This is a genomic window from Collinsella phocaeensis (assembly GCF_900119895.1).
In the GTDB taxonomy this organism is placed as follows: domain Bacteria; phylum Actinomycetota; class Coriobacteriia; order Coriobacteriales; family Coriobacteriaceae; genus Collinsella; species Collinsella phocaeensis.
Map to the genome: position 1 here is coordinate 1 of NZ_FQLR01000003.1, position 57671 is coordinate 57671.

The 57671-nt window shown below is 66.4% G+C and carries 46 protein-coding genes; 3 read left to right on the forward strand and 43 right to left on the reverse strand.

The window, feature by feature from the left end:
- Positions 1–119: 119 nt before the first annotated feature.
- Genes BQ7355_RS00735 through BQ7355_RS00750 form a run of 4 tightly spaced genes read right to left on the reverse strand, consistent with a single transcriptional unit; the run spans position 120 to position 5272 of the window.
- Entirely contained in the window at positions 120–1733 is a 1614-nt protein-coding gene (locus BQ7355_RS00735; protein ID WP_072414470.1) for a peptide chain release factor 3, read from the reverse strand.
- Positions 1734–1763: 30 nt separating this feature from the next.
- Positions 1764–2234, reverse strand: coding sequence for an SsrA-binding protein SmpB (gene smpB / locus BQ7355_RS00740; RefSeq protein WP_072414471.1), 471 nt, complete (start codon positions 2232–2234; stop codon positions 1764–1766).
- A gap of 7 nt (positions 2235–2241) precedes the next feature.
- A complete protein-coding gene (locus BQ7355_RS00745) occupies positions 2242–3105 on the reverse strand; it encodes a tetratricopeptide repeat protein (protein ID WP_072414472.1) in 864 nt (287 codons plus the stop codon).
- A gap of 28 nt (positions 3106–3133) precedes the next feature.
- Positions 3134–5272 (reverse strand): ribonuclease R family protein, encoded by a 2139-nt coding sequence (locus BQ7355_RS00750; RefSeq protein ID WP_240307275.1) that lies wholly within the window; start codon positions 5270–5272, stop codon positions 3134–3136.
- A gap of 182 nt (positions 5273–5454) precedes the next feature.
- On the opposite strand from BQ7355_RS00750, the gene BQ7355_RS00755 reads away from it, so the two are divergent.
- Complete coding sequence (locus BQ7355_RS00755; protein ID WP_072414474.1) at positions 5455–7962, forward strand: U32 family peptidase; 2508 nt, start codon at positions 5455–5457, stop codon at positions 7960–7962.
- 82 nt (positions 7963–8044) lie between these two features.
- Here the strand turns inward: BQ7355_RS00755 and BQ7355_RS00760 are convergent, their stop codons facing one another.
- The 20 genes from BQ7355_RS00760 to rpsL all read right to left on the reverse strand — a co-directional run bounded on the left by BQ7355_RS00760 (position 8045) and on the right by rpsL (position 21696).
- Entirely contained in the window at positions 8045–8791 is a 747-nt protein-coding gene (locus tag BQ7355_RS00760; protein WP_072414475.1) for a DeoR/GlpR family DNA-binding transcription regulator, read from the reverse strand.
- A gap of 3 nt (positions 8792–8794) precedes the next feature.
- Positions 8795–9883, reverse strand: coding sequence for a Gfo/Idh/MocA family protein (locus tag BQ7355_RS00765; RefSeq protein WP_240307276.1), 1089 nt, complete (start codon positions 9881–9883; stop codon positions 8795–8797).
- 185 nt (positions 9884–10068) lie between these two features.
- On the reverse strand, positions 10069–10380 hold the full coding sequence (gene rplX, locus BQ7355_RS00770; protein WP_072414476.1) for a 50S ribosomal protein L24: 312 nt from the start codon (positions 10378–10380) through the stop codon (positions 10069–10071).
- 15 nt (positions 10381–10395) lie between these two features.
- Positions 10396–10764, reverse strand: a complete 369-nt coding sequence (rplN, locus tag BQ7355_RS00775) for a 50S ribosomal protein L14 (protein WP_072414477.1) — start codon at positions 10762–10764, stop codon at positions 10396–10398.
- 94 nt (positions 10765–10858) lie between these two features.
- Positions 10859–11125: a 30S ribosomal protein S17 gene (gene rpsQ / locus BQ7355_RS00780; protein ID WP_072414478.1), complete on the reverse strand. Its 267-nt coding sequence runs from the start codon at positions 11123–11125 to the stop codon at positions 10859–10861.
- Between the two features lie 16 nt (positions 11126–11141).
- Entirely contained in the window at positions 11142–11357 is a 216-nt protein-coding gene (rpmC, locus tag BQ7355_RS00785; protein ID WP_072414479.1) for a 50S ribosomal protein L29, read from the reverse strand.
- Entirely contained in the window at positions 11358–11786 is a 429-nt protein-coding gene (gene rplP, locus BQ7355_RS00790) for a 50S ribosomal protein L16 (RefSeq protein ID WP_072414480.1), read from the reverse strand.
- On the reverse strand, positions 11786–12496 hold the full coding sequence (rpsC, locus tag BQ7355_RS00795) for a 30S ribosomal protein S3 (protein ID WP_072414481.1): 711 nt from the start codon (positions 12494–12496) through the stop codon (positions 11786–11788). The genes rplP and rpsC overlap by 1 nt, the downstream gene beginning before the upstream one ends.
- A gap of 5 nt (positions 12497–12501) precedes the next feature.
- Entirely contained in the window at positions 12502–12873 is a 372-nt protein-coding gene (rplV, locus tag BQ7355_RS00800; protein ID WP_072414482.1) for a 50S ribosomal protein L22, read from the reverse strand.
- Positions 12874–12888: 15 nt separating this feature from the next.
- Positions 12889–13149, reverse strand: coding sequence for a 30S ribosomal protein S19 (rpsS, locus tag BQ7355_RS00805; RefSeq protein ID WP_072414483.1), 261 nt, complete (start codon positions 13147–13149; stop codon positions 12889–12891).
- A 27-nt stretch (positions 13150–13176) separates the two neighbouring features.
- Positions 13177–14007 carry a 50S ribosomal protein L2 gene (gene rplB, locus BQ7355_RS00810; protein ID WP_072414484.1) on the reverse strand — a complete coding sequence of 277 codons (831 nt, stop codon included), beginning with the start codon at positions 14005–14007 and terminating at the stop codon, positions 13177–13179.
- A gap of 155 nt (positions 14008–14162) precedes the next feature.
- Complete coding sequence (rplW, locus tag BQ7355_RS00815; RefSeq protein ID WP_072414485.1) at positions 14163–14450, reverse strand: 50S ribosomal protein L23; 288 nt, start codon at positions 14448–14450, stop codon at positions 14163–14165.
- On the reverse strand, positions 14451–15077 hold the full coding sequence (rplD, locus tag BQ7355_RS00820; protein ID WP_072414486.1) for a 50S ribosomal protein L4: 627 nt from the start codon (positions 15075–15077) through the stop codon (positions 14451–14453).
- Between the two features lie 47 nt (positions 15078–15124).
- A complete protein-coding gene (gene rplC, locus BQ7355_RS00825; RefSeq protein ID WP_072414487.1) occupies positions 15125–15745 on the reverse strand; it encodes a 50S ribosomal protein L3 in 621 nt (206 codons plus the stop codon).
- A 354-nt stretch (positions 15746–16099) separates the two neighbouring features.
- Complete coding sequence (locus BQ7355_RS00830; protein ID WP_072414488.1) at positions 16100–16708, reverse strand: histidine phosphatase family protein; 609 nt, start codon at positions 16706–16708, stop codon at positions 16100–16102.
- Between the two features lie 197 nt (positions 16709–16905).
- Positions 16906–18057 (reverse strand): cation diffusion facilitator family transporter, encoded by a 1152-nt coding sequence (locus BQ7355_RS00835; protein WP_072414489.1) that lies wholly within the window; start codon positions 18055–18057, stop codon positions 16906–16908.
- A gap of 200 nt (positions 18058–18257) precedes the next feature.
- Positions 18258–18566: a 30S ribosomal protein S10 gene (rpsJ, locus tag BQ7355_RS00840; protein WP_072414490.1), complete on the reverse strand. Its 309-nt coding sequence runs from the start codon at positions 18564–18566 to the stop codon at positions 18258–18260.
- Between the two features lie 60 nt (positions 18567–18626).
- Positions 18627–20732 carry an elongation factor G gene (fusA, locus tag BQ7355_RS00845; RefSeq protein ID WP_072414491.1) on the reverse strand — a complete coding sequence of 702 codons (2106 nt, stop codon included), beginning with the start codon at positions 20730–20732 and terminating at the stop codon, positions 18627–18629.
- 21 nt (positions 20733–20753) lie between these two features.
- Positions 20754–21230, reverse strand: coding sequence for a 30S ribosomal protein S7 (rpsG, locus tag BQ7355_RS00850; RefSeq protein WP_072414492.1), 477 nt, complete (start codon positions 21228–21230; stop codon positions 20754–20756).
- A gap of 91 nt (positions 21231–21321) precedes the next feature.
- Entirely contained in the window at positions 21322–21696 is a 375-nt protein-coding gene (gene rpsL / locus BQ7355_RS00855; protein WP_072414493.1) for a 30S ribosomal protein S12, read from the reverse strand.
- A 279-nt stretch (positions 21697–21975) separates the two neighbouring features.
- Between rpsL and BQ7355_RS00860 the strand changes: the two genes are divergently transcribed.
- A complete protein-coding gene (locus BQ7355_RS00860; RefSeq protein WP_159430424.1) occupies positions 21976–22359 on the forward strand; it encodes a NifB/NifX family molybdenum-iron cluster-binding protein in 384 nt (127 codons plus the stop codon).
- A 286-nt stretch (positions 22360–22645) separates the two neighbouring features.
- Here the strand turns inward: BQ7355_RS00860 and BQ7355_RS00865 are convergent, their stop codons facing one another.
- The 5 genes from BQ7355_RS00865 to pheS all read right to left on the reverse strand — a co-directional run bounded on the left by BQ7355_RS00865 (position 22646) and on the right by pheS (position 35654).
- A complete protein-coding gene (locus BQ7355_RS00865; RefSeq protein WP_205407536.1) occupies positions 22646–27115 on the reverse strand; it encodes a DNA-directed RNA polymerase subunit beta' in 4470 nt (1489 codons plus the stop codon).
- 6 nt (positions 27116–27121) lie between these two features.
- Positions 27122–30607: a DNA-directed RNA polymerase subunit beta gene (rpoB, locus tag BQ7355_RS00870; protein WP_072414495.1), complete on the reverse strand. Its 3486-nt coding sequence runs from the start codon at positions 30605–30607 to the stop codon at positions 27122–27124.
- Positions 30608–30912: 305 nt separating this feature from the next.
- Positions 30913–31719, reverse strand: a complete 807-nt coding sequence (locus tag BQ7355_RS00875; RefSeq protein WP_072414496.1) for a hypothetical protein — start codon at positions 31717–31719, stop codon at positions 30913–30915.
- Positions 31720–31865: 146 nt separating this feature from the next.
- Positions 31866–34340 (reverse strand): phenylalanine--tRNA ligase subunit beta, encoded by a 2475-nt coding sequence (gene pheT / locus BQ7355_RS00880; protein ID WP_072414497.1) that lies wholly within the window; start codon positions 34338–34340, stop codon positions 31866–31868.
- A 237-nt stretch (positions 34341–34577) separates the two neighbouring features.
- Positions 34578–35654 carry a phenylalanine--tRNA ligase subunit alpha gene (gene pheS, locus BQ7355_RS00885; protein ID WP_072414498.1) on the reverse strand — a complete coding sequence of 359 codons (1077 nt, stop codon included), beginning with the start codon at positions 35652–35654 and terminating at the stop codon, positions 34578–34580.
- Positions 35655–36226: 572 nt separating this feature from the next.
- Between pheS and BQ7355_RS00890 the strand changes: the two genes are divergently transcribed.
- Entirely contained in the window at positions 36227–37744 is a 1518-nt protein-coding gene (locus BQ7355_RS00890; protein ID WP_072414499.1) for a carboxypeptidase M32, read from the forward strand.
- Between the two features lie 191 nt (positions 37745–37935).
- On the opposite strand, the gene BQ7355_RS00895 is transcribed toward BQ7355_RS00890, so the two are convergent.
- The 14 genes from BQ7355_RS00895 to BQ7355_RS00960 form a co-directional block, all read right to left on the reverse strand.
- On the reverse strand, positions 37936–40143 hold the full coding sequence (locus BQ7355_RS00895; protein ID WP_072414500.1) for a DUF4012 domain-containing protein: 2208 nt from the start codon (positions 40141–40143) through the stop codon (positions 37936–37938).
- Between the two features lie 277 nt (positions 40144–40420).
- A complete protein-coding gene (locus BQ7355_RS00900; protein WP_072414501.1) occupies positions 40421–41815 on the reverse strand; it encodes a S1C family serine protease in 1395 nt (464 codons plus the stop codon).
- 264 nt (positions 41816–42079) lie between these two features.
- Positions 42080–42742, reverse strand: a complete 663-nt coding sequence (locus BQ7355_RS00905) for a winged helix-turn-helix transcriptional regulator (protein ID WP_072414502.1) — start codon at positions 42740–42742, stop codon at positions 42080–42082.
- 147 nt (positions 42743–42889) lie between these two features.
- Positions 42890–44230, reverse strand: a complete 1341-nt coding sequence (locus tag BQ7355_RS00910) for a glutamine synthetase family protein (protein ID WP_072414503.1) — start codon at positions 44228–44230, stop codon at positions 42890–42892.
- Positions 44231–44443: 213 nt separating this feature from the next.
- The gene (locus BQ7355_RS00915) at positions 44444–44653 is read right to left on the reverse strand and encodes a hypothetical protein (protein ID WP_072414504.1); all 210 of its coding nucleotides are present in this window, start codon (positions 44651–44653) and stop codon (positions 44444–44446) included.
- A gap of 127 nt (positions 44654–44780) precedes the next feature.
- Complete coding sequence (gene feoB, locus BQ7355_RS00920; protein WP_072414505.1) at positions 44781–47012, reverse strand: ferrous iron transport protein B; 2232 nt, start codon at positions 47010–47012, stop codon at positions 44781–44783.
- Positions 47013–47195: 183 nt separating this feature from the next.
- Positions 47196–47417, reverse strand: a complete 222-nt coding sequence (locus BQ7355_RS00925; protein WP_009140723.1) for a FeoA family protein — start codon at positions 47415–47417, stop codon at positions 47196–47198.
- A 60-nt stretch (positions 47418–47477) separates the two neighbouring features.
- Positions 47478–47717, reverse strand: a complete 240-nt coding sequence (locus BQ7355_RS00930; RefSeq protein WP_072414506.1) for a FeoA family protein — start codon at positions 47715–47717, stop codon at positions 47478–47480.
- A 470-nt stretch (positions 47718–48187) separates the two neighbouring features.
- The gene (locus BQ7355_RS00935) at positions 48188–48943 is read right to left on the reverse strand and encodes an ABC transporter ATP-binding protein (RefSeq protein ID WP_072414507.1); all 756 of its coding nucleotides are present in this window, start codon (positions 48941–48943) and stop codon (positions 48188–48190) included.
- Positions 48944–49016: 73 nt separating this feature from the next.
- A complete protein-coding gene (locus tag BQ7355_RS00940; protein ID WP_072414508.1) occupies positions 49017–50087 on the reverse strand; it encodes an ABC transporter substrate-binding protein in 1071 nt (356 codons plus the stop codon).
- A gap of 8 nt (positions 50088–50095) precedes the next feature.
- Complete coding sequence (locus BQ7355_RS00945) at positions 50096–50848, reverse strand: ABC transporter permease (protein ID WP_083581439.1); 753 nt, start codon at positions 50846–50848, stop codon at positions 50096–50098.
- A 67-nt stretch (positions 50849–50915) separates the two neighbouring features.
- Entirely contained in the window at positions 50916–51224 is a 309-nt protein-coding gene (locus tag BQ7355_RS00950; protein ID WP_072414510.1) for a thiamine-binding protein, read from the reverse strand.
- Between the two features lie 1105 nt (positions 51225–52329).
- Positions 52330–54102, reverse strand: coding sequence for an aspartate--tRNA ligase (aspS, locus tag BQ7355_RS00955; protein ID WP_072414511.1), 1773 nt, complete (start codon positions 54100–54102; stop codon positions 52330–52332).
- Between the two features lie 572 nt (positions 54103–54674).
- Positions 54675–57422 carry a phosphoenolpyruvate carboxylase gene (locus BQ7355_RS00960; protein ID WP_072414716.1) on the reverse strand — a complete coding sequence of 916 codons (2748 nt, stop codon included), beginning with the start codon at positions 57420–57422 and terminating at the stop codon, positions 54675–54677.
- Positions 57423–57671: the final 249 nt, after the last annotated feature.

Here is a 57671-nt window from a genome sequence, read left to right on the forward strand (position 1 = left end):
CTTCGGTTGCCCCGAAGGGGCCCGCCTACCGACGCGATCGCCCCGCCGCGCCGGTACTTTTGAAGCACCCAGGCAGCAGGACACGCTTTTCCGGCCTATGCCGCCACGGCATCCGCGCTCTAGAACTCGACGTTTCCGAATTCCGAAAGCTGGAGCTCCTTGTTGTGGTCAGTCGCCCAATCGATATTCCACGGACTCGTGAAGAGCAGAAGCTTGCCGCCGCGCATGTCCTCGACGCGGAGCGTATCGCGGGTGAGCGAAAGCCCCGGGATGTCGATGGAGTCCGGGTCGTTCTTGATCCAGCGGATATCCGTGTAGGGCAGCGCCTGCCGACGCACCTCGACGTGGTACTCGCTCTTGAGGCGCTGCTCGAGCACCTCGAACTGCAGCGTGCCCACCACGCCCACGATCACGGACTCCATGCCGGCGCCCAGCTCGCGGAAGATCTGGATGGCGCCCTCCTGGGCAAGCTGCTCCATGCCCTTGACGAACTGCTTGCGCTTCAAGGTGTCGACCTGCGTAACGCGGGCGAACAGCTCGGGGGCGAATGTCGGGATGCCCGCGAACTGGACATGCTTCTTACCGGTGCAGATGGTGTCCCCGATGCTGAAGATGCCCGGGTCGAACAGCCCGACGATGTCGCCCGCATACGCCTCGTCGACGATCGCTCGGTCATCGGCCATCATCGTCGTACCGGTCGCCAGCTTGAGCTTGCGCCCGCCCTGCACGTGAAACGCCTCCATGCCGCGCTCGAACTTGCCCGAGCAGATGCGCACGAACGCGATGCGGTCCCTATGGTTCTTGTCCATGTTCGCCTGGATCTTGAAGACGAAGCCCGAGAACTCGTCCCGCGCGGGCTCGACGGCCTCGCCGGTGAGTGCGTCGACGTGCGCGGAGGGCGCGGGCGCCAAGCGGAGGAAGTCCTTCAAGAAGGGCTCCACGCCGAAGTTGGTGAGGGCGCTTCCGAAGAACACGGGGGACAGCTTGCCGGACAGCACCGCATCGAGATCGAACTCGGAGTCGGCGCCGTCGAGCAGCTCGATGTCGTCCATCAGGTTCTTATGGTTGTCCTCGCCGATGAGGTCGTTCAGCGCCTCGTCGCCCAGCGTGGCCTCGATCTCGTCGACCTTCTTGGTGCCGTTGGCGCGGCCGTCGCCCTCGAACGCCAGCACGTGGCGGCTGGCGCGGTCGAACACGCCGCGGAAGGTGCGGCCGTTGCCGATGGGCCAGTTCATGGGATACGTGCGGATGCCCAGGACGTTCTCGACCTCCTCCATGAGGTCGAACGGGTCGCGCGTCTCGCGGTCCATCTTGTTCACGAAGGTGAAGATGGGGATGCCGCGCAGGGCGCAGACGCGGAACAGCTTCTTGGTCTGGGCCTCGACGCCCTTGGCGCCGTCGATCACCATGACCGCGGCGTCGGCGGCCATGAGGGTACGGTACGTATCCTCGGAGAAGTCCTGGTGGCCGGGGGTATCGAGGATGTTGACGCAGCAGCCTCCGTAGGTGAACTGCAGCACCGAGGAGGTGACGGAGATGCCGCGCTGCTTCTCGATGTCCATCCAGTCGGACACGGCGTGGCGGGAGTTCTGCTTGCCCTTGACCGAGCCGGCGCTCTGGAGCTGGCCAGTATAGAGCAGGAGCTTCTCGGTCAGCGTGGTTTTGCCGGCATCCGGGTGCGAGATGATCGCGAACGTGCGGCGCGCGGAGATCTGGTCGGAGAGGGAGGGCATGGGGTCCTTTCTGTTCGAGGCGAAGGCGGCCTAGCGGTTGCGGGCCTTGAGCGCGCGGTCGATGTCGCGCTGGATATCGCGCTTGGCCATGTCCTCACGCTTGTCGTAGAGCTTCTTGCCCCGGCCCAGGCCGAGCGTAAGCTTTACGCGGCCGTCCTCGTTGAAGTAGAGCTCGAGGGGGACGAGCGCGTAGCCGCGGTCGTGGAGCTTGCGGTCGAGGTAATCGATCTCCTTTCGATGGAGAAGCAGCTTGCGGCGGCGGTCGGGATCGCGGTTGAAGATGGTCCCATGGCTGTACGGATGGATGTGCACGCCCACGAGCCAGCACTCGCGCCCGCGGATGAGCGCGAACGTGTCGCTGATCTGGCACGCCCGCTCGCGAAGGCTGCGCACCTCGGTGCCCGCGAGCTCGATGCCGCACTCATACGTCTCCTCGATGAAGTACTCATGGCGGGCGGAACGGTTCTTGGCGATGGTCTTGCGCTCTTTACGACTGGACATGACCGCCTCACGCGCCTTCGGGAGCGTCGGCGGGACCGGACTCGGAAGCCGACTCGCGGATCAGCTTGGTAAGGGCTCGGCAGGCCTCTTCCCCAACCAGGCTGTTCGCGCGGACCGTGAGCTTGGTCGCCAGCTCATCGTCCCCGGCGTCGGCGGCGTCGGTGGCGCACATGAGCAGGCAGACGGCGATATCCGCAGACGGGCTCGTGGGGATGCCCTGCGCCGCGAGTTCGGCCACGGCTTTGCCGTCGGGCTCTTCGGCAACCTCGGGGTGCTCCTTGGTGAGGCGCGCGATGAGCTTCTCGGTGCGCGGATCGTTCGGAGCGAGGCGGAGCGCCAGGCGCGCGCAGCCCGAGGCTGCGAGCGGGACGTCCGCATCGCAGAAGAACTGGCCGAGGTTGGCGTAGGCGCGGGCGGCGGCGCGTCCGTCCGAGGCGCGCTCGAGCACGGAGTTGCTGAGGGCCGCCCACTCCTGCGTATCGTCGAGCGCCCGGAACAGCTCCGCCAGGTCGAGCCGATAGTTGCAGTTCATGGGATTCCACCGCACCGCCTGGGACAGGGCGTTGCGGGCGCTCACGTAGTCGCGCTGGCTGATGTAGGCAAACGCCATATCGGAGTACAGGCGGTCGAAGGGGACCCCGACCTGCACGAGCCGACGGGGGTCGCGCTCGACGCGCCGGTACGCCAGGCGCTCGAAGGGGTCGGCGAAGCTGAAGTACTGCACGTCCTCGCCGGCCTGACACGCAGCGGAGATGTAATCCTCGGCGAGCTCGACCAGATGCTCGAGCAAAGGAGTCGCAGTCGCCAGGTCGCCGGACGCGAGGAAATTCTCGGCGTAGGCGATGTCTTGTTCGGTTATCGGAATATCCACGGTACCTCCCGGGTCAATGACTAATGGTTCAGTGTAGCGCAGGGGCTGCATGTATGAGCCTGAAATCGAGATGGCCCCGCATCGGGTCGGACCCGGCGATCTCGACCACGACGCGCGTGCCGAGACGGATCTCCCGGCCGGTTGCCGAGCTCACGAGCATAAGCCTTTCCTCGTCCAGATCCCACCACTCGTCACCCAGCGCGGCCATGCGCACAAGGCCCTCGGCGCCCGTCTCATCGAGCCGCACGAACGCGCCCATCGAATCGATCCAGGACACGGCGCCCGACACCCGCTCGCCGACGCGCCCGGCGTAGTAGCGGCAGACCATGGCCTTCTGGGACGCATGGGCGGCGGCATCCGCGATGCGCTCGGAGTCGCTCGCCTGCCGGCATATCGGGGCCAAGATCGCGGGAAGCGACTCGGGGCCCCGCCCGATCAGGGCGGCGGTCGACTCCGGGCCCCGCGACGCATCGGCGGCGGCGCGGCGGCCCAGGCGCTCCTCAGCCAGGCGCTGCTTGACGACACGTTGGACGACCAAGTCCGGATACCGCCTGATCGGGCTCGTGAAGTGGCAGTACGCAGGGGCCGCCAGCGCGTAGTGACCGAGATTGCACGGGCGGTACACGGCCCGCTGCTGAGCGCGCAGGAGCAGCGCGTTGACGAGCGGGGCGGCAGGCGTGCCGTGCGCGGCATCGACCGCGCCCTGCAGGGCGGCGGGCTCGGCGGCCTCCAGGCCGAGGGCACATGACGCGTCGATAGCCCCCGCGTCCAGCAGGACGCGGGCCGCCGCGGCGAGCTCGTCGGGGGACGGCTCGGCATGGACGCGGAAGGCGGCCTCGAGCCCGCGGTCGACAAGCCAGCGGGCGACGCATTCGTTCGCGAGCAGCATCGCCTCCTCGACCAGCGAGGTCGCCGCCGTACGCGCACGGGTGACGATGCGCTCCGGCGCACCGTCTCGATCCAGCAGGACATGCACCTCGGAGGTCTCGAAGTCCACCGCGCCGCGGCGGGCGCGCAGCGCGCGGCGGGCGCGCGCCAGCCCGTCGGCGTCGGCGAGGAAAGCGGCAAGGTCGACACCCTCCCGCGCGGCGCGCTCCGCCGCGACGTCGGCGCGGCCGCGGGCCGCCTCGTGCGCGCCGCCGGAATCTCGCCCGACATCCCCGCCCTCATCCGAGCATGTGGGCAGCAGCTCCTCGACCGCCTCGTAATCGGTGCGAACGCGCGACCTGATCGCGCTCGGATACGGCTTGAACCCCTTGACGCGACCGCGGGCGTCAAGCTCGATATCGACGGTGACCGCCAGGCGGTCCTCGTCGGGGACGAGCGAGCACACGTCGCATGACAGCTCCTCCGGAACCATCGGCAGCACGCGGTCGGCAAGATACACCGACGTCCCCCGCCGGCGCGCCTCGAGATCGACGTGTCCGCCCCACGGCACGTAATGGGAGACGTCGGCGATATGCACCCCCAGGAGCCAGCCACCCGACGCCGTGCGCTCGATCGAGATGGCGTCGTCGAAATCCCGCGCATCGACCGGGTCGATGGTGAGCGCGAAGCGCTCCCGGATGTCGATGCGCAGCGGGTCCGCCAGCGCGTCCTCGACGTCCGCGCGGCGGGCGCGCGCCTCCTCGAGCGCGGCCGCGGGGTATCCGCCCTCCAAGTCGTACCGGGCCATCACGCACCGTATGGGCAGATCGGGGGCATCCGGCCCGCCCAGGCGCTCCTCGATCCGGACCACGCCAGACTCGTGGCGCGTCGGGTACCCGACGATCCGGGCACGCACCACGTCGCCCTCGCCTGCGCCGGCGCGCGCGGGGGAGTCATCCGTGGGGAGCACGAAGAAATCCAGCTTGACCCGCGGGTCGAGCGGGCGCACCACACCCAGGGGACCGGCCGTCCCATAGGTGCCCACCAGGATATCGGTCGCCCGCTCGAGGGTGCTCTCCACCTGGGCGCGCAGCTGTCCGCGCTCGCCGCGGCGCAAGCTCACCGAGACGATGTCGCCTCCCATGGCGCCCCGCAGGCCGCGTTCGGTGAAGCGGAACCGCCCTTCCGGCGTGTCGACGAACGCACCCGACCCCGTGAGCACGACCGTGCCCGTAAGCTCCGGCGCCCGCCTGCGCCCCGAAGACGCCCCGCCCTGTGACCTTCCGCGGCCTCTTCCCACTTGGACCTCCCTGTCGTCCCCGTGCCGCCGCGCGGCACGCTTCACATGCATCCCTTATGCCCTTGCCGCCGCACCCTATGCGCGCGCCGCGCGTCCATTGTGTGCCGCGGGCGAAACCGCCGCCGACGCCCGGGGCCGCATGTATACTCGAGGACGAACGGACCCGCACAGAAAGAACCGACGTGAACACACCCGCATCCGCACCCCGCGCGACCGACCGCACCGACCCTTCGCGCCGGCCCGAGCTGCTCGCTCCCGCCGGCGGACCCGCCCCCTTCGCCGCGGCGCTCGCCGCCGGCGCCGACGCCATATACTGCGGCATGGGGGCGTTCAACGCGCGGCGCAAGGCCGACAACTTCACCGACGAATCGTTCACCGAGGCCTGCCGCGCCGCGCATCTCGCCGGAGCGCGCGTCTACGTCACGGTGAACATCGTGATCAAGGATGAGGAGATGGACGAGGCCCTGCGCCTCGTCGACACGTGCTGGCGGCTCGGAGCCGACGCCTTCATCATCCAGGACTGGGGGCTGTTCGCCGAGATCAAGCGAACCATGCCCGAGGTCGAGACCCATATCTCCACGCAGGCGAACATTCACGATGCGCGCGGGGCCGCCTGGTGCCGCGATGCCGGGGCGGACCGCGTGACGCTTTCGCGCGAGCTCTCCGTCGCCGAGATCGCCGCCATTCACGATGCTGTGGACATCGATCTCGAGGTCTTCGCCCACGGCGCCATCTGCTTCTGCTACTCCGGCGTCTGCCTGCTCTCCAGCTTCGCGCGCGCCGGCCGCTCCGCCAACCGCGGCATGTGCGCGCAGCCCTGCCGACTACCCTACGAGCTCATCGACGAGCGGGGCCGTGTGCTCTCCCCCGCCGGCCGCGAGCGGCCGCTCTGCCCGCGCGACACCGACACCTCGACGATGCTTACCGAGCTCCTCGCCGCCGGTGCCCACGCGCTGAAGCTCGAGGGCAGGATGAAGGCGTCCGACTACGTCCACTCCGTCGTCGACGTCTACCGCAGGCAGCTCGACGACGCGATAGCCGGACGCGAGGCGACGCCGTCCGATGCGGCCGCAAGGGCCCGGCAGCTCAAGCGCAGCTTCAACCGCGATTTCACGTCCGCCTACCAGCACGGCACCTCGGGCGACGAGATGATGAGCTACGAGCGCTCCAACAACCGCGGCCAGCTCGTGGGCACCGTCCTTGGAAGCCGGCCCGCCGGCGGCAACACGCGCGGCCTGCACCCCGATGACCGCCGCCTGCGCGCGGCCGTCGCCACCATCCTCCTCGATGAGCCGGTAGGCAAGGGCGACCTGCTCGAGCTTCGCCACGAAGACGAATTCGATCAGTTCCTCACCGCGATCGCGGGAGCTGACGCCGAGGCGGGCTCCACGATCGAATGCCGCATCCCGCGCGCGATGCCGCGCGGGAGCCGCGTCCGCATCATCCGCAGCCAAGCGGCCATCGACACCGCAGCCGCCGCGCTCAAGCGCGACATCGCCCGCAAGCGCGCGGTCGACGTACGCGTCACGGCACGCTTGGGAGAGCCGTTCGAGGTGGTCCTCACGTGCTGCGACGACCCCTCGCTCAGCGCATCTGCGACGGGCTTCATCGTCGAGCCCGCGCGGACCCGCCCCGTCTCGCCCGACGACCTCGTCGAGCACGTGGGGCGCATGGGCTCCTCGCCCTTCGAGGCCGCGTCGTTCGATATCCAGCTCGACGAGGGCTGCGGGATGTCGTTTTCCGCCGTCCACAAGGTGCGCGGCGCGGCGTGCGACGCGCTCATCGAGCGCATCCTCGCCCCATACGCCGAGCGTCGCGGCAGCGCGCCGCGCGTCGACGAGCGCCCTCGGGCCCGCTCGTCCGAACGTGCAAAGGATCCTGCCGTCATCTGCGCCGCCGTATGCGATCTCGACGCCGCGGGCATCGCGCGCGAAGCGGGCGCGCAGCTCATATACATGCCCGTCGACGCCCTGCTCGAGGCCGGGCTCGATGCCGCGGGCGCGCAAGCGCGCGGTATCGTCCCCATCCTGGATGAGGTGTGTCGCGCCGTCGATCTCGAACGGCTCGACCCCTGGGTTCTCGACGGGTCGACCGTTGCCGTCGGGAACATCTCGGAACTTGCACGAGCAGGCCAGGTCGGGGCTCGTGCCGAGATTCGCCCCTGCATCCCCGTCCACAACCGCGCCTGCATGGAGATGCTTGAGCGGCGCGGCGCCGATGCGATATGGCTCTCACCCGAGCTGTCCCTCGCCGAGATCGAGCGGCTGTCCCCCGGCGCCCCCGTGCCCGTCGGCATCACGGTCTTCGGGCGCCCGCGCGTCATGACGAGCGAGCACTGCATCCTGCAGGTCGCCGACGCCTGCATCCACGACTGCGCTCGGTGCGGCCTGCGCCGGCGCGGCCTGCGCCTGCGCAACATCGACGGCAAGGAATTCCCCGTCCGTAGCGATATCCACGGTCGATCCCATCTCTACGGGGCCGAAGTGACCGACATCACCGCCCAGATCCCTCAACTTATGCACGCACGGGTGACGCGGTTCATGGTCGACGGCACGCTGCTCGACGGCAACGCCCTCAAGAAGGCCATCGTGCGCACCCGCGCCGCAGTCGAGGCGGCTCGGAACGGCAACCGTCCGGCGCCCCGGTCTTCCGGAACCACCACGGGCTGCCTGTTCGTCGGCGTCGACTAGCCCAGCCCCATATCGGCACCCCTTGACGGCGGGGCGGGATGCATCCTCGCATTCCGCCCCGCCGCGCCCTTTCACGCTACCCTTAGACGATGCGGACGTTGCGCCGGACACGGTAGCCCTCGGGCACGGCCCCCGCCGCGAGCACCTCGCAGGTATCGAGGTCTGCGAAGGTGACCGGGGCGATCATATCGAATTTACTCGCATCCGCCAGCACGACGGGGCGCGCGCACCGCCCGATGGAGGCGCGCTTCACCGCCGCCTCTTCCATATCGGGCGTGGTGAGGCCCGCCGTCGCGGATATGCCGTTGACTCCCCAGAACCCCAGGGAGAAGTTGTACCGCTCGACCGCCATCAGGGCTTCGGGCCCCACGACCGATTCCGTCTGCCGCTTGAGCTCGCCGCCCAGCAGGCGCACGTGCAGACCGCGCGCGGCCATCCGCAGCGCATGGCCCGCCGAATCCGTGACGTAGGTGATCGAAGGATCTTGCGGCAAGACGTCGATGAGCCTGCGCACCGTGGATCCGGAATCAAGGTAGACATACGAATCCGCCTCGAGCATGGCCGCGGCGGCCTGCGCGATGCGCTCCTTCTCATGCGCATGCAGGTAGCTTCGATCCTCCAGGTCGAGATCGATCGCAACGTGCGCGCGCTCGAGGCTCATGGCTCCGCCGTGCACCTTGGCGACGCGGTGCGCACGCGAAAGGTTCGCCAGATCCCTTCGGATCGTCGAGGCCGTGACACCGAGCGCCGACGCCAGATCCGGCACGCTCATGGACCCCGCTTCGGCCACCATCTCGACGATGCGCTCCATCCTCTCCTCAGCCAGCACGTTCTACTCCTCCTCAGGGTAGACGACACCCCAATCCGCGCGGAGCCGCGTCATGGTCTCCATGACATCCGACGCATACTCGATAAGGCCGAGGCTCGACGAGTCGCCGGCGACCGCTTTCTCGAGATTGGCCGCTTCATAGCACAGTGCGTACGCCTCTTCGCCCGCCTCGACGACCTCGCGGTGCCCATCGGAGGTCCAGACGATCTCCGCCCGATCGGCACGCGGGTAGGCCATGATCTCGATATAGCAGTCGTCGAAGCACAGGTCGGCGCGCTTCGGCTGCTTGGCGTGCATGCTGAGCGAAAAGACCCCGAGCTGCCCCTCGGCGTTTCGCGTCACGAAGCCGCTCTCCTCGTCGACGCCCGTGTGGAACACGTTGGCCAGGGACACCACCTCGGCAGGCTTGCTCTCCATGAACAGGCGCGCGACCGTCAACGCGTACACGCCGATATCGAGCATGGCGCCGCCGGCGAGGTTTCGGTTCCAAAAGCGGCTCGTCTCATCCTCGTAACTGTGGAAACTGCCGAAATTGACCTGCGCCAGGCGGAGACGACCGAACTCTCCCGCATCCGCGCGACGTCGAAGCTCCTTGTACAGGGGCATATGCAGCACCGTGGTGGCGTCCATGAGCACGACGCCGTGCTCGCGCGCCAACATCCGAGCTTCTTCGAGCTCGGCGGAATTGAGCGTGATGGACTTCTCGCACAGGACGTGCTTGCCGGCGGACAAAGCGGCGCGCAGATACTCGATATGCGTGTTATGCGGCGTAGTGATGTAGACGGCGTCCACCTCGGGGTCGTCATACAGGTCGCGGACGCTGCTGTAGACGCGCTGAATGCCGTAGGCCTCGGCGAAGGCTGCCGCCTTCGCGTACGTCCGGTTCGCGACTCCATGGATCGAACGCCCTGCGAGCGCGAAGGACTGGGCCATCTGATTCGCGATGACGCCGCAACCTATCACCGCCCATCTGAGCCGGGGCGCCGTGAAGATATCGGTGGGAAACGGTTTACCCTGGACGGCGACAAATGCCGCACGGGCCGCCTCGGCCGCATCGCGGGGCTGCGCGCTTGCATGCATATCGGTCTTCATCTCTGCTCCAATCAGTTGTGCGCGTTTATGCGCGTTTGTGCTCATTCTCACATAGACGGGCAGACAATGCGAGCAAAGGGATGAAAGTATGCGTTGGTAACGACGCGATCGACCTCTATGCAAAAGGCCCGGCTCCTGAAAAGGAACCGGGCCTTGACCGATCTAACGATCGAATGCGGATCGACTTAGAACTCAGCGCCACACTTCTTGCAGACGCGCAGCTTGTTCTTGCCGTCCTTCTTGTGGCCGACGCGGGTGGCCTGGCCGCACTTGGGGCAGACGAGCTGGACGTTGGACACGTCGACCGGCATCTCGGTCGGGACGATGCCGCCCTGCTGGTTCTGCTGGTTGGGCTTGACGGCCTTCTTGGCGACGGCCACGCCCTCGACGACAACCTTGCCCTCAGCCGGAAGCGCGCGCAGGACGACGCCCTGCTTGCCGCGGTCCTTGCCGGAGAGCACCTTGACGTTATCGCCCTTCTTGATGGACATAGACATAACGGTCTCCCCTAACTACAGGGTCTCGGGTGCGAGCGAGACGATCTTCATGTACTTCTTGTCACGAAGCTCGCGAGCGACGGGCCCGAAGATACGGGTGCCGACGGGCGAACCATCGTTGTTGATGACGACGGCGGCGTTGTCATCGAAGCGGATGTAGGAACCGTCCTTGCGACGGATCTCCTTCACGGTGCGAACGACGACGCAGCGAACGACGTCCTTCTTCTTGACGTTGGCGCCCGGGGTGGCCTCCTGGACGGCCGCCATGATGACGTCACCGACGCCAGCATAACGACGCTTGGAGCCACCGAGCACCTTGATGCAGCGAACCTTGCGCGCACCGGAGTTGTCAGCAACCGTGAGCATGGTTTGCATTTGAATCATGGTAGTTCCTCCGAAAGAGAATTCGACGAGAGGTGCGCCGCACTAACGGGAACGCGTTCCCGCGGCGCACATCATCGATGAAGCGTACATATGCTTACTTGGCGCGCTCGATGACCTCGACGAGACGCCAACGCTTCATCTTGGACATCGGACGGCACTCCATGACCTTGACGGTATCGCCGAGGCCGGCCGTGCACTCCTCGTCGTGCGCGTGAAGCTTCTTGGTGCTGGTCATCATCTTGCCGTACTTGGGGTGACGCTTGCGCTCGGTGGTGGTGACCACGATGGTCTTGGCACCGGAAACAGAGGTAACGACACCCGTGCGGACCTTGCGCGAGTTACGCTCAGTCGTTTCAGTCATGCTCTACTCCTGCAATCTACTCGGCCGCAGCGGTCTTCTCCGCTGCGATCTGACGGGCGCGCTGCTCCGTGAGGACGCGAGCGATGTCCTTCTTCACGGTCTTGACGCGAGCGGTGTTGTCCAGCTGGCTGGTGGCCATCTGGAAACGAAGGTTGAAGAGCTCGGCGCGCAGCTCCTTCAGCTTGTCCTCAAGCTGGGCGTCCGAAAGCTCACGAATCTCTGCGGGCTTCATTTACTTAACCTCCCCGTCCTGGTCAGCGCGGGTAATGATCTTGGTCTTGATCGGCAGCTTGTGCTGGGCCAGACGGAGCGCCTCGCGGGCGATCTCCTCGGAAACGCCGGCGATCTCGAACATGACACGACCCGGCTTGACGACGGCCACCCACTCCTCGGGGTTACCCTTACCGGAACCCATGCGGGTCTCCGCGGGCTTCTTGGTGATGGGCTTGTCCGGGAAGATGGTGATGTAGACGCGACCGCCACGCTTCATGTAGCGGGTCATGGCGATACGGGCGGCCTCGATCTGACGGTTGGTGATCCAGTGGGCCTCGAGGGCCTTGATGCCGTAATCACCGAAGTACAGCTGGGTGTTACCCTTGGCCTGGCCCTTCATGGAGCCACGCTGCACCTTGCGGTGAAGAATACGCTTAGGGGCGAGCACTACTGACCCCTCCTCTCGTTGTTACGACGGCGAGGACGGGAAGAGCCCTCGAGAGCCGGGTTGGGGACCGGCTGGCCGGGGAGCTTCTCGCCCAGGTAGATCCAGACCTTGACACCGCAGGAGCCCATGGTGGTGCGGGCGGTGGCGGTGCCGTAGTCGATCTTGGCGCGCAGGGTGTGCAGCGGCACGCGACCCTCGCGGTACCACTCGCGACGGCCCATCTCGGCGCCGCCGAGACGACCGGAGCACTGGATACGGATGCCCTTGGCGCCGGACTTGCGGGCGGTCTGAACGGCCTTGCGCATGGCGCGGCGGAAGGCGACGCGGCCCTCGAGCTGCTCGGCGATGGACTGAGCGACGAGGTTGGCGTCGAGCTCGGGGCGCTTGACCTCGATGACGTCGACGGAGAGCTGGCCCTTCTCGACGCCAGCGACGCGCTCGAGCTCGGTGCGCAGGCTGTCGATCTCGGCGCCCTTCTTGCCGATGACGATGCCCGGGCGGGCGGTGAGGATGATGACCTTCACCTTGTCGCCGGCGCGCTCGATCTCGACGCGGGAGAGAGCGGCACGGGAGAGGCGCTTGGCGAGGAACTTGCGGATCTCGAGATCGTTGCCGAGGGTCTCGGCGTAGTTCTTGTCAGCGAACCAACGGGAACGCCAGTTCTCGGTGATGCCGAGACGGAAACCGGTGGGGTAGACTTTCTGACCCATAGCGCTTAAGCCTCCTTTCCAGGAGCGACGACGACGGTGATGTGGCTGGTGCGCTTCAGAATGCGGGAAGCGGAGCCCTTGGCGCGGGGGCGGATACGCTTGAGCGTGGGGCCCTCGTCCACATAGGTGTACTTGACGACGAGATCGGCGGCGCGCATGCCGTTGTTGTTCTCGGCGTTGGCGACGGCGGAACGCAGAACCTTCTCGACGTCCACGGCGACCGCGCGGTCGCAGAAGTGGAGGATGTCGAAGGCCTGGGCCACGGTCTTGTTGCGGATCAGGTCAACAACGAGGCGAGCCTTGCTGGGGGACACGCGCACGTACTTGGCCGTAGCGCGGACCTCGCGGGTCGCGGTGTCGGTAGACTTAGTTGCCATTTACGAGATACCCCCCTATTTGGCCTTGTGGCCACGGAACGTACGGGTCGGCGCGAACTCGCCGAGCTTGTGGCCAACCATGGACTCGGTAACGTACACGGGCACGTGCTTGCGGCCGTCGTGGACGGCGATGGTGTGACCGACCATCTCGGGGAAGATGGTGGACGCGCGGGACCAGGTCTTCACGACGTCCTTCTTGCCGGCCTCGTTCATCGCGACGATACGCGAAAGGAGGCGAGGCTCCACGAACGGGCCCTTTTTGAGACTTCTGCTCATAAGTGCTTTCTCCTAACCAGGTATCGACTACTTCTTGCGACGACGGATGATGAGGGCGTTGGACGTCTTCTTCTTGTTGCGGGTGCGATAGCCCTTGGTCGGCTTGCCCCACGGAGTGACAGAAGGACGGCCGGAGGTGTGGTTCTTGCCCTCGCCGCCGCCGTGCGGGTGGTCGACCGGGTTCATGACCGTACCGCGGACGGTAGGACGGACGTTCATCTTACGCTTACGGCCGGCCTTGCCGATGACGATGTTGGCGTGCTCGGCGTTGCCGACCTCGCCGACGGTGGCACGACAGGTCACGAGGATGCGGCGCATCTCGGAGGACGGCATGCGCACGATGGCGTACTTGCCCTCCTTGCCCATGAGCTGGCAGGCGGTACCGGCGGAACGGGCGATCGCGGCGCCCTTGCCGGGCATGAACTCGATCGCGTGGATGAGGGTACCGACGGGGATCTCGGACAGCGGCATGGCGTTGCCCGGCTTGATGTCGGCGCCGGCGCCGGAGACGACGGTGTCGCCCACGGTGAGGCCCTTCGGAGCGAGGATGTAGCGCTTCTCGCCGTCCACGTAGTGGAGCAGGGCGATGCGGGCGGAGCGGTTAGGATCGTACTCGATGGTAGCGACCTTGGCGGGCACGCCGTCCTTGTTGCGCTTGAAGTCGATGACGCGGTAACGACGCTTCACACCGCCGCCCTGGTGGCGGACGGTGATGCGACCGTTGTTGTTGCGACCGGCCTTCTTGGGAAGCGGCTCGAGGAGCGACTTCTCGGGCTTGGTGGTCGTGATCTCGGCGAAATCCGAGACCGTCTGCCAACGCCTACCGGCGCTGGTCGGTTTAAGGTGCTTTACAGCCATTGCCTATCCCTTTCATATCTATCCGCTCGCCACCGCAAGCAGGGATGCGGGTGCGGTGACACCGGATTTACCACGGTACCGGGCGGCTCCATAGATTCGCCCGGACGTCGATGCACGCCTCCCTTTCGGGAGGCGACGCGTGCATGCAGCGAGACTTAGGCCTGGTTGCCGAAGATCTCGATGGACTGGCCCTCGGCGACGGTGACGACGGCCTTCTTCCAAGAACGGGTCTTGCCGGCGACGTAGCGGACGCGCTTGGTCTTCGGCTTCACGATCAGGGTGTTGACGCGGGTGACCTTCACACCGAAGATCTCCTCGACAGCGTCCTTGATCTGGAACTTGTTGGCGTCCTTGTGAACCTCGAACGTGTACTTGTTCTGCTCCATCTCGGAGAAGGAACGCTCGGACACGACGGGACGGATGATGATCTCGTGAGCGGTCATTTAGGCGAGCACCTCCCCGAAGTGAGCAGCGATGTCGGCGGTCATCAGCAGGGCGCCGTTGTTCACGAGGTCATAGGTGTTGGCCTCGGAAGGCGTGATGATGAACGCCTTGGGAATGTTGCGGAAGGACAGGTAGGCGTTGATGTCATCCTCGCGCACGATGATGGTGAGGCGCTTGCCCTCGATGCCGAGCGCCTTGAGCATGGCGACAGCGGCCTTCGTGGACGGCTTCTCGAAGCCGTAGTCCTCGACGAGGACGAGCTCGTTGTCGCGCACCTTCGCGGAGAGCGCGGAGCGCATGGCGAGCTTGACCTCCTTGTTGTTCATACGCTTGGTGTACGTGCGGGGCTTCGGCCCGAAGATCACGCCGCCGTGACGCCACTGGCCAGCGCGGATGGAACCCTGGCGGGCACGGCCGGTGCCCTTCTGACGCCAAGGCTTCTTGCCGCCGCCGGAGACCTCGGAACGGCCCTTGGTGGACTGGGTGCCCTGACGCCAGCAGGCCTGCTGGCACTTCACGATGTGGTGCATGACGTTGATGTTCGGCTCGATGCCGTACACCGCGGGAGCGAGCTCGACCTCGGCGGCCGCCTTGCCCTCCGTGTTCTTTACTTCAAACTTAGACATGTAAGTGTTCTCCTTGGTATGACTCTGGACCAGTTGGGTCGGGGCCCTTAGGCCATACGGATGGCGACCAGAGCGTTCTTGCCACCAGGGACGGCGCCCTTGATGAGCATGAGGTTCTGCTCGGCATCGATGCGGACAACGGTGAGGTTCTTCACGGTCACGCGCTCGTCGCCCATGTGACCGGCCATCTTGACGCCCTTGAGAACGCGGGCGGGATAGGCGCACTGGCCGATGGAGCCGGGATGACGGTGGAAGTGGGAACCATGGGTCATCGGACCACGGCGCTGACCCCAGCGCTTGATGCGGCCCTGGAAGCCCTTACCCTTGGAGGTGCCGATGACGTCGACCTTGGTGACGCCCTCGAAGTCGGCGACGGTGACGACGTCGCCCACCTTGTGCTCGTCGGCGTTGTCGACGCGGACCTCGCGAAGGTGACGGACGGGCTCGACGCCGGCCTTGGCGAAGTGACCAGCCATGGGCTTGTTCACGTTCTTGGCCTTGATGTCGCCGAAACCGATCTGGACGGCGTTGTAGCCGTCGGTCGCCTCGGATTTAACCTGCGAGACGGAGCAGGGGCCAGCCTGGATGACCGTGACGGGAACGACGTTGTCGTCCTCGTCCCAAACCTGGGTCATACCGATCTTGCGGCCGAGAATCATGCTGATCATTCAATGATCCTAACTCTCGGTGGTCTTGGGACACTGCGAACACCCCTTGTGTTCGCCCCTAGAGGACCACTACTGACATGCGTGCCGAAGCTTTGCATTCCGCCTGACATCGCGTGCGCGGCAACCCATTCGCGCGCATGCTTCGTACATGCAGAACCCTCCCCTATCGAGGCACAGCTTGATTAGTATACACGCCCGCGGGCGTATCCCTTATGCTCTATAAACTCTACACATTGTCTGAGCTGGGATTTCTCTCTATCGCGCTAGAGCAGGCGACGACTTCGCGCCCGAGTCCCGCCACCGCAGAGCGCGACCCGGGTGCGCATCGGATCCGCGCCTGCTGCCCGGTGCGCGCTAGCCGTTATGAATCTTTGTGCACGAGAAGGTCTCGGCGACCTCATCGAAGTCGAAGACGAGCACGCAGCAGTTGCCGAGAGGCCGGCCCTGATCGCATGTCGCCGCATGCTCCCAGGCTTTTTTGAACTGCAGCGTGGCCGATCCGTGACTCACGGCGAGCAGGGTGCGCACGGACGCGTCGCGCATGAGGCCGGTGAGCGTCGTGACCATGCGGGCGCGCAGCTCGGCGCTCCCCTCGCCGCCGTACGGCACGAGCAGCTCCTCGGGATCCCAGACGTCCGCGGGAACGTCTGCCTGAGGACCGCCCTCGAATGAACCGTAGCAGCGCTCCTTGAGCCCATCGATGGCCTCGACCGCGGGGATGGACGCAGCGTCGGTCGAGCAAGATTCCAGGACGCTCCGGACGCTCTCAGCCGTCGCGTACGCGCGCCCGATGGGCGACGAGCAGATTCGATCGAACGCGGCACCTTGCGCGGCAAGCCACGCCCCTGCTCGGCGCGCCTGCTCGATGCCCAGCTCGGTGAGCGGCGAGTCGCACCGCCCTTGCACGCGCTTCTCGAGGTTGTATACCGTCTGACCATGCCTCATCAGATACAGGCGCTTCATGATGGATCCTCCTTGCTCGCCTGCGCGCATGGGCCGCGGACGCACCGAAACCGATCGAGACGCGCCGGCACAGCCGGCGGAACGCCGGCGTGCGCTTCCGGCCTGCTGCATCGGTGAAGCCCGAGCAGCGGGGGGCCGGATGCCGCACGCGCCCCGATGCCTTAACGGTGCACGGACGGCCCGTCTCCGTGACAGTCCTATTGCCGCGCGCTCACGTAGTCCTCGTCCACGGTGATCTTCGCGACGGCACAAGGATAGGCCTGCTCGACGGCGGCCGCCAGCTCGCGGCGCAGCTCCTCGGGCGAAAGCCGAAACCCTTCAGGACGCAGGCAGTCGAAAATGACGTTCGTGTGGGTCGGTCCGGGGACGGTGCGCAGGTCGTGGATCGAGATGCGCGGATCTATGCGCTTGGCCATCGCGTCTATCGCACAGCGCATGTCCGCCACCGCCGCGTCATCCGTTACGATCGGGTCGTAATGCAGCGTGACGATGAGTCCGTCCTCGTTCTTGAACGCCTGCTCGATGTTGTCGAGGGTGTCGTGGCTTGCAATGGGGCTGTCTTCGGCGGCCATCTCCACATGGGCGCTCGCGAACTGCCGCCCCGGGCCGTAATCGTGGACCATGAGGTCATGGGTCCCCAGAACACCCGGATAGCTCATTATCTTCGCGCGGATGTGCTCGACGAGCTTCGGGTCCGGCGCGGACCCGAGCAAGGGGTCGACCGTCTCCTTGATCAGGCAGATGCCGCTCCAGGCGATATAGGCGCCCACGGCAAGACCCGCCCAGGCATCGAGCTCGATTCCCGTCGCTCGCGCGATGAGCGCCGACGCGAGAACGGCACCGGTAGCGATGACGTCGTTTTTCGAATCCTGGGCCGTCGCCTTGAGCGTGTCGGATTCGATGCGCTCGCCAAGCATGAGGTTGAATCGGGCCATCCAGAGCTTGACCAGCATCGAAAGGACGAGCACCGCGACGAGGGCAAGCGAAAAGTCGACGGGCACGGGAGCCAAGAGCTTATCGAACGAAGACTTGACCAGCTCGATTCCGATGAGAAGCACGAGAACCGCGACGACGAGACCGGAAAGGTACTCGTAGCGTCCGTGCCCGTACGGATGCTCAGGGTCCGCCGGCTTGCTGGCGAGTTTGAATCCGAGCACGCTCACGATATTGGAGGATGCATCCGAGAGGTTGTTCATGGCGTCCGCGACGATGGAGACAGACCCGCTCGCGATGCCGATCAGGGCCTTCGCGATGCAGAGGATCACGTTGAGCGCGATGCAGACCATGCCCGCCAGCGAGCCGACGCGCGCACGATCCCCACCGGCGCGCTTACATATCCATTCACCCATAACGGCCCCTTCCTCGAACGCGTATCCGTAGGTGCGGCTCGGCCTCCTCGCCCACGTTCGACGCAAACTTATATGATATTCCACTCGCATCGGGCATGCGAGCCAGATTCATCGCCGCAAGGCATAAACCAACGTGCACCTTATGAAAAAAGGCCGCCACCTGAATGGTGACGGCCTTGAGTCGCGCAAAAGGAGATCGCTTAGAGCTTGATCTCGATGTCGACGCCGGCGGGAAGGTCGAGACGCATCAGCGAATCGACGGTGCCGCTGGTCGGGTCGAGGATGTCGATGAGGCGCTTGTGGGTGCGCATCTCGAACTGCTCGCGGGAGTCCTTGTTGACGTGCGGGGAGCGGATAACCGTGTAGAGGTTGCGCTCGGTCGGCAGGGGGATGGGGCCGGAAACGCGGGCACCGGTCTTCTGAGCGGTGTCAACGATAAGCTTCGCGGACTGATCGACGACCTCGTGATCGTAGCCCTTGAGGCGGATCCTGATCTTCTGGCTAGACAACTTTACCTCCAAATGGCATGCGAGCGCGGGCTCGCGGTGGTACTGGCGATGGCGAACGGGTTAGTTGGCACCGTTCTTGGCCATGACCTCGTCCGTGATGGACTTGGGAGCCGGCTCGTAGGAGTCGAACTGCATCGTGTAGGATGCACGGCCCTGGGTCTGGGAGCGGAGGTCGGTCGCATAGCCGAACATCTCGCCCAGCGGCACCTTGGCGCGAATGACCTTGGAGCCGCCACGGTCGTCCATGCCCTCGATCTTGCCGCGACGGCCGGACAGGTTGCCCATGACGTCGCCCATGTACTGCTCGGGGGTCTCGACCTCAACGGACATGTAGGGCTCGAGCAGGATCGGGTCGGACTTCTTGAGAGCGTCCTTGATCGCCATGGAGCCGGCGATCTTGAAGGCGGCCTCGGAGGAGTCGACCTCGTGGTAGGAACCGTCGAACAGGGTGACCTTGACGTCGACGACCGGGTAGCCGGCGATGACGCCGGTGTTCAGCGCCTCCTGGATGCCCTTGTCGATGGACGGGATGTAGTCCTTGGGCACGACGCCGCCGACGATGGCGTTGACGAACTCGTAGCCGAAGCCCTCTTCCATCTTCTCGAGCTTGATGACGGCGTGGCCGTACTGGCCGCGACCACCGGACTGACGGACGAACTTGCCCTCGGCCTTCTCGACGTCGTGACCCGGAGCCTCGCGGTAGGCAACCTGGGGCTTGCCCACGTTAGCCTCGACCTTGAACTCGCGGAGCAGGCGGTCGACGATGATCTCGAGGTGCAGCTCGCCCATGCCGGCGATGATGGTCTGGCCGGTCTCGTGGTTGGTGGACACCTGGAAGGTCGGGTCCTCCTCGGCGAGCTTGGTGAGCGCGATGGACATCTTGTCCTGCTCGGCCTTGGTCTTGGGCTCGATGGCGATGTCGATAACCGGCTTGGCGAACTCGATCTGCTCGAGGATGAGCTCCTTGCCCTCCTCGCAGAGGGTGTCACCGGTGGTGGTGTTCTTGAGGCCCACGGCGGCGAGGATGTCGCCGGCGGAAGCGCCGTCGACGTCGACGCGGTCGTTCGCGTTCATCTCAAGGATGCGGCCGAAGCGCTCGCGGTTGCCGGAGGTGGCGTTCACGACGTAGGAGCCGGCATCGACGTGACCGGAGTACACGCGGAAGAAGGTGAGCTTACCGACGAACGGGTCCGTGGCGATCTTGAAGGCGAGCGCGGCGAACGGAGCGTCTGCGGAGGCCTCGCGGGTCTCGGTCTCGCCGGTCTTGGGGTTGGTGCCCTCGACGGCGGGAACGTCCAGCGGGCTGGGCAGGTAGTCGACGACGGCGTCGAGAAGCTCCTGCACGCCCTTGTTCTTGTAGGCTGAGCCCACGAGAACCGGGTTGAGCTCGTTGGCGAGCGTACCCTTGCGGATGGCGGCCTTGAGCATGTCCACGGGGATCTCCTCGTCCTCGAGGACCATCATCATGAGCTCGTCGTCGTAGTTGGAGGCGGCGTCGAGCAGCTCGGCGCGCTTCTCGGCGGCGACGTCGGCGAACTCGGCCGGGATCTCGTCCATGGCCTCGGGGTAGGTCATGCCCTTATCGTCGGGCTTGAAGTCCCACGCGGTCATGGTGACGAGGTCGATGACGCCCCAGAAGTTGTCCTCGGCGCCCATCGGGACCTGGATGGCCACGGCGTTGGCGTTGAGGCGCTCCTTCATCGTGTCGATGGCGTGGAAGAAGTCAGCACCCACGCGGTCGTACTTGTTGATGAAAGCGATGCGGGGGACGTTGAAGTTGCGAGCCTGACGCCACACGGTCTCGGACTGCGGCTGAACGCCGGCGACGGCGTCGAAGACCGCGACGGCACCGTCGAGGACGCGCAGGGAGCGCTCGACCTCAGCGGTGAAGTCGACGTGGCCCGGGGTGTCGATGATCTGGATGCGGTAGCTCTTGCCGTCCTTGTGCCAGAAGCAGGTGGTGGCGGCGGACTGAATGGTAACGCCGCGCTCCTGCTCCTGAACCATCCAGTCCATGGTGGCAGCGCCCTCATGGGTCTCACCGATCTTGTGCTTCTTGCCGGTGTAGTACAGGATGCGCTCGGTCGTGGTGGTCTTGCCGGCATCGATGTGGGCCATGATGCCGATGTTGCGGGTCTCGGAAAGCTTGTACTTGGGCTTAGCCATGAGTCAGTTCCTTCCTAAAACTTACCAGCGGTAGTGAGAGAACGCGCGGTTGGCCTCGGCCATCTTGAAGACGTCCTCGCGCTTCTTGACGGAAGCGCCGACACCGTTGGCGGCGTCGAGGATCTCGCCAGCGAGACGCTGGGCCATGGTCTTCTCCTTGCGGGCGCGGGAGAAGTTGACGATCCAGCGGATACCGAGCTGGGTGGAGCGGCGGGCGTTGACCTCCATGGGGACCTGGTAGGTAGCGCCGCCGACGCGCTTGGGCTTGACCTCGAGGGTCGGCTTGACGTTGTCCATGGCCTTCTTGAAGGTGGCGAGGGCGTCGCCGCCCTCGGCCTTCTCGGCGACGATGTCGAAGGCGCCGTAGACGATGCGCTCGGCGGTGGCCTTCTTGCCGTCCAGGAGGACCTTGTTGATAAGCTGGGTCACGAGGCGGTTGTTGTAGACAGCATCAGGCTGAACCTCGCGGCGGTGATTCTTAGCTGCACGACGCGGCATGTGAATTCTCCTCTATGAAAGTCGCGCATGACCGCATGCGGTTACCCGAGCGGCGCGCGAAACGAAACAGTCTCGAATCGTAAGCGCTTGCTTACTTCTTGGGGCGCTTGGCGCCGTACTTGGAGCGGGACTGCATACGGTTCTGGACCGCAGAGGCGTCGTACGCGCCGCGGATGATGTGATAGCGAACACCGGGGAGGTCGCGAACGCGGCCGCCGCGGATAAGCACGATGGAGTGCTCCTGGAGGTTGTGGCCCTCACCGGGGATGTAAGCGGTGACCTCGATGCCGTTGACCAGGCGAACACGGGCGACCTTGCGGAGCGCCGAGTTCGGCTTCTTGGGGGAGGTGGTGAACACGCGGGTGCACACGCCGCGCTTCTGGGCGTTGTGCTGCAGGGCGGCGTTCTTGGACTTCTTGGGGACCGAACGGCGGCCCTGGCGAACCAGCTGGTTGATAGTAGGCAAAGCGTACTCCTTTTCGAAATGATTCCAGCTCTGACATGGTGCAACGGCTTGAATCGAGGCGTCAGCATCCGCCTTCGAAACACGCAGTTCGATAGGATATGTTGAGTACTCAGCGGTGTCAACAGACCACGCGTCCGGGCGTTTCCCTCTTTCGGCATGATTCCGCAGAGTCTCCATATCCGGTGCGTCCTTGTGCCCCTTCGCATGAGAATCGGCACTCCGAGCCATCCCGTCACACCCCCTCCTGCACATCTTGGACTACGATGTGAGGACCAATCGATGAACACGAAGGAGAGCACCATGCGCATCGCCATTCCCGTCGAGACCGACCAGGGCCTCGCCGCCCCCCGCTCCGGCCACTTCGGCCACGCCGCCTACTTCACCATCGCCACCGTCGAGGACGGGGAGGTGACCGGCGTCGAGGTCGTCAAGAACGTCGAGCACGGCGAGCACGGCTGCGGAGGCGTGATCCAGCACGCGCTCGACCAGAACCTCGACGCGATCATCGCCACGGGGATGGGCATGCCGCCCTACAGCCGTTTCACCGCCGGCGGCGTCGCCGTGTACGCCGAGGGCGAGACGCCGATCGCCGGCGACGTCCTCGCCAAGTTCCTCGACGGCAAGGTCCAGCCGATGGATCCCGCTAACGCCTGCCGCCATTAAGGCCCGCGGCCAAGGGCCCGCCCGCGACATACGAGCGCCTGGGCGCTCCGGCCCCATCGCCCTCGCGAGGGCATGGGGCCGGAGCGTCCTTCTCGTTCACGTCCAGTCGCCTTCGACTTGGCCGCCATCGCCGATCCGCCTATTCGCGCTTCAGCGCATCGGGCCGCAGCAAGGCCCGCACCCGCCGCTGGACCTCGCTTCTCAGCAAAGCCGGCGCGTATGAAAAACCCGCCTCCCCAGATGGGAAGGCGGGTTTTTTGGCGATATCGCCCGAGGGGCGAGGGGTTTAGTCCTCCTGCTCCTCAGGATGCACCTCGTCGGTGTCGACGAGCTGGTTGAGCAGCTCGTCGAGGGAGGCCATATCCTCATTGATGACGCCGGAGCCGGACTCCTTCTTCTCCTCCGCGGGAGCGCCGATCATCTCCTCGTCGGAGTCGTAGTGATGGCGCGGAGCGCTCGTGCCGAGCAGGATGTCGTCCGGGCCGTCCGGAGAGAACACCATCTGCAGCAGCTGGGAGAGGTCCTCCTCGTCGGCGACGTCCTCGTTGTTGTCGAGGATGTAGAGCAGGTTGTGGGCCTCCAGGCCGTCGCGCAGCTCCTCGATCGCCTTGGCGCCGATGCCGTCGATCCGGAGCAGGTCCTCCTCGGACTTGCCGACCAGGTTGCCGACGGTCTCGATGCCGACCTCGCTGAACTTGTTCGTCCAGCGCTGGGACACCCCGAGGTCGTCGAACAGGTAGAGACGGGCGTCCTCGGCGGAGATGGTGCGGCCGTTGCGGGTGAACGAACCGTCGCCGCCGCCGAACTCGTCGTAGCCGGCCCAGTCGAGCTGCTGCGGGAGCTGCTCGTCGAGCTCCTTGAGCTGCTCGGGCGCCCACTCGGGCAGCACCTTCGCGTTCGGGGACGTCGGGCCGTCGATGTTGACGTAGCCGTCCGCCGTGCGGTAGGTGAGGCCGACGCGGTCATAGGCCTTGAGGCCCGTGCCCGCGGGAATCTTCTTGCCCACGATGACGTTGGACTTGAGGTCGAGCAGGTGGTCGACCTTGCCCTCGATGGCGGCCTCGGTGAGGACGCCCGCCGTGCGGATGAACGAGGCGGAGGACAGCCAGGAGTCAATCGAGGACGCGACCTTGAGCGTGCCCAGGATGGCGGGCTCGGCCGCCGGGGCGGCACCGCCGCGGCGGGCGACGCGCTCGACCTCGTCGGCGAACTCATAGCGGTCGACGTACTGACCGAGCAGGTACTTGGAGTCGCCGGGGTTGGTGATCTGGACGCGACGGAGCATCTGACGGGCCATGACCTCGATGTGCTTGTCGTTCAGGTCGACGCCCTGGCTCGTGTAGACGTCCTTGACGTTCTCGACGAACGTGTGCATCGTGCTCTCGATGTCCGTGAGCTTGCGCAGGTTGCGGAAGTTGACGAAGCCCTTGGTGATCTGGTCGCCGGCGCGGACCGTGCAGCCGTCCTCGATGCCGGGCATGAAGCGGACGGACGCGGGCACGCGGCGCTCCTCGAGGATGCGCGACGGGTCGTCGGCATCGGTGAGGGTGAGCACGTACTCGGACTTCTCGGGCTTGATCGAGAGGTTGCCGGAGAACGGGGCCAGATCGGCCTCGCGGCCCAGGATCTTCTCGTTAACGTTGCCGACGACGTCGAACATGCGGCCGACCGTGGGCAGGCCCTGCGTGATGTCGTCGACGCCCGCGACGCCGCCGGAGTGGATGGTACGCATCGTCAGCTGCGTACCGGGCTCGCCGATGGACTGCGCGGCGATGATGCCGACGGCGGTGCCGATCGCGACGGGGCGACGGGTGGAGAGGTCCCAGCCGTAGCACTTCTGGCAGACACCGTACTTGGAGCGGCAGGTGAGCAGCGCGCGGAGGTTCACCTTGGTGAAGCCGGCGGCGAGCATCTTCTTGATGTCGTCCACGGACTCGATGTAGGCGTCCTTCGCGAACAGCACGGTGCCGTCATCGGCGACGACGTCCTCGGCGAAGCAGCGGCCCACGAGGTCGGCGTTGACGTCCTCGGTGCCGGGGATGATCAGGTTGTAGGTGCAGCCCTCGTCGGTACCGCAGTCCTCCTCGCGCACGATGACGTCCTGGGCAACGTCGACGAGACGACGGGTCAGGTAGCCGGAGTCGGAGGTGTGGGACGCGGTGTCGACCAGGCCCTTACGGGCACCGTAGGTCGAGATGAAGTACTCGAGCGGCAGCAGGCCCTCACGGAAGTTCGCCTTGATGGGAAGGTCGATCGTCTCGCCGGACATGTCCGCCATGAGGCCGCGCATGCCGCCGAGCTGGCGCAGCTGGGCCTTGGAGCCTCGTGCGCCGGAGTCGGCCATCATGTAGATCGGGTTCTCCTCGTCGAACATGGAGAGCATCTTCGCGGCGACCTCGTCGGTGGCGGCGGTCCACTCGTTGACGACCTCGATGTGGCGCTCCTGCTCGTTGATGAAGCCCTCGAGGTAGTACTCGTTGATCTGGTCGACGTTCTGCTGGGCGCGCTCGAGGATCTCGGGCTTCTCGTCCGGGATCAGGGCGTCCCACAGGGAGATGGTGAGGCCCGCGCGGGTCGCGTAGTGGAAGCCGGAGTACTTGATGGCGTCCAGGATCGGGCCGACCTCGGCCTGCGGGTAGCGGTCGCAGCAGTCGGCGACGAGCTTGCCCACATCGCCCTTGACCATCTTGTAGTTCATGAACTCGTAGTCGGCGGGCAGGCACTGGCGGTTGAAGATGATGCGGCCGATGGAGGTCTCGAAGCGCGCGGTCTTGGTGCCGGTGACGTCATAGTCCACGACATCGTCGCGGCTGTTCTTCACGCGGAAGAGGGCGCGGCCGTCCTCGGTGTGCACGTTCGCCTCGGCCGCGGACACGCGAACCGTGACCTTGGCCTGCAGGTCGACCTCGGAGCGGGCATCGTAGGCGCGCAGGGCGTCGTCGAAGCTCGCGAAAATGTGGCCCTCGCCGGACAGGCCGTCGCGGACCTGGGTGAGGTAGTACACGCCGATGATCATGTCCTGGGAGGGGACGTTCACGGGCTTGCCGGAAGCCGGCGAACGCAGGTTGTTCGCGGAGAGCATGAGCACGCGGGCCTCGGCCTGGGCCTGGAGGGACAGCGGCACGTGCACGGACATCTGGTCGCCGTCGAAGTCCGCGTTGAACGGGGAGCAGACGAGCGGATGCAGGTGGATGGCCTTGCCCTCGACGAGCACGGGCTCGAAGGCCTGGATGGACAGGCGGTGCAGGGTCGGGGCGCGGTTCAGCAGGACGAGGCGGCCGTCGATGACCTCCTCGAGGATGTCCCACACGAAGCTCGCGCCGCGCTCGATGGAGCGCTTGGCGCCCTTGATGTTCTCGACCTTGCCGAGCTCGACGAGGCGCTTCATGACGAAGGGCTTGAAGAGCTCGAGCGCCATGGTCTTGGGCAGACCGCACTGGTGCAGCTTGAGCTTGGGGTCGGTGACGATGACGGAACGGCCGGAGTAGTCGACGCGCTTGCCGAGCAGGTTCTGGCGGAAGCGGCCCTGCTTGCCCTTGAGGGCCTCGGCGAGCGACTTGAGCGGACGACCGCCGCGCCCGGAGACCGGGCGGCCGCGGCGACCGTTGTCGAACAGGGCGTCGACGGCCTCCTGGAGCATGCGCTTCTCGTTGTTCACGATGATCGCGGGGGCGTCCAGGTCGAGCAGGCGCTTGAGTCGGTTGTTGCGGTTGATCACGCGACGGTAGAGGTCGTTCAGGTCGGACGCGGCGAAGCGGCCGCCGTCGAGCTGCACCATCGGGCGCAGGTCGGGCGGAATGACCGGGATGACGTCGAGGATCATGTTGGCGGGGTCGTTGCCGCCCTTCAGGAAGGCGTCGACGACCTCGAGGCGCTTGACGGCCTTCTCGCGCTTCTGCTTCTGGCCGTCCTCGTCGGCGATGATCGCCTTGAGCTTCTCGGCCTCGCTCGGGAGGTCGATGGCGGCGAGCAGGTCGCGGATGGCCTCGGCGCCCATGCCGCCCTTGAAGTACATGGAGTAGTAACGCTTCATCTCGCGGAAGAGCGGCTCGTCGGAGACGAGGTCGCGCTCGGTGAGCGTCATGAAGGCCTGGAAGGCGTCGGCGCGGAGCTGCTTCTCGTCCTTCGTCTCCTCCTCGATGTCGACGATGCCCGCGGCGATCTCCTCGGGGGTGAGGGGCTCCTCATCGGAGAACTCATCGAAGTTCTCGGGGTTGCCCTGCTCCTTCAGAGACTCGATCTGGCGGGCGCACTCGGCGTCGATCTCCTCGAGATCAGCCGCGAGCTCCTCGCGCAGGTCCTCGGCGTCGGCCTCGCGGGCCTCGTAGTCGACCTTCGTGATGATGTAGCTGGCGAAGTAGAGCACCTTCTCGAGGTCCTTGGACTTGATGTCCAGAAGACGGCTCATGGGAAAGCTCGTGGGGCTCTTGAAATACCAGATGTGGGACACGGGAGCGGCGAGCTCGATGTGGCCCATGCGCTCGCGGCGCACCTTGGCCGAGGTGACCTCGACGCCGCAGCGCTCGCAGACGATGCCCTTGAAGCGAATGCCCTTGTACTTGCCGCAGGAGCACTCCCAGTCCTTGGCAGGACCGAAGATCTTCTCGCAGAAGAGGCCGTCCTTCTCGGGCTTGAGGGTACGGTAGTTGATGGTCTCCGGCTTCTTGACCTCGCCGTGGGACCAGGAACGGATCTTGTCGGCGGATGCCAGCGAGATCTTTACCGCATCAAAATCAGTAGCTTCGAAATCTGCCACAGTCAACTACTCCTTATCAGTGGTGGTGGCGGCGAACGCGTCCAGAAGGGCGTCGACCGCGTCGGCGGAGGTGTCGGCCTCGTCGATGGAGGGGAGCTCGGTGAGCGCGTCGGCCACGGCCTCGGAGGCAGCCGGAGCCTCGGGCTCGGCGTCCTGCAGCGGCTCGATGTCGAGCGCCAGAGAGCGGATCTCCTTGACGAGCACCTTGAAGGACTCGGGGATGCCGGCCATCGGCACGTTCTCGCCCTTGACGATGGACTCGTAGGTCTTCACGCGGCCCACGGTGTCGTCGGACTTGACCGTGAGGATCTCCTGCAGCACGTTGGAGGCGCCGTACGCGTAGAGCGCCCAGACCTCCATCTCGCCGAAGCGCTGGCCGCCGAACTGGGCCTTGCCGCCGAGGGGCTGCTGGGTGACGAGGCTGTAGGGGCCCGTCGAGCGCGCGTGGATCTTGTCGTCGACCATGTGGCCGAGCTTCAGGATGTAGGACGTGCCCACGGTGATCGGCTCGCGGAACTGCTCGCCGGAGCGGCCGTCGTACAGCACGGTCTTGCCGCGGCCGTCGAGCTGCGTCACGAACTCGGGGCGCATGTGCTCGCCGTAGCGCTCGCGGGCGAGGTTGACCATGTTCTTGTTGGCGCGACGGATGACCTCGGCGATCTCGTCCTCGTGCGCGCCGTCGAAGACCGGCGTCGCGGTGAAGAACGGGCCGGGCACGTACTCGTCGGAGTCGGCGCTGTCGGCATCCCAGCCGCAGGCGGCGGCCCAGCCGAGGTGGCACTCGAGCAGCTGGCCGACGTTCATACGGGAGGGGACGCCCAGCGGGTTCAGGATGACGTCCACGGGCGTGCCGTCGGCCATGTAGGGCATGTCCTCGACGGGCAGGACCTCGCAGATGACGCCCTTGTTGCCGTGGCGGCCGGCGATCTTGTCGCCCTGCTGGATCTTGCGGCGCTGCGCGACGTAGACGCGGACCTGCTCGTTAACGCCGGGGGCGAGGTCGTCGCCGTTCTCGCGGCTGAAGCGGACGACGTCGATGACGCGGCCGTAGGAGCCGTGCGGCATCTTGAGCGAGGTGTCGCGGACGTCGTGGGCCTTGGCGCCGAAGATGGCGCGGAGCAGGCGCTCCTCAGCGGTGAGCGCGCTCTCGCCCTTCGGGGTGACCTTGCCGACCAGGATGTCGCCGGGGCCGACCTCGGCGCCGATGCGGATGATGCCGTCCTCGTCGAGGTTGGCGAGCATCTCCTCGGACTGGTTGGGGATCTCGCGGGTGATCTCCTCGGGGCCGAGCTTGGTGTCGCGGGCGTCGATCTCGTGGCGGGAGATGCTGATGGAGGTCAGCAGGTCCTCGGAGACCAGGCGCTCGGAGACGACGATGCCGTCCTCGTAGTTGAAGCCCTCCCACGGCATGTAGGCCACGGTGAGGTTCTGGCCGAGCGCGAGCTCGCCGTGATCGGTGGAGGGGCCGTCGGCCAGCGGCTGGCCCTCGACGACCTCGTCGCCCACGCGGACGAGCGGGCGGTGGTTGATGCAGGTGGACTGGTTGGAGCGCTGGTACTTGGGCAGGTGGTACTCGTCCATGCCGGCAGCGCTCTTGACGATGATCTTGGACGCGTCGGCGAAGACGACCTCGCCGGCGTTCTTGGCCATGGTGACCTCGCCCGAGTCGATGGCGGCGCGGCGCTCCATGCCGGTGCCGACGTACGGCGCGACCGGGTGGAGCAGCGGCACGGCCTGACGCTGCATGTTCGCGCCCATCAGGGTACGCTTGGCGTCATCGTGCTCGAGGAACGGGATGAGGGTCGCGGCGACCGAGATCATCTGGCGGGGCGAGACGTCCATGTAGTCGACGTCGCTGACCAGGACGTCGGCCGGGGCGCCGAAGGAGCCGTCGAAGTCGCGGGTGCGGGCGACGATCGTGTGCGGGCGGACGAGGTTGCCGTCCATGTCGCGGGCGACGAACTCGTTGGTGTCCGGGTTGATCGGCGTGTTGGCCGGCGCGATGATGTGGTTCTCCTCCTCATCGGCGGTCATCCAGTCGATCTGGTCGGTGACCTGGCCGTTGACGACCCTGCGGTACGGGGCCTCGATGAAGCCGTACTCGTTGACGCGGGCGTACAGCGCGAGCGAGCCGATCAGGCCGATGTTGGGGCCTTCCGGGGTCTCGATCGGGCACATGCGGGAGTAGTGTGAGTTGTGGACGTCGCGGACGGCCGTGGGGACGTTGGTGCGGCGGCTGGAGCCGGACTTGTGGCCGGCCAGACCGCCCGGTCCGAGCGCGGACAGGCGGCGCTTGTGGGTGAGGCCGGTCAGCGGGTTGGCCTGGTCCATGAACTGGGACAGCTGCGAGGAGCCGAAGAACTCCTTGATGGCCGCCACGATCGGGCGGATGTTGATGAGGCTCTGCGGGGTGATCTCGTCGACGTCCTGGGAGCTCATGCGCTCACGGACGACGCGCTCCATGCGGCTCATGCCGATACGGAACTGGTTGGCGACGAGCTCGCCCACCGTGCGGATGCGGCGGTTGCCGAAGTGGTCGATGTCGTCGACCTTGAAGCCGGCCTCGCCCGCCGCGAGGGACAGCAGGTAGCGCAGGGTCGCCACGATGTCCTCGTCGGTGAGGACGGTGACCTCCTCGCCCGTGGTGAGGTTGAGCTTCTTGTTGACCTTGTAGCGGCCGACGCGCGCGAGGTCGTAGCGCTGCGGGTTGAACAGCAGGCCCTCGAGCAGGCTGCGGGAGGCGTCCACGGTGGGCGGCTCGCCCGGGCGCAGGCGGCGGTAGATCTCGATGAGGGCGTCCTCGCGGGTGAGAGCGGTATCGCGCTCGATGGTGCGCTTCACGACGTCGGAGTCGCCGAGCAGCTCGAAGATCTCGTCGTTGGTGGGGGCGATGCCCAGCGCGCGGAGGAACATGGTGGCGGACTGCTTGCGCTTGCGGTCGATGGAGACGACGAGCTGGTCGCGCTTGTCGACCTCGAACTCGAGCCACGCGCCGCGGGCCGGGATGATCTGCGCCTTGTAGACCTGCTTGCCGCCGTCCATCTCGGAGCTGTAGTACACGCCCGGGGAGCGGACGAGCTGGGAGACGACGATGCGCTCGGTGCCGTTGATGATGAAGGTGCCCTGCTCGGTCATCATGGGGAAGTCGCCCATGAACACGAGCTGCTCCTTGATCTCACCGGTCTCCTTGTTGGTGAGGCGGACATCGGTAAGGAGGGGGGCCTGGTAGGTCATGTCCTTCTCGCGGCACTCCTCCACGCTGTGGGACGGGTCGCCGAACTGATGCGCGCCGAAGGTCACCTCCAGCATGTGGTTCTGGCTCTGGATGGGATTGGACTCGCGGAAAGCCTCGCGGAGCCCTTCATCCATGAAGCGCTGGAAGGACTGCTTCTGAACGGAAATGAGGTTGGGCAGTTCCATGGCCTCGGGGATCTTCCCGAAGTTGACGCGGGTGCGCTCTGTTGCCGTGACGGCCTGTGTAGACTTCTGCACCAGGTGTTTCCTCCTTCGCGGGAACGCGGTTGTTCGGCACAGTCGTGCCAGTTATCGCAACCTATTAGTTTAGCAGGAGGTTTCCGTTGGGCAAGAAAAGTCTTGACTCATGACGGCGCTTGGGCTAGCAAAAAAGTACAGCAGCAAGACCGCAGGTAGAGCATATCGGTTCGAACATATGTTCATGGGTTTATGATGGAGCCGCGGCAGCGGATGCACGAGGGGCCGCAGCGCACGACGAAGCCGATCGCGCACGCGTCGCCGCGGCATACGGGGCGGCCGCCGGGACGCGGGGGCGGGCTCCGCTACCTGGATCCGAGGCGGTCGGCCAGAAGGCGGTCGGTCTCGGCGAGGACCTCGTCGAAGACGCGCTCGAAGAACTCCTCGGTGAGCAGGCGGTACGGCAGGTGCTCGGGAACGCCGTTGGTGCGCACGATCTCGTGGGCGACGACGATCGCGTCGTGAACCTGGGGGGCGGCGACGGGATACTGGGGGAACGCCTCCGCGGCGCTCAGGAGGGCAGGCGTCTCGAGCGGGACCGAGCTGATCGCGAGCGTGCGCCCGAATCCATCGAAATCCGCCTGCTTCTTGATGCGGAACTCCTCCCCCGGCTTGCCGCCGATCTGGTCCAGGTACTCGTTGACGCGCTTGTTCCAGATATGGTCGGCGAGCAGGTGCGCCCAGGCGCCGAGCGCCAGGTCGAGCACGGAGCGGCCATGCGCGACCTCGGGTGCCGGAGCGGGCGGGTCGGGATAGGGAACCGAAGTGCGGGAGGTCCCCCGTATCGCCGGCGTGCGCGCGAGGTCCGCCGGCGGGACGAACCCCGATTCGTCGGCCAGCATCGGCCCGACCGCCGACCCGGCGGAGACGAGCGGCTCCACGAACGACCACCAGAAGCGCTCCTCGTCGGGCTTGGGAATGGGCACGGGCTCCGTGAAGTGCGTCTCCCGGTAGGTGATGTGCGGGGCGCCGGGAACCATATAGCCCACGGGGATGTCGGGCACGAGGCTCCCGAACAGGAACGCGTTGGCGTCGCGCACGAAGCGCGCGCAGGCCCCGTCGCGGGCGAGCAGGCGCTCGGCCTGCGCGATATGTATGTTCCAGCTCGGCATGCTGCTCCCTTCGCTGCCCGGCGGCCCTTCCGCCGCCGTCCCCATCGGGCTGATCCATAGTCGGGCGCCGCCGCATCCGAAGCGAACGAACGGATGCGGCGGCGCATGGCCCGCCGGACGGCGCGGCGCCGCACGGCGGACGGCGACTAGGAGCGGACCTCGCCTCCGGTCGCCTTGCACACCTTGGTGACCAGCTTCTGGTGGGCGCGCTCGACCTCCTCGCTCGTCAAGGTGTGGTCCTCGGCGCGATAGGTCAGCGCGAAGGCCATGGACTTCTTGCCGACGCCCACGCGGACCGGATCGCGGTAGACGTCGAAGAGCCGGACGCCCACGAGCAGCTTGCCGCCGGCCGAGCGCAGGCGGCGCTCGAGGTCCTCGCAGGTGACGTCGTCGTCGACGACGATCGCGAGGTCGTGCTCGACGCTCGGGAACTGCGAGAACTCGCGATAGGCCTCCTGGGCCCCGGAGAGCTTGAGCAGCGCCTCGAGGTTGAGCTCGAACGCGACCACGGGGATGTCGATGCCGTAGACGTCGCGCGCGTCGGGGTGGATCTCGCCGACCCAGCCGAGCACCGTGCCGCTGGAGAGGACCTCGGCGCCGCGGCCCGGCTGCAGGAAGGCGTAGGCGTCGCCGTCGGCGGGGCGGAACCGGACCTTCGGGATGCGCAGCTGCGCGAGCAGCTCCTCGACGACGCCCTTGCCGTCGAAGAAGCGCAGCGGCATGGGCTTGCAGTTCCACGTCACGTCGCCCATGGAGCCGGACATGACGCCCGCGACGGCCTCGCGCTCCTTAGGGGCGCTCGTGTTCTCGCGGCCGAAGAAGAGGGTGCCGATCTCATAGAGCTGCACGTTCGCCGTGCTGTGCTTGATGTTGAACTCGACGGACTGCAGAAGACCCGGGATGAGCGAGCGGCGCATCTCGGTCTGCTCGGCGACGAGCGGGTTCATGATCTCGACGGGGCACCCGCGGCCCTCGGCGGACATGCCGATCCGCTCGAGGTCGCCCGGGGCGGCGAAGGAGAAGTTCATGGTCTCGTTGAGGCCGCAGCCGCGCAGGATCTGACCGACCTTGCGGGTGAGGCGCTGCTCGCGCGTGAGGCCGCCGATATGGTTCTTGGCGGCAGGGATGGTCGCCTCGACGCGGCCCATGCCCCACAAGCGCAGGACTTCCTCGATCAGGTCGATCTCGCGCGGGAGGTCGGGACGGAACGTGGGCGGGGTGACGGTGTAGACCGTCTGCTCGCCCTCGCCCGCCGCCTCGACCGCGCAGCCGAGGCGCGTGAGCGCGCGCTCGATGAACGCAGGCTCGATGGGGGCGCCGCACAGGGCGTGGACGCGCGCGAGGCGCAGCTCCACGGGCTCCACGGTCTTGGGAGCGGGATAGACGTCGACGCAGCCCGGCGCGACCTCGCCGCCGGCGAGCTCCTCGATGAGGGCGCAGGCGATGTCGGCGACGTCCACGCAGCCGGTCTCGTCGACCTGGCGCTCGAAGCGGATGGAGGCGTCGGAGATGAGCGCGAGGTCGCGGCTGGTGTGCGAGGTGCGGCCCGCGTTGAAGCAGGCGCTCTCCACGAGCACGTCGACGGTGGCGTCGGTCACCTCGGAGTCCATGCCGCCCATGACGCCGGCGAGCGCCACCGGGGTCGCGCCGGCCTCGCCCGTCGCGATGAGGCCCATGCCGGCGGACAGCGTGCGCTCGACGTCGTCGAGGGTGCGGAAGACCTCGCCCTCGCGCGCGGCGCGGACCGCCACGGCGCGCTTGCCGTCGCGCTCCTCGAACGCGGCGAGGTCGAACGCGTGCAGCGGCTGGCCGGTGAGCATCATGACGTAGTTGGTGATGTCCACGACGTTGCTGTGCGTGCGGACGCCGCAGGCGTTCAGGCGCTGGACGAGCCACTCGGGCGAGGGGCCGACCTTCACGTTGCGCACGACGCGGGCGACATAGCGGTCGCACAAGCCCTCGTCGATGAGCTCGACGGAGACGGTGTCGTCGGTGGCGGCGCCGGACTCGGCCTTGATGGCGGGCAGCTCGACGTGGAAGTCTCGGTCGTAGATGGCGCCGACCTCGCGCGCGATGCCGATCATGGAGAGGCAGTCGGCGCGATTCGGCGTGATCTCGCAGTCCAGCACGGTGTCGGACGTGCCCCGGTACTGCGCGAACGGCATGCCCACGGGGGCGTCCTCGGGCAGGATCATGATGCCGGCATGGTCGGCGGAGAGGCCGAGCTCGCGGGCGGAGCAGTTCATGCCCATCGAGACGACGCCGCGCAGCTTGCTCTTCTTGATCTTGATGTCGCCGGGGAGCTCGGCGCCGATCATGGCGGTCACGATGTGGTCGCCCTCGTTGAAGTTCTGGGCGCCGCACACGATCTGCAGCGGCTCGGGATTGCCCTCGGCGTCCACGTTGGCCTCGCCCACGTCGACCTTCGTGACCCACATGTGGTCGGAATCGGGATGCGGCTCCTTGGAGAGCACCTTGGCCGTCACGATATGGTCGAACGCCTCGCCCACGGTGTCGATGGACTCGACCTCGGTGCCGGTGCGGATGAACTCGGTCGCAAGCTCCGCCGGGTCCTCCGGAAGCTCGACCATGCTGGACAGCCAGTCGTACGAAACTTTCATCTGAATACCTCTTCTGTCGAAACCTCAAATTGGGGACAGGCACCAATTTGAGGCGCGATCTCTACATCGGGCCTCGATTTGGGAACGGACGCCAAACCGAGGCGAAACTCAACAACGAAGACGGGTTTTCCAGGTGCCCAAGATTGGCCTGAAAGAGGAGGGAAGCGTACTTGGGTACGCGACCGACGATTGAAAGCCAAGGTTGGGTGCCTGGGAAAGCCGCTGGGATGGATCGACCTAGAACTGCTCCAGGAAGCGCATGTCGCCCGTAACGAGCGTGCGCAGGTCGGGCAGGTCGTAGCGGAGCGCGGCGATGCGCTCGACGCCGGCGCCGAAGGCGAAGCCGGAGTAGACCTCGGGGTCGATGCCGCAGTTGCGCAGGACGTTGGGGTCGACCATGCCGCATCCCAGGATCTCGATCCAACCGGAGTGCTTGCAGAAGGGGCATCCCTTGCCGCCGCAGACGCCGCAGGAGACGTCGACCTCGCAGGAGGGCTCGGTGAACGGGAAGAAGTGCGGCCGGTAGCGCGTGGCGCGATCCCCGCCGAACATGCACTTCACGAAGTAGTCGAGCGTTCCCTTGAGGTCGCCGAAGGTGATGCCGCGGTCGACCACGAGGCCCTCGATCTGATGGAACTGGGGCAGGTGGCAGGCATCGGCCGTGTCGGGGCGGTACACGCGGCCCGGCGCGATCATGTAGATGGGCGGCTCCTGGTTCTCCATGGTGTGGACCTGGACGCCGGAGGTCTGGGTGCGCAGCAGCACGTCGGACTCGCCGTGGGCGTGCTCCTCGGGATGCGCAGCGGTTCCGGGGGCGTTGTCCTTCACGTAGAAGGTGTCGCGGGCCGAGCGGCTCGGGTGGTCGAGCGGGGCGTTGAGCGCGGTGAAGTTGTACCAGCTGCTCTCGACCTGCGGGCCGGTCTCGACGGTGTAGCCGATGCCGCAGAAGACGTCCTCGACCTCCTCGATGATCTGGTTGATGAGGTGGGCGTGGCCGATCTGGGGGCGGGCGCCGGGCAGCGTGATGTCCACGGCCTCGGTCGCCATGAGCTCGCGCACCGCCGCGCACTTGAGCTCCCGCATGCGATGGTCGAGCAGCGTCTCCGCCATGCGGCGCATCTCGTTCGCCCGCTTGCCGAGAACGGGGCGCTCCTCGGGATCGATCTTGCCCATCATGCGCATGAGGCCCGTGATCTCGCCCTTGCGGCCCATCAGGGCGACGCGCGCCGCCTCGAGCTTCTCGGCCGTCTCGGCGGTCTCGATCATCTCCTTCGCCTTGGCCTCGAGCGCCTCGAGTTCATCGATCAGACTCATTCAGTACCCCTTCCAGATACCCATCATTGCCAACAAAAAACCGCCCTGGGGCGATCGTGCTCTCGCACTGCCCAAGGACGGCTGTAGTTACCGCGGTACCACCTTGATTGGCTGCCGGCTGTCTGCCCGGCATGCCCTCTTTTGCCTGATGTCGCGCAGGCGCGCGGCTTCCCTACTCAGCTCGCGTGCGGCCGCGCCGCAGGGGCGCGAACGAGCCGTTCAGGTCGCTGCTCGGGAGTGAACTCGGATCTCGTCGCCGCAGACGGGCTCTCAGCCGGTGGCCCGTCCTCTCTGCGCGGCGACACGTCGAGGTCCGACCTCTCCGTCATCGCATCGGTCGACATGATAGCACAGCCGCGCGGCAGGGGCGCAAGTTCGCCCCGGCACCGAGCGCGTGCCAAAAGGGACAGGCCCTTGCCAAAAGGGACGTACCCTAACGGCACGGCTGAACGTTCGGCGTGCCGTTAGGGTACGTCCCTCTTGGCACGGCGCCGGCGTGCCGCGGGTTCGCTTCCGGCCGACGCATGGGTACACTGGGATGCAGCACGCAAACTCGATACCGAGGAGGACCCATGGCAGATACCGATCAGCTCGCGCAGCGCCTGGAAGCGCTCGAGAACAAGCTCTGGACCCGTTCCTACCTGATGAAGATCGCCGAGTTCGACGGTGCCACGATCGCCCCCGAAAACGGCGCGGCGGCGCGCGGGGAGGCCATGGCGGCGCTCGCCGGGGAACACCACGAGCTGCTCTGCAACGAAGACGCCGTCGATCTCGTGAGCGGCCTCGAGGACGCCGTCGCATCCGGTGCCGTCGCCGACCCCAAGATCGCCGCCGAGGTGCGCACCCTCGCTCGCGACCAGCGCGAGGCGCGCGCGTTCCCCACCGAGGAGGTCGAGGCCTGGAGCCGTCTCACCTGCGAGGCGGACGCCGTGTGGCACAAAGCCAAGGTGGCGAACGACTGGGCGAGCTTCGAGCCCTATGTCGACCGCATCGTCGAAGCGCTCAAGCGCCAGGCGGCCTACCTGGACAACACCCGCGACCCGTACGACGTGTGGCTCGATCAGTACGAGCGCGGCATGGACGCGGCGGCGTTCGACCGCTTCTTCGCCCAGGTCCGCGAGACCGTGGTCCCGCTCGTCCATGCCATCGGCGAGCGCGGCGAGCAGCCGGACGCTGCCTTCCTCACCGCGCATGTCGACGAGGCGCGCCAGCGCGCGCTCTCCTTCGACCTCATGAAGCTCGTGGGGCTCGACCTCGCCGACACGTGCCTCGCCTTCACCGAGCACCCCTTCTCCGAGGGCTTCGCGGTGGGCGACGCGCGCGTGGCGACGCACATCTACGAGGACAACCTCATGTCCAACGTCTACTCGATCATCCATGAGGCCGGGCACGCCGCTTACGAGCTGGGCGTCGACCCCGCCTACGCGCGCACGTGCCTCGAGGGCGGCACCTCCATGGGCATCCACGAGAGCCAGAGCCGGTTCTTCGAGAACACCGTGGGGCGCAGCCGCGCCTTCATGGGGCCGCTGCTCTCCCTGCTGCGCCGCCATGCGCCCGAGGTATACGGCGACGTGGACGAGAATGCGCTCTACCGCGCGGTGAACATCGCCACGCCGTCCCTGGTCCGCACCGAGGCCGATGAGCTCACCTACCCGTTGCACATCATGATCCGCTACGAGATCGAGCGGAAGCTGTTCGCCGGCGAGGCGGCCGCCAAGGACGTGCCGGGGCTCTGGCGCGACCTGACCCGCAGCTACCTGGGCCTCGAGGTCCCCAACGACACCCTGGGCGCGCTCCAGGACACGCACTGGAGCGGCGGCAGCTTCGGCTACTTCCCCACCTACGCCCTGGGCAGCGCCTACGACGCGCAGCTCATCCCGGCCATGGAGCGCGACGGCGTCGACCTCGCAGGCGCCTGCGCGTCGGGCGACCTCGCGGCCGTGCGCGCCTGGCTCAAGGAGAAGATCTGGCGCTGGGGCCGCGGCAAGGACGCCCCCGAGCTCATCCTCGGCGCATGCGGCGCGCCCTTCGATGCGACGTTCTACTGCGATTACCTGTCCGATAAGTTCAGCGCGCTCTACGGCCTGTAGGCGACGGATGTCCATGCCCCTCGCGGCCGGGGCGCGCAGGCGCATCCCGGCTGCGAGGGCTTTCATCCGGCCGGGGCGCGCACGCCCTCTGACCGGTAAACGAAAGGCGGCGCGCCCGTTATCGGGGCGCGCCGCCTTTTCGTATGCATCCGTCCGTCCCGCCGCGGCGCCTGACGCCACGGGGCCGAGCGCTAGAGCTGCTCGGCAGCCTCGCCCGTGCGGGCGGCCTCGGCCGTCGGGGTGACGCGGACCTCGAGGTCCTTGTCGGCGCCCTCGGCGGGGACCGTGACGGTGTAGGTGACCGTGATCTCCTCCTGCGGCATGAGGCGCATGTCGCCGAAGAGCACCTGCAGGCCATTGTGGCTCGCCTCGGTGAGCTGGCCGGAGCTGCAGGTCACGTCGGAGATGGACCCACCCATCGGAGCGTAGAGGTACAAGCGGAGCATCTGCTGGGCCGGCGAGTCCGCGCCGCCGTTGTGCGCCTGCACGTAGGCCGGGAGGTTCTCGGCGTCCTCGAGGCTCATGTCGTTCTTCATGGTGACGGTCATGTTGTAGCTCACGGTGCCGCCGGCGTTCTTGAAGGAGCTGCCCTTCATGGCATCGAGGTTGAGGTACCAGTCGAGCTTCGAATAGCTGTAGTTGTTGACGTACACGCCCGTCTGCGGGTCGGAGGCGTCGGTGGGAAGCGCACCCGTGATGCCCGCGGCGTCGATGGCGTCCTCCTCCTGTTCGTTGGCCATCCACATGAGCAGACGGCCCTCGGAGGCGCCGCGCGACACGGCGGAGGCGAGCTTCGCGATGTCGATGTCGTCCAGGCCGCCGAGCAGCTTGTCGAAGGCGGCGTCGGCGACGGACGCGAAGACCGCGTCCTGCATATCGTTGTCGGCGGGGTAGTTCCAGTACACCTGGCTGAGCAGGGCCTGCGCGGCGTTGGTGCCGTCGACCTCCGTGCCGTCGATGGCCGTGACGCCGCCCGCCACCTGCAGGATGTACTGCAGGAAGGTCGGGTCGACCGCCACCACGCCGTCGATCTGCATGTCGTCGTGGTTAAGGCTCCAGAGCTTCGCCGCGAGCCAGGCGCCGCGCGGGAAGTCGGGGGTGAAGTAGGAGTCGCCGGAGGTGAAGTCCATCGTCGGCTCATACGGCTGGAAAAGGTTCATCTCCTCGTCGGAAATGGTGATCTGCGCGCGCAGGTCGGGATCGGCGACGTGCTGGACGCCCTCGAAGTCGCCGAGCGAGATGACGCCGTCGGTGACGCTGAGCACGCCCGCGGAGCCCGCGAAGCCGCCCTGGGTGCGAATCTCGGCGTTGTTCTCGGCCGTGATCAGGTAGTTGCGCGTCGCGCCGCCGGCGCCGAGCATCTGGGGAAGCACGGGGGCGATCTTCTCGGACGTGCGCGCGGCGCCGTCGAGCGCCGCAAAGCCGCCCTTGGCGGTCTCGACCAGCTCGGTGACCTGCTCGATATGCGTGTCGCCGATAGCCTGGATGCGCTCGTTGGCCTCGATGAACACCGGGGCGGCGTCGGACAGGGACCCCACGAGCGCCTCGAGCGCACTCATGTTCACCGCGCTGTCGTGGAAGAGCTTGCCGGGAGTCGCGGCGGCGAGGCTCTCGCTGATGGGCAGGACGCCCCCGGACGAAACATCTGTGAGGGCATCGACCATGGTGCGGGCTGCGGAGATGTCGCCGCCGATCACCGGGACGAACGCGGCGACGGTCCACAGCGGCGAGGACACCTCGCCCTGGATGGAGGAGCAGATCTCATCGAGGCTCTTCGCATCGGCGGGAAGCGTGGTGAAGTCGCCGGAGACGACCTTGTCTTTCACCGACGAGGCCAGGGCGATGGCCTCCTTGGCCTGGCTCTTGACCGAACGGGCGGAATTGAACAGCGCGAATCCGCCGGCACCGAGCGCGACGACGAGCACCGCGATGACGACCCCCACGATGACCCCGACGTTGCGCCGACGCTTTTCCCCGCGACGATGGCGATGGCGGACGAGCCCCTCGTCGTTCACGGACGCGTCGCCCTCGCCGTACGGGAGGTTGAAGTCGAAGAACTCGGCCTTCTCGGTCTGCTGCTGATCCAGCGGGGGCAGCGGCGTGCCGCCGGCCTGGGGCGGACGGCGGCGGCCGGAAACCCCGGACGCGGGCGGGACGGGCCTGCTCACGCCCTGGGCCGCACGCTGGTCGGGCGTGAGCGGACGCCCGCCGCCCGGCGTGCTGCTGGACCCGGGGCGGGCGCTGGCCGCCGCGGTGAACTCGAACGTGTCCATGCTCGCGCCCATCGGCGAGCGATTGCCCGCGAAGGACTGGCCGGGGGTATCGGTTTGACCGCCGGCGCCGAGCGGGCGATCGGTATTCCGCTCGGCGTCGCCGCCTTTGAAATGCCTGCCTGACATAGGACCTCCTCGAAAGGGCTGCTCCTGTTTCTTCACATATCTGCAGAGCAGTATAGAGCAGGCGCATCGCCTACGCGTAAACTTCAGACGCTCTCTGCCCTGTTCCGCCGGCGCGCTGAACGCGCTGGGCAGGGGGATGAAAAAGAAGAAGGGCGCCGTACGGACGACGCCCTTCCCTATCGATTCTGTCGACACCCACTCCGCCCTCCGGCGGCGTGACGCCCCTTCAGCGCTTCCGATGCCTCGCAAGCGCTGAAAGCGGGCGCGAAACCCGGGCCTACTGACCCTGGCCCATCAGTTCCTGCAGGTAGCGAAGGATCTCCTCGTCCGTCAGGCCGCCGTTGCCGGTATCCTGCGAGACGTCCTCCTGCTCGGCTTGAAGCGCCTCATCGCTCCCAAGCTCCACCTCGACTTCGACCTCGTCCTTGCCGCGCACGACGGTCATGGTCACCTTGTCGCCCACCTCATGCTCGCGGAGCTCGATGATGAGCCCGTCGGCGGAGGCCACGGCATCGCCGTCGACCGCAGTGATGATGTCGCCCTTCTGAATGCCCGCCGCCGCGGCCGGACCGTCTGCGGTGATGTCGGACACGTACGCGCCCGCATCGACGGAAAGGCCGTTCTGGCGCGCGTTGAGCGCGTTGACGGTCGCAAGGCTCACGCCCAGGTACGGATGGACGGGCGTCTTGCCGTCGACGATCTGCTCGGCGATCTTGATCGCATAGTTCACGGGGATCGCGAAGCCGACGCCCGAGCTCGAGCCGGAATAGGACTCGATCACGGAGTTGATACCGATGAGCTCGCCCTTGTCGTTCACCAGGGCGCCGCCGGAGTTGCCGGGATTGATGGCGGCGTCGGTCTGGATCATGTTGGCGTAGATGGACGAGCCGCTGGTGCTCGGCAGCGCGGTGGAGCGATACAGCGCCGAGACGATGCCCGTCGACACCGACTGCTCGTTGCCGAAGGGGCTGCCGATAGCCATGACCCACTCGCCGACCGTCAGCGCATCGGAGTCACCGACCTCGATCGGGGTGAGGTTCGCAGAGGAGGCGTCCTTCACGCGGATGACCGCCAGGTCGCTCGATTCGTCGGAGCCGACGAGCTCCGCCTCCAGGCTCGTGCCGTCATCGAGCGTCACCACGATGTCGGTCGCACCCTCGATGACGTGGTAGTTGGTGAGGATGTTGCCATCGGTGTCGAGGATGACGCCGCTCCCGATGCTGCCCGAGCTCTCGTCCGACCCGCCCATCGCGAGACCGGTGGACTCGATCGTGGTCGTGATGGAGACGACAGACGGCAGCGCCTTGGCCGAGACGACCTCCGGCAAGGTAGTGTCCTCGGTATCGATGCTGATGCTCTGCTGGGCAGCGTTGCTGGAAACGACCGAACCCTTATCGGAGTTGATGTCGAGGGCGCCCGTGAACACGAGGGCGACCATGAGCAGGCCGCCCGCGACGAGGCCGGCCAGCGCGCTCAGGAACACGGGGAGCTTCTTGGCGCGGGTCTTCACCACCGTGCGCGTCTCGCGACCGCATTCTCCCTGGCCCTGCGGGACAGGCGGAACCGGCGCATGGCGGGTCTCGGCCTGTGGCGTCGACTCGACCTGGACGCGCGGCGGCTGCCCCGCTCCGTCTTCCAGCCCATCGGGGCGCTGCGGTGTGTAATCGCTCATCTCGGTTCCTTTCCGTACGGTTCTGTCCCCAACGTTGTACCCCATTCGCCAGCATGCGGCAGCAGCGGATACGGAGTTTCAGTTTCTCTTAAGGGTGCTCAAGCCCACCGCCCGGGCAGCCCGGAGCATCGGCCAGGCGCTCCATCGCCCGCGGCCGGGGCGACAGGCGAAATCTCCGCGCCGGGGAGCCGCCCGCTGAGACGGCCTTGGCGTGGGGACGGCGGTACGCAACAACACGGGCGCCCCGCGGGGCGCCCGTGCGCGTCAGCTCTTGAACAGGTAGCCGACTCCTCGAACCGTGGTGATGTGCCCGGCGATCTGGGGGCCCACCTTGGAGCGGATGCGGCGGATGTGCACGTCGACGGTTCGGGTGCCACCGCAGTACTCGAATCCCCACACGCGATGCAGCAACACCTCGCGGCTGTAGGCGCGATTGGGGTGCGTCGCCAGGAAACTCAGGAGCGAGTACTCCATAAGCGTGAGGTCGACCGGGCTCTCGTCGAGATAGACCTGGTAGGTGGCGAGGTTGATCACGAGGTTATCGATGCGCAGCACGTCATCGACGGAGAATGCGTCCTCGTCGCCCAGCAGGCGCCGCACACGGACCTCGAGCTCCGTCTCACTCGCTCCCGAGCAGATGAAGTCGGCACGGGAATGCGACGGCATGCGCAGGGAAGACAGGGCGTCGTCGTCCGCGATCACGAGCAGCGGGATGCCCCCGCGCTCGTCAAGCCACTTCGCCATCTGCTCGATGCGGTCGTTGCGCAGGCCGTCTGCATCAAGGATCAGAAGGTCGAAATCGCGCGTCGCCGTCGGGGAGTCGGGGGTCGCCGCCGCGACCTCGACGCCGAGGCTCTCCGTAAGGCTCCGGGCGAAGTCGAAATAGCGCGTCGTCCTCGCCATATACAGGACGGTCTTCTCTGACATGCTGCACCCCCTCATTTAGGTAATCATACCAAGCGCATGGCCTGTACGCGGCGAAAACGTCGACCAGGCCGCAAAATGGAACAGTCGTAAAACATAGGACGCGCCCCGCCGTGCGCACCGCGGCGGGGCATGGGCGCCCTATCGCCGCTAGGAGTTCGCCAGGTACTGCTTGAGCTCCCATTCCGTCACGATGGAGGAGTACTTGCGCCACTCCGAGCGCTTCTTTTTGAGGAAGAATCCGTGGATGTGCTCGCCCAGCGCATCCTTCATGAACTCGGATCCCTCGAACACGTCGAGCGCCTCCTCGAGGCTGCGGGGCAGCGGCGCGCAGCCCATGGCGGTGAGCTCGTCGTCGTCCATGGCCGCCGTGGCGGATTCGAGCTCGGGAGGGAGCTCGAGGCCGCGCGCGATGCCGTCGAGGCCCGCGGCGAGCGTCGCGGCGTTGACGAGATACGGATTGGCCATGGGATCGGGGCTGCGCAGCTCGATACGGGTCGACAGGTGCTTGCCGGGCTTGTAGACCGGGATGCGGATCATCGCCGAGCGGTTGCGCAGGCCCCAGGTCGCATGCGTGGGCGTGGTTCCCTCGCCGGTGCAGAGACGCTTGTAGGAATTGACCGTGGGGCTGGTGATGGCGCTGATCTCGGCGGCGTGCGCGAGGATGCCCGCCATGTAGCTCTTCGCGGTAGGAGACAGGTGGTAGACGGGGTCGTCCGCTCCCCAGAAGACGTTGTTGCCGTCGCGGTCGAACAGCGACTGGTGCAGAAACATCGCGGAGGAAGCCTCGTCGGCAATGGGCTTGGGCATGAACGAGGCGTGAATACCAGCCTCGTAGGCTTCGAGACGGATGATGTGCTTCGCCGTCATGATCGCGTCGGACATGGTGAGGGCCTCGGCATGGCGCAGGGAGATGCCATGCTGAGAGTGACCCGAGCTATGGAAGGTGTACTCCACCGGCACGCTCATCTTCTCAAGGGTGAGAACGGTCGAACGGCGCAGGTCGCGCGCGGAATCCGACGGCATGAGGTCGAAGTAGCCCACCTCGTCGAGCGGCTCGGGCGTATGCTCGTCCGGGAAATAGTAGAACTCCAGCTCCGCGCCCACGTTCATGATGAAGCCGGCCTCCTCGGCCCGGTAGAACATGCGGCGCAGGCATTCGCGGGAGTCGCCCGCGAACGGCTTGCGGTCCGGAGTGCAGATGTCGCAGAAGATTCGCGCGACGCCGTCCTGGTCGGGGCGCCACGGAAGCACCTGGAACGTGGAAGGGTCCGGGAAGGCGAGCATGTCGGACTCCTCCGGGGCGGTAAACCCCTCGATGGCGGAGCCGTCGAAGCCGATGCCCTCGTCGAAGGCGACCTCCAGGTCTTCCGGCGCGATGGCGAAGCTTTTGAGGCGGCCGAGCACGTCGACGAACCACAGGCGGACGAAGCGGATGTTGCGCTCCTCGACGGTGCGGAGCACGAAGTCGATGTTCTGCTGCTGATCCATGGGGGCACCCTTCACGATGCGCGAGCGCGCACGGTCATATCGTTACCCAGCGATTGTTCCATATCTTTGTTTCCGCATGGTTTCCCAAGCGCAACGGGCGGTGGACCCCCACGGCCCCATCGCCCCCTGCGCGCGAAAACGGCCGCCCGGGCATCGCCGGGCGGCCGTCATGGAATTCGCCTCGCATCGGGAGCGTCGGCCCGAGCGCGAGCGTCAAGAATGCCGGGGCATCCCTTCGGAAAGCCGCTCGGCGACCTTGTCGACGCCCTCGCACGCAGGGCAGCCCCGCCGCCCGCCCGATACACAGGACGCGCAGGCGCCGCCGGAGCAGTCGCCGCAAGTCCCCTTCTTGCGGACACGGAAGACGACCGCGACGAAGGCGGCTGCGACCGCACCGAGGATGATGATGTCTACAGGGCCCATAGCCGGCTCCTCTCTACGTATGGGTACGACAATAGTTTACCAGAGATAACTCATACGGATGTCCACGTCCCCTCCCCTGGCGCTCGTCGCGCGCGAGCGCGGTCAGAGCGGGCGCGGGGCGTCCGGCCTACGCCGCGGTAGCGGGCGCTGCGACGGAAGCGGGCTCGGCGTCGTCCCAGGCGCCCTTGGGCATGGGGCGGAACAGCTGGAACAGGATGGCCAGCGCGCACGCGGCGGCGATCGCGGTCCAGATGCTGAACACGCCCTGGGCGGCCAGGTAGAACTGGTTGATCATGAGGCCCACGACCCAGGCGAAACCGCACTCGTAGCCCAGCGCGACGGCGGTCCACTTGGCAGAGTTCATCTGGGCGCGAATGGTGCCCATGGCAGCGAAGCACGGGGCGCACAGCAGGTTGAAGGCGCCGAAGGCGGCGATGGCGCCAGCGCTGGGGAAGAGCGCGGCGAACGCGGCCCACAGGCTGGGGTCGGTCTCGGTAGCGTCTGCCAGGTGCAAAAGCGACGCCGCGGTGGCCATGACGTTCTCCTTGGCGACCAGGCCCGTGATGGACATGGCCGTTGCCTGCCAGGAATCGAAGCCCAGCGGCGCGAAGATCCACGCGAGCAGGCCGGCGAGCGACGCCAGCAGCGAGTGGTCGGTGAACTCCTCCGGGGTGCCGGGCATAGCGGGCAGGTAGCCGAAGGCACCGTTGAACAGGCCGAAGTTGGACAGGAACCACACCACGATGGTGGAAGCGAAGATGATGGTGAAGGCCTTCTTGACGTAGGCGCTCACGCGCTCCCACACATGCAGCGCCCAGCTGCGGGCACTCGGCATGTGGTAGCTCGGCAGCTCCATCACGAAGGGCGTGGGACGCCCGGCGAAGAGCCTCGTCTTCTTGAGCATGATGCCGGAGGCGATAACGGCGATGACGCCCAGGAAGTAGAAGAGCGGCGCGATCCACGTGGACTCCGCGTCGCCGATGAGCGCGCCCATGACGAGCGCGATGACGGGCAGCTTGGCACCGCAGGGGATGAACGTGGCGGTCATGGCCGTCATGCGGCGGTCCTTCTCGTTCTCGATGGTCTTGGTGGCAAGCACGCCCGGCACGCCGCAGCCCGTGGACACCAGCATGGGGATGAAGGACTTGCCGGACAGACCGAAGCGACGGAAGATGCGGTCCATCACGAACGCGACGCGCGCCATGTAGCCGCAGTCCTCGAGGAACGACAGCAGGACGAACAAGACGAACAACTGCGGGATGAAGCCCAGCACGGCGCCCACGCCGGCCACGATGCCGTCGCAGACCAGGGAGATGACCATGTCGGACGCACCGGCGGCCGCGAGCCAGCCCTCGAAGAGCGCCGGCACGGACGGCATGGCGGCGCCGAACAGCTCCCAGCCGTCACCGAAGAGGTTGTCGTTCACCCAGTCGGTCATCGAGGTACCGAACGTGGAGATGGCCAGGCAGTACACGCCGAACATGATAAGGGCGAAGATGGGCAGGCCGAGCCAGCGGTTGGTGACGATGCGGTCGATCTTCTCGGACGTGCTCATCTTGGCGGGCGCGCGATGCAGGCACTCGTCAATGATATGGGCGATGACGGCGTAGCGCTCGCCGGTGATGATGGACTCCGCGTCTTCGTCGCAGTCGGCTTCGCACTGGGTGATAAGGGCCTCGACCCTCTGGGCGGCGGCGTCGGCCAGCTTGATGGCGGACGCCGCATCCGAATCGCGCTCGAACAGCTTGACCGCGTAGTAGCGGCGGCGCCCAGGCGCGACGGACGCGGGCAGCTGGGCCTCGATATGCTGCAGAACGTCCTCGATCGCGGAGTCGAAGGCGTGGCGCTGACCCGCGCCCTTGGCGACGGCAACGGTCTTCGCCTCGTCGATCAGGGTGTCGATGCCGCTGTTCTTCAACGCGGAGATCATGACCACCGGGCAGCCCAGCTCGCGCTCCAGGCGGGCGACGTCAATGGCGTCTCCGTTCTTCTCGACCAAGTCCGCCATGTTGAGGGCGACCACCACGGGCAGGCCCGTCTCGATCACCTGGAGCGCGAGGTACAGGTTGCGCTCCAGGTTGGTGGCATCGACCACCTGCACCACGACATCGGGCTCCCCGCCCATGAGGTAGTCGCGCGACACCTGCTCCTCCGGGCTATACGGAGACAACGAGTAGATGCCCGGGAGGTCCGTGACGACGACGCCCTTGTCGCTCGACAGGCGCGCCTCCTTCTTCTCGATCGTCACGCCCGGCCAGTTGCCCACATAGCCGTTCTGGCCCGTGATCAAATTGAACAGCGTGGTCTTGCCGCAGTTGGGGTTTCCCGCCAACGCGATATGGATCTGGGATTCAGCCATTCTTCCTTCTTCCACATTAAGGCTTTGAGATTCCAAGCGATTCCTGAGTCAGCCGCATGCGGTGCCGTGCCGGCTGCCGGCGTTCCCGCGCCCGGGCGCAGGCATCTCGCCCCGCCCTCGCTCAGCCTGCTCCACATCTGTTAGATATAGCTAACTCTACCTGTAAAAAGAAGCGTCCGCGGTTTACTCGACCTCCACGATCGCCGCCTCCTCCTTGCGGATCGAAAGCTCGTAGCCGCGCACGGTGATCTGGACGGGGTCGCCCAGCGGAGCGACCTTGACCACCTTGAACGCGGTGCCCTTGATCAGGCCCATGTCCATGAGGTGACGGCGCAGCGCGCCCGTTCCGTGCAGCTTGACGATGACGGAGCTATCCCCCACCGCAACATCTCCCAATGTCTTCATACTTCCCCCTCCCCCTTTCGGTCGTTGCTCCATGGCGTCATGCGGAATGCATCCCGCCCGTTAGGCGACCATGACGTTTCTAGCCACCTTGGCGTCCAAGCCAAAGCGGGCCCCTTTGACGAGCACGATGATGTTGCCGCCTCCCGCAGTGACCACATGCACCCGCGAGCCCTCGACGAAACCGAGCGTCTCCAGGTGACGCTTGACGTCCGCCGCGCCCTTCACGCGCGCAACCGTCATCGTGTCGCCGGCGTGCGCCATCGAAAGCGGCATCGCCGGCATCTGCGGACCTTGAGGCATCCTCGACCACCGTCCCTCCATAAGTTAGCCTTGGCTATGTTCACCTAGGTAAACTACCACGAATCGGAGCACATTGGAATAGCCGTGGCTAACTTTTTTAAATCGCGCTGACGACCGGCACCGCAATCGAGAAAACAGCCTCCCGTCCGAGGCAGATGTGAGGCCGTCACGTAAAGCGCCCCGGGCAGCGGACCTCAAAAGGGGGACAGGCACTTTTCTGAGGCACGGAAAACCTCAAAAGGAGCACAGGCAACCGACCAAGCGATCGCCGTGGACCTGGATGACGTCGACGCCCGCCCTCTCGGCGCGCACGGCGCAGGCGCACATCTTGTCGATGACAGCCTCAGAAAAGGGACAGGCACTTTTCTGAGAGGCGCGGGGCTCAGGCTGGGAAAGCCAAGGCCGGGCGCGCCACCCGATGCGAGGGGCCGCGAAGCCTCAGAAAAGTGCCTGTCCCCAATTTGAGGTTTCTAGCGGCCCAGAAGGTCGAGGACGCGGCGCTTGTGGTCGAGGAAGGCGGGCGTGAGCGCGAACGAGGCGCGCTCGGAGCGTGGGCAGGCGATTCGCTCGCAGCCCACGACGCGCGCGGGCTCGCCGCGCTGCGGGGCTCCGCGCATGACGAAGATCACGTCCGCGAGCTTGATCGCCTCGTCGATGTCGTGGGTCACCACCAGCGCCGTGGTGCCGCAGGTATCGACCACGTCGAGGAACCATGCGTGCATATCGGACTTGGTGAACGCGTCCAGCGCCGAAAACGGCTCATCGAGCAGCATGAACTCGCGGGAGAACAGATAGCTGCGCAGCAGGGCCGCGCGCTGGCGCATGCCCCCGGAGAGCTCGCTCGGCCAGCGGTCCTCGGTCCCCTCGATCCCGAACGCAGCGAACAGGCCGGAAGCCTGCGCTCGGGCCTCGCCACGCGCCGCTCCGCGCAGGACGAGCGGCAGCGCGACGTTGTCGAGAATCGTCTTATGCGGCAGCAGCAGGTCCTTTTGAAGCATGTAGGACAGCCTGCCGGGAGCCCCCGTGATATCCTCGCCGTCGAGCAGCACGCGTCCCGCTCGCGGGCACGACAGGCCCGCGATCACATGGAACAGCGTGGTCTTTCCGCAGCCGGAAGGGCCGAGCAGGCAGGCGACCTGACCCGATTCGACTGCCATATCGATATGATCGAGCACATCGATGCCCTCGAAGCCCTGAACGATGCCCTCGACGACCAGCTGTGCCATTGCCTCCCCTTTCCCTGCCGGGGGCACCGCAGCCCGATTCCCGAATCCGCAGCGCCCGTCCCGAACGATATCCTTACGCGCCGATGAACTCGGTCGTCATGCCCGCACCCGGCTCGATCTTGGGCGCAAAGCCCTGCTCGGAAACCCAGGCGAAGAAGGCGTCCCAGCGCGCAGAATCGATCTCGCCCCAACTGGACGCGTCAGCCTGGTACTGATCGGCAAGGTAGGCCTGGCTCGCGCGAACCAGCTCGCCTTCGAGCTCGGGGGCCGCCTCGAGCAGGATCTCCGCCGCGCCGTCCGGATCCTTTATGCAGTCCTCGTAGCCCGCGCGCGTGGCGTCCATGAAGGCCTTGACCGTTTCGGGATCGCTCTCGATGAGGTCGTTGTTGGCGATGATCACGGGCGTGTAGTAATCGAAGACCGCGTCGATGTCGGCAAACGCGAAGTAGTTGGTGTCGAGGCCCGCGAGCTTGCACTTCTCGCCAGCCCAGGCCCAGTAGATCCAAATGCTGTCGACCTGATCGGTGGAAAGCGCGCTCACCTCGTCGGTCACCGTGGAGGGAACCATCTCGACCAGGCTGAAGTCCCCGCCGTCCGCCTCGACGCAACGCTGGATCACGCCCTGCTCGATAGGCATCTCCCAGGTGGCGTACGTGTGGCCGGCCATCTTGGCGGGGCTCGTGATGCCCTTGTCCTTCATGCTGATGATGCCCGAGGTGTTGTGCTGGATGATGGCGGCGACGGCCGTGACGGGGAGCACGGCATCACCGGAGACGTACGCCGCCATGGTGTCCTGGAAGCTCACGCCGAACTGGGCGTCGCCCGCGGCGACCAACGGGTCGGCGCCGTTCTCGGGAGCCTGGAGGATCTCGACGTCCAGGCCGGCGTCTTTGTAGTACCCCTTCTTCTGGGCGACATAGATGCCCGTGTGGTTGGTGTTGGGCGTCCAGTCCAAGGCGAACGTGATCTTTTTCAGATCGCCCGAAGCGGGCGCGGAGCCCGTGGAGCCGGCGCGCGCGTCCGCGTCGCCAGCACAGCCCGCGAGCGCCGCGGCGCCCATGAGGCCGGCGCCGGCGAGGCCCGCGCGCAAAAACCCGCGGCGGCTGACGGCAGGCTGCATGTTGAACGTGTTTTCGGAAAGCATGATAGGTCCTATTCCCCCTGGTCGCCCTTGACGCGCTCCCAGGGCATCGCGATGCGGCGGACGGCCTCGACGGCCCACATGAGCACCAGGCTCAAGGCCGAGATGAGGAAGATCACCGCGAACATCTTGTCGAACGAATATGCCTTGCGGACGCGGGTCATGTAGACGCCGAGGCCGGAGAACCCTCCGAGCCACTCGGCGATGACCGCGCCCACGATGGCATAGGCGGCAGAGATCTTGAGACCACTGAAGAACTGCGGCAGGGCAGCCGGGATCTTCACATGGCGCATGATCTGCCAGCGCGACGCTCCCATGGAGCGCATAAGGTCTATCTCGTCCGGATCAACCGATTTGAATCCGCCCAGAAGCCCCACCGTGATGGGAAAGAAGGTTGCCACCACAATGAGCACCACCTTGGGCAGCATGCCGTAGCCGAACCACAGCACCAAAAGCGGCGCGATGGCGACCGTGGGGATGGTCTGCGTAAGCACCACCAACGGGTAGAACGCACGGTAGAGCACCTCGAAGCGATCCATGGCGACTGCCGCCGCGGCCCCCAGCGCGATACCGGCGGCAAGCCCGATGCCCGCCTCCGCCAACGTGGTCACGGCATGGCCCGCCAACAAGGGCCAATCCCCCACCAGCGCGCGAACCACCGCAACGGGGCTCGGCAGCAGGAAGGGAGGCATGATTCCGGCAGAGCACACGACCTGCCAGATGCCGAGCAGCACGACCAGCGCGACTGGGGCGGTCGCGGACATCCACCGACGGCGGCGCCGGGAATCCGCGCACCCAGCGGGCCCGCTCGATTCGGACGAGGAACGCATGCTAGCGCTCGTCCCGGTGGTACTTGGTGATCTTCTCCTCGGTGGTGAGGACCCCTTCCTCGGGTGCGAAGAAGATCTTGACGTAGGTCGCTACCTCGGGTGCGCCGGCCTGCGTGCAAATGCGACTCACGCCGGCGACGACCTCCATGCAGGCGTCGTATTCACCCTGGATGGTGGTCTCGAACGGGCCGACGTAGGCATCGGGAAACCTGGTCTGTATATAGGCGATGGCCTCGTCGACGATGCGGCAGACCTCGTCGTTGCCGCCGACGCGCTGCGGCAGCACCTGGATCGCTACGCTTGCTTCCATGAGCTTCCTTTCCGAGACCGCAAAAAGCGGACCCCTTCTTCTTGTAGGGACCCGCTCGATACGCTTCGTTTGCTCTTGGAGCGAGGCTGCTCGATCCCTACGCCGGCATTACCCGGATCAGGTTGCGGGTCGAAACGGTGCGGGAAAGCTTCGGCTGGCGCCGAATCTCTGCCGCAGGTTTCCTCTCAGCCGACCTCCGCCAGCTCCCCGTTGGTACGCAGGTGAGTATAGCACTCGCAGCCCGCAGGCATGGCGTTTATGAACAATCCGCTCAGAGCGGTGTGATCGCGGTGCAATCGACGGGCCGCGCCTTGCAGGCCACCATATTGCACCAGAGGAGAACGCCGCAGTGAGTCTGAGACGAGCACGCGAAGCCGATGATATTGCCCCGATGTCGAGCTTGCGGCACGACCTGCCACGTTTTTCGTATAGATAATCAGAGACCCTTTGTATACCTTTACCGTGGCAATTTCCTGACCTGCGTATTTGTTCACACGCGACAAGGGTCTACTCGGCTGAATTGAAAACGAGTACGAAAAACGTTATAGGTTCGCTTTTGTGCGCCCTGCATGCGGACACTCTTCCGCCTTTCACCAGAGCGGCGGCGCCATGGTGGCCGCTCGCACCGTTCCGCACCCAGAATCCCATAACGACGGAACGCAGGCCCATGTATGCAGCTTTCGCCCATCCATAAGATAAGGGACCCGTCTCTCGACGAGCCACTTCAACAATGAGGGGCCCGCCGTAACACTTCATGCGTGAACACGGTCTCGGACGGGACGAGGGCGGCTCTCAAATTAGGGACAGGCACCAAATTGAGGCGCGAATCGATGATACAGGCGCCCAATGGCTTGATGACAGGCCAAGTTGCCGGAATACCCGGGCTGCCAGCAAATCATGATGTTCTGGCAAACCATCCACGCATCGCCCAGATGGAAGGTCCTCGGCCCCTTGCACATCATGATTTCCCGACACGCCTCGTCTTTCCGATTGAACAAGAAGCGCCGCACGGCGATTCGTGCGGCGCTTCGCATACAGACGTTAGTTACGCCTGCCTCAATTTAGTGCCTGTCCCTAAATTGAGGCGGAGTGCTTCGAGAAGCGGCTATTCCATGCGGAGGCCGACTTCCTTCAGCTGGCGCGCGGAGACGGCGCTCGGCGCGTCGGACATGAGGTCGGAACCGGAGCTGGTCTTGGGGAACGCCATGACTTCGCGGATGGAATCGGCGCCGGCCAGCAGCATGCAGACGCGGTCGAGGCCGAGCGCGAAGCCGCCCATGGGGGGCGCGCCGAACTCGAGGGCGTCCATCAGGAAGCCGAACTGCTCGCGCGCGCCCTCGATGGTGAAGCCGAGCATCTCGAGCATGGCGAGCTGCATCTCGGAGTTATGGATGCGCATGCCGCCGCCGCCCGCCTCGTAACCGTCCATGACGAAGTCGTACGTGCAGGAACCCGCGGCCAGCGGATCGGCCTTGATGGCCTCGAGGTCGTCGGTGCTGGGCAGGGTGAAGGGCTGGTGCTCGGCCTCGTAGGCGCCGCGCTCCTCGTCCCAGTGGAACAGCGGGAAGTTGACGACCCACAGGAAGTCATGGCCCTCGCGGGGCAGCTCGAGCGCGTCGGCCATGTGGTTGCGCATGCCGCCGAGGATCTCGTCGGCGCCCTTGCGGTCGGCGACGGCGAACATCACGAGGTCGCCGGGCTGGGCATCCATCTCGGCGCGCAGCGCGGCCATCTCCTCGTCGGTGAAGAACTTGACGATGGGGCTGTTGACGGAGCCGTCCTCGCGGAAGGCGATCCAAGCGAGGCCCTTGGCGCCGAACTCGGCGGCCACGCCGGCGAGCTTGTCGATCTGCGCGCGCGGCCAGGCGCCGGCGCCGCGGGCGTTGATGGCCTTGACGTACTGGCCCTCGGTGGCGGCGGCGCTCGCGAACAGCTTGAACTTGGACTCGGTGAAGATACCGGTCACGTCGTGCAGCTCCATGCCGAAGCGCGTGTCCGGCTTGTCGGAACCGTAGGTGTCCATGGCGTCCCAGTAGTCGATGCGGCGCAGCGGGGTGGGCATGTCGACGCCCATCTTGGCGAAGGCATCGGAGAGCACGTCCTCGAGGGTGCTCATGACGTCATCCTGGTCGACGAAGCTCATCTCGATGTCGACCTGGGTGAACTCGGGCTGGCGGTCGGCGCGCAGGTCCTCGTCGCGGAAGCACTTGGCAACCTGGTAGTAGCGCTCGACGCCGCCCACCATGAGCAGCTGCTTCAAGAGCTGCGGGGACTGCGGCAGCGCGTAGAAGTGACCGGGCTGGATGCGGCTCGGCACCAGGAAGTCGCGCGCGCCCTCGGGCGTGGACTTGAAGAGCGCCGGCGTCTCGACCTCCATGAACAGGCGGTCGTGCAGCGCCTGACGGATAGCGAAGGTGAAGTCGGAGCGCATCTGCAGGTTGGCCATCATCTTGGGACGGCGGATGTCGAGGTAGCGGTAGCGCAGGCGGATATCCTCGCCGGCCTCGATGTGGTCCTCGATCTGGAAGGGCGGGGTCTTGGAGGTGTTGAGCACCTCGATGTGGGAGACGAGCACCTCGATCTCACCGGTGGCGAGCTTGGCGTTGGACTGGCCCTCGGGGCGCTCGCGCACCACGCCGGTGACCTTGATGGGCCACTCGGAGCGGATGGTCTCGGCGGTGTGGAACGCGGTGCCGCCGGAGTGCTCGGGGTCAAAGGAGATCTGCGTCACGCCCTCGCGGTCGCGCAGGTCGACGAAGATCAGGCCGCCGTGGTCGCGGCGACGCCAGACCCAACCGGTGAGGGTCACCTCCTGGCCGATGTGCTCGAGGCGAAGCTCGTTGCACGTATGCGTGTGCATAGAGTGGAGTTGGGTCATAAAAAAACCTCCTCATCCGTGCCGCCCCGTGTCGGTCCGGGCGGCTTGTCGTACAGATGGCCCCGCCTGCGTAGACCGCGCAGCGGGGCTTCGCTCGCGCCCGACAGCGGCGCCGGACGGGCGGACGCGACAGCCGAACGTGCCGGCAGACGCGCGATAGCTCAATAGAATAGCGGATGGCGGGCACGGGCGTGAAGAGAAGAGCGGGTTGCGCACGCGCACGTAACAGGGCTGTGACATTCGAGCGGGAGCCGGAGACGTCATCCGCCCCATCGCCACGCAGGCGAGGGCGGCCGCCTCGATTTGGGTGCAGGCGCGTTTCGAGGCGGCGCACCCCGCTCGCCCGGGTTCGGCGCGGTCCGTTCGCGTGTAACGCCCGCGACCGGCCGACAGAGCATCGGTCGCCTCGATTCATCGTCCATCCCTCATGTGAGCGCAACCGGGACGCAAAGCCCTCGCACCTTGATTGAGGGACCGCCCAAAGTTGAGGTAGGAAGCTGGGGTGAGAAAGAACGACCGCCGGTCGGGATTGCTCCCGGCCGGCGGCTTCGGAACGGCTGGCGGCGCGCGATTTACCCGGTGTTCTGAAGACCCGCGGAGACGCCGGTCACGGTCGCCAGGATCAGGCTCATGTACTCGGCCTTCGCCTCATCCGCAAGCTCCTCCTGGTTCATGCGCACCTCGCGCAGAGCGCGGACCTGGGCCAAAGACAGCGCGTCGACGAACGGGTTGCGGACGCGCACGGCGCGGCCGAGAACGCGGCGGCGCTCGAGCGGCCACGCGCTGCCCGTGATGGCAAGGGTCCACTTGCGGGTGAGCTGCATCTCCTCGAAGACCTTGCGCGCGAGGTCGTCGCGGTCGCCGAGGGCCAGGTACATCTTGGCGATGCGCCCGTCGGTCTTGGCGATCGACATCTCGATGTTGTCGATGAACGTCGCGAACAGCGGCCACTCGCGGTAAGCGCTCTGCAGGAGCTCCAGGTCTCCAAGCCGCTCGCACGCGGTGCCCAGGCCGTACCATGCGGCGAGGTTGATGCGCGCCTGGCTCCAGCTGAAGACCCATGGGATCGTGCGCAGGTCGTCCAGGGACTTGGCGCCCAGGCCACGCTTCGCCGGACGGCTTCCGATGGGCAGCAGGCCGACCTCGGTGAGCGGCGTCACCCACGAGAACCACGGCGTGAAGTCGTCGGTATTGAGCAGGTCGAGATAGCGCTCATGGCTGACGTCGTTGAGGGCGGAGGCCATCTCGGCGTAGCGGGCGGTAGCCTCGGTGTTGGCGCGCTCGACCGAAGGAGCGGAGTTGAGCAGGGTCGCCGCGGCGACGCTCTCCACATGGCGCTGCGCGAGCACCCGGTTGCCGTAGCGGGCGAAGATGACCTCGCCCTGCTCCGTGACCTTGAAGAAGCAGTTCACCGATCCGGCGGGCTGGGCGAGCACCGCACGGTTCGCCGGGCCGCCGCCGCGGCCGACGGCACCGCCGCGGCCGTGCATGAGCACGAGGTCGATATCGTTGCGCGCGGCCCACGCGGCGATGCGCTCCTGGGCGGCATGCAGCGCGAGCGTGGCGGTGGTGGGGCCGGCGTCCTTGGAGGAATCGGAATAGCCGAGCATGACCTCCATGCGGCGCCCGGTCTGGGCGAGGCGCGCCTGCACGGCGGGGAGCTCGAGCATCTCGTCGAGCACGCCGACGCAGCCCTCCAGGTCCTCGAGCTGCTCGAACAGCGGGATCACATCGAGCGCCGGGACGTCCTCGGCATGGGCGAAGGCGAGGCGGGCGAGCTCGTACACGTCCGCCACGTGCTGAGCCGACTTCGTGAAGGAGATGATGTAGCGCCGCGCCATCTTCTGGCCGTAGCGCTTCTGGATCGAGCCGATGGCGCGGAAGGTGTCGAGCACCTCGCGCGTCATGGGAGCGAGCTGGCCGTTCTCGCCGTGCAGCCCATGCTCGCGGATGTCCGCGAGGGCGCGGGCGTGCACCACGGAGTGCTGACGGAACTCCATCTCGACCATATGGAACCCGAAGGTCTCGGCCTGCCAGATGAGCGTCTGGACCGGGCCGTAGGCCGCGCGGACGGCCCCGCATGCGGCCAGCGAGCGCTGCACGACGCGCAGGTCGGCGAGGAAATCGTCGCAGGAGCGGTACATCGTGTCCACGTTGCGCGCGACCGTCGCGTCGAGACGCGCCGCCATCACGAGCATCACGGCGCGATGCGGCTCGGAGGTCGAGATGAGCGCAGCGCGGTCGGTGAGCGTCTCGCTCATCTCGACCTGGTGGTTCCAGAGGTTGAGCAGCTCGTCGGACGGCTTGCTGTACTGCGCCTCGAGCGTGAGGTTGCGGCCGATGCGGCGGCACTTGTCGGCGAGCTTGGCGATGACGTGCGCGGAGAACTTCGCGGCGACCTGGCGGCTCACCTTCGCGGTGACGTTGGGGTTGCCGTCGCGGTCCGACCCGATCCAGCTGCCGGGGTGGAAGAACGCCGGGCAGACCGGAGGCACCGTGCCGGCGGCCTCGCCCAGGACCCAGTCGTCGAAGCGGCGATAGATCACCGGGATGGTATCGAACAAGGTGTTGTCGAAGATGTCGATGATGGTGTCGGCTTCCTCGACGGGCGTGGGCTTCTTGAGCGCGATGGGGCTCGTGCGCACGAGCGCATCGATCTCCTGCAGCATGTGCCGCTCGTTCTCCACGAGGTCGGAGCCGCCCAGGCGGCCGCGCTCCTCGAGCAGGCGCGCGATGCGGCGAATCTTGCCCTCGACGGCGCGGCGGCGCGCCTCGGTGGGATGCGCGGTGAAGACGGGATGGAACTCCAAGCGCTCGAGCAGCTCGCGCGCACGGTCCTCCCCCACCTCATCGATAAGGCGACGGTAGGCGACGGTGAGCTCGTTGGCGGGGTCGACGGGCGAATCCACCGCGACATGGCTCTCGCGCCGGCGCAGCGTCGCGACGCGGTAGCTTTCCTCGGAGAGGTTCGCGAGATGGAAGAACGTGGTGAAGGCGCGGACGACGACCTGCGCGCGATCGAGCGAAAGCGAGTCGATCAGCCCGATTGCCTCACGGAAGGCGTCGGCCGTCGCGCTGCGCGTGGTGGGGATGCCCTGGGCATCGGCCTGCTCGTCGGCAGCCTCGGCGCCCGGGTCGCCCTCGTTGGCGCGGATCGCGGCGCTCACGAGCTTATCGAAGATGTCGCAGATATCTGCATCGTATTCGCGCAGGACGCGGCGCTCGAGGCGCAGGAACAGCGCAAGGTGGTCGCGCAGCTGCCCCGGGATGTTGATATCTCCGAGCGTCTCCATGGCGGCGCGCGCCTCGTCGGTATCGATACGGCGGACGCGCTCCGGCTCCGACGGGCCGGCCGCCGCGGCCTGCTCCGTCGCGGACTGCGGCTTGCTCAGATCTGTCACGGCGTTCCCCCTTCATCGGCTGCCGCCGATCGGTCGATGGTTCGCCGTCATTATACGCCGCCTGAAAGACCGCAGCCGTACTCTGTAACGAGCCGATAATCTCCAAGGTTTCGCTAAATCGACAGCACCTGTCGGCCAACGGCGACGGCGCGGCAGAGGCGCGGCATG

Excerpts from the sequence above, each read along its gene's own strand:
- BQ7355_RS00735 (WP_072414470.1), bottom strand. The coding sequence starts at position 1,733 with ATGCCCTCCCTCTCCGACCAGATCTCCGCGCGCCGCACGTTCGCGATC.
- smpB (WP_072414471.1), bottom strand. The coding sequence starts at position 2,234 with ATGTCCAGTCGTAAAGAGCGCAAGACCATCGCCAAGAACCGTTCCGCC.
- BQ7355_RS00765 (WP_240307276.1), bottom strand. The coding sequence starts at position 9,883 with ATGAAGACCGATATGCATGCAAGCGCGCAGCCCCGCGATGCGGCCGAG.
- rplX (WP_072414476.1), bottom strand. The coding sequence starts at position 10,380 with ATGTCTATGTCCATCAAGAAGGGCGATAACGTCAAGGTGCTCTCCGGC.
- rplN (WP_072414477.1), bottom strand. The coding sequence starts at position 10,764 with ATGATTCAAATGCAAACCATGCTCACGGTTGCTGACAACTCCGGTGCG.
- rpsQ (WP_072414478.1), bottom strand. The coding sequence starts at position 11,125 with ATGACTGAAACGACTGAGCGTAACTCGCGCAAGGTCCGCACGGGTGTC.
- rpmC (WP_072414479.1), bottom strand. The coding sequence starts at position 11,357 with ATGAAGCCCGCAGAGATTCGTGAGCTTTCGGACGCCCAGCTTGAGGAC.
- rpsC (WP_072414481.1), bottom strand. The coding sequence starts at position 12,496 with ATGGGTCAGAAAGTCTACCCCACCGGTTTCCGTCTCGGCATCACCGAG.
- rplV (WP_072414482.1), bottom strand. The coding sequence starts at position 12,873 with ATGGCAACTAAGTCTACCGACACCGCGACCCGCGAGGTCCGCGCTACG.
- rpsS (WP_072414483.1), bottom strand. The coding sequence starts at position 13,149 with ATGAGCAGAAGTCTCAAAAAGGGCCCGTTCGTGGAGCCTCGCCTCCTT.
- rplB (WP_072414484.1), bottom strand. The coding sequence starts at position 14,007 with ATGGCTGTAAAGCACCTTAAACCGACCAGCGCCGGTAGGCGTTGGCAG.
- rplW (WP_072414485.1), bottom strand. The coding sequence starts at position 14,450 with ATGACCGCTCACGAGATCATCATCCGTCCCGTCGTGTCCGAGCGTTCC.
- rplD (WP_072414486.1), bottom strand. The coding sequence starts at position 15,077 with ATGTCTAAGTTTGAAGTAAAGAACACGGAGGGCAAGGCGGCCGCCGAG.
- rplC (WP_072414487.1), bottom strand. The coding sequence starts at position 15,745 with ATGATCAGCATGATTCTCGGCCGCAAGATCGGTATGACCCAGGTTTGG.
- BQ7355_RS00830 (WP_072414488.1), bottom strand. The coding sequence starts at position 16,708 with ATGAAGCGCCTGTATCTGATGAGGCATGGTCAGACGGTATACAACCTC.
- BQ7355_RS00835 (WP_072414489.1), bottom strand. The coding sequence starts at position 18,057 with ATGGGTGAATGGATATGTAAGCGCGCCGGTGGGGATCGTGCGCGCGTC.
- fusA (WP_072414491.1), bottom strand. The coding sequence starts at position 20,732 with ATGGCTAAGCCCAAGTACAAGCTTTCCGAGACCCGCAACATCGGCATC.
- rpsG (WP_072414492.1), bottom strand. The coding sequence starts at position 21,230 with ATGCCGCGTCGTGCAGCTAAGAATCACCGCCGCGAGGTTCAGCCTGAT.
- BQ7355_RS00860 (WP_159430424.1), top strand. The coding sequence starts at position 21,976 with ATGAACACGAAGGAGAGCACCATGCGCATCGCCATTCCCGTCGAGACC.
- BQ7355_RS00875 (WP_072414496.1), bottom strand. The coding sequence starts at position 31,719 with ATGCCGAGCTGGAACATACATATCGCGCAGGCCGAGCGCCTGCTCGCC.
- pheT (WP_072414497.1), bottom strand. The coding sequence starts at position 34,340 with ATGAAAGTTTCGTACGACTGGCTGTCCAGCATGGTCGAGCTTCCGGAG.
- pheS (WP_072414498.1), bottom strand. The coding sequence starts at position 35,654 with ATGAGTCTGATCGATGAACTCGAGGCGCTCGAGGCCAAGGCGAAGGAG.
- BQ7355_RS00890 (WP_072414499.1), top strand. The coding sequence starts at position 36,227 with ATGGCAGATACCGATCAGCTCGCGCAGCGCCTGGAAGCGCTCGAGAAC.
- BQ7355_RS00895 (WP_072414500.1), bottom strand. The coding sequence starts at position 40,143 with ATGTCAGGCAGGCATTTCAAAGGCGGCGACGCCGAGCGGAATACCGAT.
- BQ7355_RS00900 (WP_072414501.1), bottom strand. The coding sequence starts at position 41,815 with ATGAGCGATTACACACCGCAGCGCCCCGATGGGCTGGAAGACGGAGCG.
- BQ7355_RS00905 (WP_072414502.1), bottom strand. The coding sequence starts at position 42,742 with ATGTCAGAGAAGACCGTCCTGTATATGGCGAGGACGACGCGCTATTTC.
- BQ7355_RS00910 (WP_072414503.1), bottom strand. The coding sequence starts at position 44,230 with ATGGATCAGCAGCAGAACATCGACTTCGTGCTCCGCACCGTCGAGGAG.
- BQ7355_RS00915 (WP_072414504.1), bottom strand. The coding sequence starts at position 44,653 with ATGGGCCCTGTAGACATCATCATCCTCGGTGCGGTCGCAGCCGCCTTC.
- feoB (WP_072414505.1), bottom strand. The coding sequence starts at position 47,012 with ATGGCTGAATCCCAGATCCATATCGCGTTGGCGGGAAACCCCAACTGC.
- BQ7355_RS00925 (WP_009140723.1), bottom strand. The coding sequence starts at position 47,417 with ATGAAGACATTGGGAGATGTTGCGGTGGGGGATAGCTCCGTCATCGTC.
- BQ7355_RS00930 (WP_072414506.1), bottom strand. The coding sequence starts at position 47,717 with ATGCCTCAAGGTCCGCAGATGCCGGCGATGCCGCTTTCGATGGCGCAC.
- BQ7355_RS00935 (WP_072414507.1), bottom strand. The coding sequence starts at position 48,943 with ATGGCACAGCTGGTCGTCGAGGGCATCGTTCAGGGCTTCGAGGGCATC.
- BQ7355_RS00940 (WP_072414508.1), bottom strand. The coding sequence starts at position 50,087 with ATGCTTTCCGAAAACACGTTCAACATGCAGCCTGCCGTCAGCCGCCGC.
- BQ7355_RS00945 (WP_083581439.1), bottom strand. The coding sequence starts at position 50,848 with ATGTCCGCGACCGCCCCAGTCGCGCTGGTCGTGCTGCTCGGCATCTGG.
- BQ7355_RS00950 (WP_072414510.1), bottom strand. The coding sequence starts at position 51,224 with ATGGAAGCAAGCGTAGCGATCCAGGTGCTGCCGCAGCGCGTCGGCGGC.
- aspS (WP_072414511.1), bottom strand. The coding sequence starts at position 54,102 with ATGACCCAACTCCACTCTATGCACACGCATACGTGCAACGAGCTTCGC.